Genomic DNA, 55,735 nt, shown 5'->3' with positions numbered 1-55,735 from the left:
CCCTGCCACCGGGTCGTACGGCCGGCCCTCGGGCGGGCAGCACTGGATCTGCTCGCAGACATATGACCAGTAACGCGAACCCTCGGCGCGGAGGGCTTCGATGACCTCGATGCCCGCGTCACCGAGCAGCCGCACGGCTTCGTCGACGGCCGGTGTCACGAGCGCCCCGTCGCCGAACCCGGCCAGGATCGTGTGGGTGACCTCCTCGCGCCGGAGCAACGGCACGAGCCTGTCGATGGCTCCGGCGGGGAACGGCAGGTCCCACCGCGTGGTGACGCGCAGCCTGCCACGCGCGCCTCTGCCCGCGAAGGCGATGACGACGAGGCTGTCAGTGGGATGGAAGCCCAGGAGATAGGGCACGGCCCCGAGGATGTCGTCGGGGGAGGTGAGGAGGATCGGCGAGGACGTCATGGGCCCCAAGAGTCACGAACTCACAACCGGCCGATCCCGCCGAGCGGCGTCCTGTGGAAATCACATTCGAGGACGTCCTATCGAACGGGAGGTGACGACCGCGGTCCATCACCGCCTGACAGGCGGGAACACGCGTATGCGCACTCGGAGGCCCACCGGCGGGACCCGAGAATATCCACAGGGCAAGCACCGAAGGCGTCCGCCGGTACAGGCCCCCACACCCTTGGTCCAGCACTCCTCCCCTTCGCGTCTCCCAAACCCTGTGGTCTTCTCCGCTCCCCTGTCAACAGATCGGGGAACCGGCATCAGTCGCGGGGCGCGAGCCGTACGCGGACCATGATGGTGGCGCCCGCGACCGCGGCGGGCATGGCGAAGACGGCGCCGAAGGGGATCAGGAAGATCAGGAAGACCAGCACGCCGAACCCCAGTGCCGGGGACTTGTCCGCGCGGAGCAGGGCGAAGCGCTGCTTGCGCGCGAGACCCCGGCGTTCCATGGCGAGCGTGGTCAGCTCCACGGTGAGGAAGAACCCGGAAACGGCCGCGCCCAGCACCGGCACCACGGTCTGCCCGACCACCGGTACGAACCCCAGGATGAACAGCGGGATGGTGAACATCAGCACGTACGCGAGGGTGATCAGGCTGTCCCGCAAGGAACGGATGATGGACCGCCAGATCGGGACGTCGGGGCCCTTGTGCACCCCGCCCATGCTCTCCTCGACCCGCTCGGAGAGCTTCTCGTAGAACGGATCGCCGATCACCAGCGTGGCGGCCGTGAAGGTGATGACGGCCAGCACGAGGCCGAGCCCGAAGACGACGAGACCCAGCAGGACCCGCACGGTGTCGCGGACGCCCGCGCTCCAGCCGTCCGCGAACGGGGTGACCCAGGCCGCGAGGTCGCCGGCGTAGGTGCCGAGCAGCACCAGGGCGACGATGTAGAGGGCCAGCGCGATGAGCGCGGGGATGAGCCCGAAGAGCCACTGGCGCGGGTTCCTTGCGACCCAGCCGAGCCCCTGGAAGAAGTATTTGATCCCGTCGGCGAAGCCACCGATCCCGCGGCGGATGGGCTGGCCCATGCTGTTCATGCCCGGCAGGCTAACGCCTTACGTGAGGATCGTCGCAAGATCAGTGGAAAGATCCCTGTTTCCAGAGGGATGTCACGGGAACGCCCAGGTCGGCGAGCAGGCGCCGCAGCAGGGGCAACGAGATGCCCAGCACGTTCCCGTGGTCGCCCTCGATGCCGTCGACGAACCAGCCGCCGAGACCGTCAAGGGTGAAGGCGCCCGCCACGCGCAGGGGCTCGCCGCTGGCGACGTAGGCCGCGATCTCCTCGTCGCTCGGCTCGCCGAAGCGCACCGCCGTCGCCCCGACCTCGGCCGCATCGGCTCCCGTCCCAGCGTCGATCACGCAGTGCCCGGTGAGCAGCCTGCCCGTACGGCCGCGCATCGACCGCCAGCGCGCCACCGCCTCCTCGGGCGAGCGGGGCTTGCCGTACGCCTGGCCGTCGAGCTCAAGGATGGTGTCGCAGCCGATGACGAGGCCCTCGGTGAGGACCTCCGCCACGACCGACGCCTTGGCACGGGCCAGAACGAGGCAGAGCTCGGCGGGTGACCCGGCGGTCACGGCCTCCTCGTCGACACCGCTGACGATGACGGTGGGGTCGAGGCCGGCGCTGCGCAGGAGCGCGAGCCGGGCGGGCGAGGAGGAGGCGAGGACGATCTCGGTCATGTCATCCGAGCCTAGAGGAACCCGGCGACCGGTACGCCCACGGAGGACCCTCGCCCAGGCGGCCCGCAGGCCGGAAGCCCTGCGACCGGGCCGCCGTACGCTCGAAAGCTCTACGACCGGGGTGCGCCGTACCAGCGCCAGGTGGTCAGACGCGGATGCCCCGGAAGCTCGGCACGCCCCGTGGCCCACAGCAGGGTGGGCCAGGGGTCGGTGGCCCGCGGGGCGTCCGGGAACAGCCGGGCGAGCACCCGCGAGCACATGCCCGCCGGCGGGGTCCAGGCGAGCCCGAGCCCCTCGGCCAGATCGTGGGTGTGCACCAGGGTCTCCACGATCCCCATCGCGGCGAAGCCCTCCGCGTCCGACGCCCCGAAGATGTGGTGGGCGCGGACCTCCGGCGGCGTCGTACGCACCATGGCGACCAGCAGGGCGCCGCTCGCCTCCAGCACCTGCGTCAGGCCGGCGGGCCCCGCCTCGCGGTCGGCGTGGATGGCGTTCGCCGGACCTGCGGGCCGCCGCCTCTCCCAGGCGAAGGGCACATGACCGTCCGCGGGCGTCGTCCTCGATCCCAGCTGGGCGGCGTACGAGAACAGGTCGTCGCTGAGGTGCTCGACGGTCTCCCAGCAGTCCCACTCCAGCGAGCCGGCCTTGGCGTCCCATGCCGCCGCCGGCGCCTGCGAAAGAAGGCCGACGGCGAGCCGGACGGCCTGGTCGAGGTCGTCGGCGGTCACGGGGGACGGGGAGGTCGATTCAGGCATGACAGGAACCATATCGCCGGCCGACAGACCCCGAAGATCGCCTTAGAGGACGCGCACGCTGGACATCAGGGTGTTGATATCGGCCCAGCGCTTCTTCTGGGCGTCGGGGATCGTGATGAACACCAGGGCCGGCTTGGAGGAGGGCACCTCCACCAGGGCGACCGCCGCGGTCGCCACGTGCTTCTTGCCGCCCGCCTTGTAGTTCACGCGGTACCCGAGCAGCCAGCCCTTCCGCTTGCCCGCCTTGAGGGGCTGCGAGGCCGTCCAGGTGATCGTGGAGCCCTCCGGGTGGTAGTTCAGGGTCCAGCGCGCGGCGAGGAAGGCGGTGTCCTTGAGGTCCTCCTGGACCTCGATCGGCACCGGGCACGACGCCAGCAGGGCCCGGTGCCCCGCCCCCTTGACCGAGGGAAGCGTGCGCCGCGTGGCGAACGGTGAGGACTTGGTGAGCTTCCACTCCTTGACGAAGCGCGCGAACGTGACACCGGACCGCTTGTCCTTCACCCGGCCCTTCGTCTGGGCGGCGTGCCCGCGGAAGTCGGCGAGCCTCCGGTCGGACGGCAGCCGCGGGACGCGCGGGTCCGCCTGGCCCGTGACCAGCGCGCTGCTGCCGGGCGTCGGGGTGGGCGCCGGCGACGCCGACCCCTGGGCGGACACCTCGGTCGGCCCCGAGGCCGACACCGAAGGAACGGACACCGCCGAACCCGAGACGGACGGCACGGAAAGGGCCGACGCCTCCGCGGAGACCGACGGCTCCTGGGACGCCGCGCCGGACGAGGGCGCGGGCAGCGTGGCCTGCGGCTCCGATCCGGCGGGCGCCGCGACCGTCGGCGCGCCCTTGTCAGAGCCCGTCACGAACAGGACGACCGCCGCCGTCACGACGGCGAGGACGGCGAGGCCCCCGGCGACGCCGCGGTAGATGACGCGCATCGGCAGGTCGCCCAGCCTGGAGATCAGGGAGCGCTTGACGGGCGGTGGCGGCGGAAGAGGCGGAGGCTCCTCGACCGTGATCTTCGGCAGCGGTGCGGTCTCCGCATCCGCCGTTACGTACGCTGGGACGGCCTTGGTCCCGTAGTTCCCACCCACCCCATTTGGCACGATCGGAGCGTACGGCAAATCCCCCATGCGCGTCTGAGTTCCCGATCACACTTCGGGAACGAGTCCCTGCCGCATAGGGCTTTCGTACGCTCTGACCTCCCCTTTCGCCCGCCGGTCAATGGCTTTCACCCTGGCGGGACGGATTGCGCAGAGGACCCCATCCGGCCGGGCGATGGCCGCCCGCCCGCAGCCACGGAGCGTCCGAGACGACCGTGCGGGAACCCGGTTCTATCTCGGTGAACCCCGCGTCGCGGACCACGGGAAGCCCGCTGTCCACCAGCGCCGCCCACCGGCGCGGCCCCGCCGTCCGTACGGCCACCGGCAGCCCCTCGGCGTGCCACGTGGCGCGGGTGTGCTCGTCGGTCGCCCACCAGGCGAGCTGCGCCGCGTGACCGGCCTGGGCCATGGCCTTGCCCGCGGACATGTCGAGCGAGGGGTTTAACCACAGCACCGCCGCGCCGGGCGCGGGCGGCTCCGGCGGCGCGGTGTCGGTCAGGTCGGTGCCGGAGACCTGGAGCCGGGACAGCTCCTTGGGCCAGGCGTCGAGCGGGATCGGCGGGTGCACGCGCACCTCCGCCGACCGCACCGCGACCGTGATCCCGGGCAGCTCCTGCACCCGGCGCCACTCGACGCCCCTGGCCCGGCGCACCACCTTCCTGATGCCGATGGTCTCCCATACCTGCACGGGCTCCGCCCACTCGCCGCTCGTGGCGCGCTCGTCGGTCAGCAGGGTCAGTACGGCGAGCGCCGCGGCCTCAAGAGCGTCGGTGCGTTCGGGCGGCGCGGAACGCTCGATGCGGACGACGAGGGGAAGCACTCTCTGGTCTGGCCGGCTCACGTCCCAAGGATCTCAGCCCCGCCCGGACGCCGGTCCGGCACGTCCGCCTTTTGGGACGCGTGCGAACGTCAGCCTGCCACGGTGGCCACCGGTTCCACCGGCGAACCGCTAGCCGGGGGGCGCCGCCCTTCCGCGCCACCCGCAGCGACATGATCGCGGCGAGGGCGCACAGCAGGCCGGCTCCGTACCAGGCCGCGTCGTAGTGGCCGAGGTGGTCACGGGTGACGCCGGCCGCCACCGCCGCGATGGCCGCGCCGACCTGATGGGAGGCGAACACCCATCCGAACACCACGGCGCCGTCCGGGCCGTAGAGCGTGCGGCACAGGGCCACGGTCGGCGGCACGGTGGCGACCCAGTCGAGGCCGTAGAAGATGATGAAGATCAGCATGCTGGGCTCGGTCGTCGCCGCGAACAAGGTGGGCAGGATCAGCAGCGAGGCGCCGCGCAGCGCGTAGTAGGCGCCCAGCAGGATCCTCGGGTCCACCCGGTCGCTGAGCCAGCCGGAGAAGATGGTCCCCGCGACGTCGAAGACGCCGATGAGCGCCAGCAGGCCCGCCGCGGTGGTCTGGGGCATGCCGTGATCGTGGGCCGCGGGGATGAAGTGGGTGCCCACGAGGCCGTTGGTGCTCGCGCCGCAGATGGCGAAGCCTCCCACGAGGAACCAGAACGGCCGGGTGCGCGCCGCCGACCTCAGCACGGTCAGCGCCCGCGTGGCCGCGCCTCCCTTGCGCACCACGGGCGCCGTGGGAGCCACACCGGGCTCGGCTCCAAGGGCGGTGAGGCCGACGTCCTCGGGACGGTCGCGCAGCAGGAACCAGACCAGCGGCACGACCGTCAGCGCGGCCCCGGCGACCACCAGCGCGGCCACCCGCCACCCCGGCCCCTCGGCGATCCAGGCCAGCAGGGGCAGGAAGACGAGCTGGCCCGCGGCTCCTCCCGCCGTCAGCACGCCGGTGACCACGCCCCGGTGCCGCACGAACCACCGGTCGGTGACCGTGGCGACGAAGACCAGCGCCATCGAGCCCGTGCCGAGGCCGACCAGCACGCCCCAGCACGCGACGAGCTGCCAGCCGGCCGTCATGAAGACCGTCAGCCCGCTGCCGAGCGCGACGAGCAGCAGCGCGGCGGCGACGACGCGGCGCATGCCGAGACGGTCCATCAGGGCCGCCGCGAACGGCGCGGTGAGGCCGTACAGCATCAGGTTCACCGAGACGGCGAGCGAGATCGTCCCCCGCGTCCAGCCGAACTCCTCCTCAAGCGGGGTGATGAGGACCCCAGGCGTGGCCCGGAACCCCGCGGCCCCGACAATCGCGACGAAGGCGACTCCCGCCACCACCCAGGCCCGGTGCGGTCGCCGCCCGCGTTTCACATCCACCGTCCGCGTCATGCCGACAATGATGGATTTGGGCCCCAAACCGGGCGAGTGGCTGGATAGCCAATATGTGCTTCTCGACCCGGACGTGCTGTTCATCGACGACGGCGACCTGCTGACCTCGGCGGGCGTCGCCGCGGGCATCGACCTGTGCCTGCACGTCATCCGGCGCGACCACGGCAGCGAGGTGGCCAACCGGGTGGCGCGGCGCTGCGTGACCCCGCCCTGGCGGGAGGGCGGGCAGGCGCAGTTCATCGAACGCCCCCTGCCCGAGCCCGGAGGCGCCACCACCGCCCCCACCAGGGCATGGATGCTCGAACGGCTGGGAGAGCAGCTCGACCTCGCCACCCAGGCAAGGCACGCGCGCATGAGCGTGCGCACGTTCACCCGCCGGTTCCGCGAGGAGACCGGGCTGAGCCCGGCCAGATGGCTCAGCCGCCAGCGCGTGGAGCACGCGCGCCACCTGCTGGAGTCCACCGACCTGCCGGTGGACCAGGTGGCCGCCCGTTCGGGCTTCGGCACGGCCGTGTCGCTGCGCCAGCACCTGCACGCGACGATGGGCGTCGCGCCGTTGACCTACCGCCACACCTTCAAGTCCTGAGCGCGTCACAGGAACTGCGACAACTGGTTCCCGCTGTTCGACAGCAACATCCAGAAGGCGTGGGCGGCCGACACGAGCGTCACGTGGTGGTGCCATCCCCGGAACGACCTTCCCTCGAAGTCACGGAGCCCGAGATGGTGGGTCACTCCCGCGCGCTCCCTGGCCACCCGCTCGGAGGTCTGGGCGATGCGCAGCAGCGCTCCGGGCGGAAGCTGGGTGATGTTCGACAGCCACACCGAGGGGGAGCGCTGCTCGGGCACGGTCCACGCGCCCAGCAGGATGAGGGGCGGCTCCCCCGCGTCGGCGGTGGAGGACCGGAAAGGGGTGTGCACCCTCGCGCTCACGGCGAAGGAGGGGCGCTGGGAGGCCGAGGCGGCGCCGTTCACGGCCCGGGGCGACTCGACGATGCGACTGACGTCGCGCAACGCGTCGATCAGCTGACCCGCCTGGATGCGGCGTCCCATGCCGAGGGGGATCCTCGGGTCGGACGGGCTCACGGGGATCGAGTCGTGCACCCGCACCACGAACGGGATCCCTCGCTCGGAGAACTCGAAGATCATGCGCCCGATGTCGATCTCCCTAGCGTCCATCACCACCGGGCGCTGCCTGAGCCCCCACGCACTGGCGATGGAGACCACCACCTCGGCGGCGCACTGCTCGACGCTGAGGCTGACCTCGTCGTCCGGGATGCCCGCGCGCCGGCGCCGGCCCGGGTCGTCGGTCCAGCTCTCGGGAAGGATGAGCCTCCAGTCGATCGGGCAGGCCTCCTGCTCCGACGCCAGCCACACGCCCACGACCTGCTGGCAGTTGGCCAGGCGGCCGAGCTTCCTGACGAACCTGCGCTCGACGCCGACCGAGTGGTCCCCCGACTTGGGGATCACCAGCGGCTCCACGACCAGCGCGATCGGCCGGATGACCTGCTCAAGGTAGCCGGCGAGAGTGCGCCTGACCGTCATCCAGCCCCAGGGGGACTGGCTGATGAACTGCTGCAGGCTCTGCTCGACGGCCGGCCCGCTCTCCAGCGACGCGATCCCCCGCATCGTCTTGCGTCCCTCGATGGACAGCAGCCCGCGCAGGTACAGCCGTGCCCAGCGACGCTGGTCGCGCCGTTTCAGCGACGAGAACATCATGCCGCAGAACCGGGCGAAGAACTCCGATGAGACTTTCTCCTGTTCGGAGGAGAATGAGCTGACGCCCACGGGCGACCCCCTCCAGTCCGCACCCCGAGAGTTCGGTGAGGCGCACACCCCCCTGGGTGCCAAGAAAAACCATACCGCCCGTGCGGTTTTTTTGGGTTAGCCCTGGGTTACTTTGTCAGATGCGTTCGACGGGAGATCCCCGGAAGGGACGGGACGGAGCCAGAGGGTCGCGAGGGGCGGCAGGACGAGGGACGCGCTCGCCTCGCAGCAGTGCCAGGGCGTGGCCGTCGCCTCCACCACGCCGAGGTTCCCGACCCCGCTACCGCCGTACGGCTCGGCGTCGGTGTTGAGCACCTCGGCCCATCTGCCAGGGAAGGGCAGGCCGATCCTGAAGTCCGGCCGGATGACGGGAGAGAAGTTGCAGACGCAGGCCATCGGCGTCCCGTCGGCGTCGTACCGCAGGAAGGCCAGCACGTTCTCCTCGGCCGAATCGGGGGCGATCCACCGGAACCCCTCGGGCGAGGAGTCGAGCCGCCACAGGGCGGGAAGGCCGCGGTAGGCCGCGTTGAGATCGCGGACCAGGTCGCGGACCCCGTGGTCGGCCATGTCCCAGCGCAGGCCCCGCGCGGGGCACCACTCCTCCTCCTGCGCGAACTCCTGCCCCATGAACAGCAGCTGCTTGCCGGGGTGGGCCCACATGAAGCCGAGGAAGGCCCTGACGCTGGCCAGGCGCTGCCACCGGTCACCCGGCATCCTGGCGGGCAGCGGCCCGGTGGCGTGGGACACCGGCAGGATGTAGTGCTCGGAGTAGGCGTAGACCATGGGGAAGGTGATCTCCCCATGGTGGTACTTGCGGTAGATGGGATCCCTGGCGAGGTAACCGAGGCTGTCGTGGGTCCACCCGGTGTTCCACTTGAAGTGGAAGCCGAAGCCGCCGGGGTCGGTGAGCGTCGTCATGCCGTCCCACGCGCTCGACTCCTCGGCGACGGTGACCACCCCCGCGCCGGCGCGGGCCACGGCGGTGTTCACCTCGCGCAGGAACGAGGCGGCGTCGGGGTCGCTGCCGAGCCCCTCGCCCGAGCGGTGCAGCATCGAGGCGACCCCGGCGATCCTGAGGCCGTCGATGTGGAACTCCGAACACCAGAAGACGGCGTTGGCCAGCAGGAAGTCGCGCACCTGGGGCTTGCCGTAGTCGAAGGCCTCCGGCGGGCCGGCCTCGTACAGCGGCCCGCCGTCGAAGCGGGACAGCCCCCACTCCTCCCCGCCGAAGCGCTGCGGCGTCCAGGCGAGGATGACGCCCACGCCCGCCTGGTGCAGCCTGTCGACCAGGTGACGGAAGTCGTCGGGCCCGCCGTACCGCGCGGTGGGCGCGTAGAAGGCGGTGCTCAGGTATTCGTCGGACGCGTGCTCGGCCACGGGCAGCAGCTCGACGTGGGTGAAGCCGAGGCCCGCCACGTACTCGGGCAGGACCTCGGCGAGCTCGCGGTAGGTCAGGCCGGGCCGCCACGAGCCGAGATGGACCTCGTAGAGGCTCATCGGCTCCTCGTGGGCCACCCTGGACTCCCGGCCCGCCAGCCACCGGGAGTCGCCCCACTCGTGAGCGGGGGTGAACACCACGGAGGCGGTGGCGGGCGGGCACTCGGACGCCGAGGCAAGCGGGTCGGCCTTCTGCCGCCACTCGCCGTCGCACCCGAGGATCTCGTACTTGTAGCGGCAGCCGTCGCCGACGCCGGGGACGAACAGCTCCCAGACTCCGGAGGCGCCGACCAGGGTCATGCGGTGCGCCGCGCCCCGCCAGCCGTTGAAGTCGCCGACCACCCGGATCTCGCGTGCGTTGGGCGCCCACACCGCGAAGGCGGTGCCCACGGCCGTGGTGTGCGCCCCGAGCGTCTGCCAGAGCCGCGCGTGGCGGCCCTTGCCGTCGCGGCCCAGTTCGAAGTCGCCCGTCTTCCGGGAAAGGAAACCTGGATCGCCGAAAAGCGAATCACGACTCCTGAGAATGAAATTCACGATTTCATCTCTCCCGCGTTCCAGATCAAAGTGTTAACCCCTGCGATTGGTGCTCGTTAGATTACTCGTGGAGATGTACGGACACCCACCCATTCGTGGCTACTCTGTCAAGTCGGCTGTCAAGCGACCCTGTGCGACCATCGGAGCACGTCGCCGGGGTTCGCCAGGCACGCGCCCCGCGGCACGCGCGCGTCGCTCCAGATCTCCAGCCGGGGAAAGACGCTCACCCCGTGCAGCCGGACACCGGCGTGCACGCTCACCTCGTCCCCGAGCGCGCAGAACCCCTCCAGCACCGCCGCCTCCCTGATCCGCACCGCGGCCCCGAGCACGGTGTCGGAGAGCCGGGCGCGCGGCCCGATGATGCCGTGCTCCCCGCACGCCACGCCGTGGAGCCTGGCGCCCTCTCCGATGTCCACCCCGTCGGCCACGTCGGAGTCCGCCAGCACGACCCCCGGCCCGATCTCCACGTCCCGCCCGACGCGGACGTTCGGCCCGATCAGCACGTCGCCGTCCCGGATCTTCTCGGCGAGCGAGCGGCCCGACACCTCGTCCTTGAGGTTGAGGCTGCTCTCGTGGATGCGCACGCCACGCGGGTGACTGGGAGCCGGGCGCATCCGCTCGCTGAGGGCCGGGTACTCGTCACGCAGGACCTCGCGCATGGTGCGCAGGAAGTCCTCGGGACTGCCGAGATCGCCGAACTTCGCGATCGGGTGGGAGGCCACCCGGGCGCCGGAGGCGATCAGGTACGGCAGCAGGTCCCCGCCCCAGTCGAGGCGGTGGCGGCTCAGCTCGGCCAGCGCGGGCCGGCGGGCCGCCATCCGCAGCGCGTCGCAGTCGACGAGGTACATCCCGGCGTTGGTCTCCAGGTCGCCGCCGCGCGCGAGCCGCTCGGCCGCGTCCCTGCCCGGCTTCTCGGCGAACCGGGACACCATACCGTCGCCGCCGCCCTCGCCGCCGCCCTCGCCGCCGCCCTCGCCGCCGCTGACCAGCACGCCGTACTTGCCCGCCGCCTCGGCGGGCGAGCGCGGCACGGTCGCGACGGTGACCGCGGCGCCGGACGCCCGATGCCGTTCGACCATCGCGGCCAGGTCGAAGTCGAAGATGGAGTCGGTCGGGAAGATCAGCGCGAGGCCGTTCAGATCCCAGTGGTCGAGGCAGCGCAGCGTCGCCTGCCCCGAGCCGGTGTTGGCGTGGTCGTGCCGGGGTCTCGAATAGTGCACCGAGACGCCGAGACGCGTGCCGTCGCCCAAAATCGCCTTGGTCTGGCACCGGTTCTCACTGCCGTTGGCCGCCACCCGGAAGTCGGTCACGCCCTGGGCGCGCAGCAGTTCCACCGCCCACTCGACGAGGCTGCGCCCCGCCAGCCGCATGGCCGCCTTGCTGCGCACGTAGTCGGGGGTGGTGAGGGTGAGCGGGCGTGCCCTGATGCCCTTCCCCCCGGCCAGCGCGATCCCGCGCACGTTCATGCGGCACCGTCGAGCACTGCGGTGTTGATCTTCTGGTAGCCGGTGACCAGCGAGTGCGCGGGATGGGCGGTGACGAAGATCTGCTCTCCGGCCAGCCGCGCCATCTCCGGCACGTACGGCAGGACCGCGGTGACCGGCGAGCCGTACGCCGTCTCCGCCTTCAGCACGAGGCCGTCCCCCAGCGTCGCGTCGGGCACCATGTTCACTACCAGGGCGCGCCGCGTGCAGCCGAGCCTGTCGGCCAGCGCGACGCTCTCCGCGGCGCCCGCGAGGTCGAGCCGGTCCGCCCTCGTGACGATGACCAGCGCGTCCGAGCAGGCCACCGCCATGACGGTCTCGGTGTTGATGCCCGTGTGGGTGTCCAGGATCAGCACGTCCAGGTCGAAGGCGCCGACGAGCCGGGTGAACCCCTCGTTCAGCAGTCCGACGTCGTAGCCGTTGGCCGTGATCTCGTTGATGGCCGAGACGCCGGTCCTCGCGGGCACGATGAACGGCCCGTCTCCCGGCGCCCGCGTGACCGCGTCCTCGATCTCACAGCGGCCGACCAGGTAGTCGGCGAGCGAGCACTTGGCGGGGCTGCGCATGAACCCGAACATCGTGTCCATGGCCGGCGACTGGATGTCCGCGTCCACGAGCGCCACCCGCCGGCCCTCGGCGGCGAGGAGCAGCGCCATGTTCGCCGCCATGCTGGACTTGCCCGCGCCTCCCCGGTAGGAGTGCATGGTGATGACCCGCGCCATCAGAACCCCATCCGGTGGACGGCCATCATCGTGATGTCGTCCGACTGTTCCGCCGAGCCGACGAACCCGTTGAGCGCGCCGTCCACCCGCCGCAGCAGGTCGGCGCCTGAACCGGTGCCGTCGCAAACCAGGTCGAGCATTCGTTCCTCCCCGAAGAACTTCCGGTCCGGCGCGCGTGCCTCGGTCACGCCGTCGGTGTAGATGAAGAGCACGTCACCGGGATCCAGATGGGTGTGGCCGAGCGAGAACGTCGAGTCGCGAAGGACGCCGACCGCCGGGCCCGTCGGCTCGAGGATGACCGGGTCGCGGCCGTCGGCCCGGATCAGCACGGGCGGGTTGTGCCCCCCGTTGACGTACACGAGGCTTCCCGTCGCCGGGTCCAGCACCGCGAAGAACATGGTCGCGAAGTAGCCCTGCCTGAGGTGGTTGCGCGTGAGGTAGTCGTTGGTCCCGGCGACGGCGTTCAGCAGCGGGGTCGCGCCCACGACGGGCACCGCGCGCACCTCGTCCCCGGCCATCAGGTCGACGGCGCTCAGGCCCTGGCTCCCGCTCTGCTCGGCGGTGTGCCGCAGCAGGCTGCGGATCAGCGCCATGAACAGCGCGGCCCCGACCCCCTTGTCGCACACGTCCGCCACCACCAGGCCGAGGCGGCGGCGGTTGACCAGCTCGAACACGTCGTAGAAGTCACCCGCGACCGTACGGGCAGGACGGTACCGCACGTCGATGCCCCAGCCCTCCGGCGTCGGCAGCGACTCCGGCAGGAAGCCCAGCTGGATCTCCCTGCCGATCTCCAGTTCCCGCTCGTAGCGGTGCAGGTCGGCCTGTGTCTCGATCTGCCGCAGCGTCCGGCCCAGCTCGGCCCGCACGTAGCAGCTGTGCAGCCGCGTGCGGACCAGGGAGGTCAAGAAGGGCGGCACCAGGTAGTCGAGCCCGCCGCGGATGTGCCGTTCGAGCGCACCGAAGTCGTCCTCGGTGAACGCCAGCATCACGGGGTGCCGCCCCTCGTCGTCCAGCCGCCTCGCGACGGCCCTGACGATGTTCGGCGGCACCCCCGCCGAGACCAGCAGGACGTCCAGAGGGGGCATCCGCTCGCCGGCGAGCACGTCTGCGGGCGAGCGGATCTGGACGTGCGTCCCGGCCTCCTCCAGCGCGTGCCGCAGTCGCGGCGGCAGCTCGGGGCTGTCGTCCAGGACTATTACGCCGGTCTGCGTCATGTCGCTCCATCCCTACGGATCCGCAGCGTGCTGATGTTGCGTCCGGCCACCCGTTCGTAGGTGAAGCCGTCCAGGGCGGTCAGCGCCAGGTAGACCCCGAGGCCGCCTATCCGGCGCTGCGCGACCGGCACGTCCTGCTCGGGGGTCTGGAGCCCGTCCCGGGGATCGAAGGGCTGGGCGTCGTCCTCGAACCTGAGCCAGACCGACTCGTCCTCGACGCCCCCTTCGACACCGAGCTCACCCTTGGTCTCCCGGTAGCCGTGGACGACGATGTTGGTCGCCAGCTCGTCCGCCGCCAGCCTCAGCCGGTGGGCGCGGGAGGCGGGCAGTCCGGCGCGCTCAGCGAGCGCGTGGACGTAACCCGCCACCTCGTCGAGTGCTTCGAGCGACGCGGGGATCCGGGGCACCGGAACCTCACGAACTGGTCATCTCGAAGCTGCGGTCGAGCCCGGCCATCCGGATGACCCGGATGACGGGCTCGGTCGCACCGGTGATGACGATGACGATGTCGTCGCCCAGCTTCTGCCGTGCGAACACCAGGGCCCGAAGGCCCGCGCTCGCGATGTAGGTGAGGTCCGCCGCCTGGATGACCAGGCGGCCGGCGCCCGTGGCGGCGGCGTCGTCGATCGCTTCGTGGAAGTCGGGCGCCGTCGAGGCGTCGAGCTCGCCGGCGAGGTAGATGGTCGCGATGTCCGCGTCCGTGCTGAGGGTTGCGGTGAATGCCACTGCGGTCCTCCTGGTCGTCGAAGCCGGGTCCGTGCGCCGGAGCCAGCCTGTTGGTTCGAGCGGTTCTGGGAGCCCTAGGCGCTGGTGCCGGTCAGGATGACGACCGAGCGCGGCCCTATGTGGTGGCGCCGGGGCTGCTCCAGCGCCGGCTCGGACCCCGGCTCGTGCGCGTCGTGCGGAGCCCTCGCCCCGGTGTCGGCGAAGACGCGCCAGGCGCCCCCGCCGGACAGCTCGGGCAGCTCCAGGTCGTGTCCCTCCCAGTGGGAGTTCATCGCCACGTAGACGTGGTCCTTCGCCCCCGCGGCGTCGCGCCCGCAGCGCATCACCACCAGCAGCCTGCTGCCGGGTGACCAGTCGGGTTCCCACGGCCGCACGCCGTGCCAGCTCACGTCCGGCAGGCCGACGCCGAGGAAGTCGACGCCGAGCGGATGCGTCGGCTCCCGCAGGACCGAGTGCGCCCGCCGGAACGCGATCAGCCGGCTGGTGAACCGCAGCAGCTCGGCGTTCGACGAGACCAGGTCCCAGTCGAACCAGGACAGCTCGTTGTCCTGGCAGTAGGTGTTGTTGTTGCCGAGCTGGGTGCGGCCCACCTCGTCCCCGGCGAGCAGCATGGGCACGCCCTGGCTCGTGAGCAGGATGGCCAGGGCGTTCTTCATCTGGCGCATGCGCAGCGCGTTGACGCCGGGGTCGTCCGTCGGCCCCTCGGCACCGCAGTTCCAGCTGTTGTTGTCGTTGGCGCCGTCGGCGTTGCCCTCGCCGTTGGCCTCGTTCCGCTTGTCGTTGTAGGAGACGAGGTCGTTGAGGGTGAAGCCGTCGTGCGCGGTGATGAAGTTGACCGACGCGGTGGGGCCGCGCCCGCCGTACAGGTCGGGTGAGCCCACGATCCTGGCCGCCAGCTCGCCCACGGTCCCCTCGTCGCCCTTGACGAACCTGCGCAGGATGTCGCGGTACTTGCCGTTCCACTCCGCCCAGCGTCCGTAGTTGGGGAAGTGGCCGACCTGGTAGAGGCCTCCGGCGTCCCAGGCCTCGGCGATGAGCTTGCTGTGCCGCAGGATCGGGTCGTAGGCGAGCTGCTCCAGCAGCGGAGGGTTGGGCAGCGGGCTGCCGTCGGGGCCGCGGTCGAGGATCGCGGCGAGGTCGAAGCGGAACCCGTCGACGTGGTACTCGGCCACCCAGTAGCGCAGGCAGTCGAGGACGAAGTCGCGCACCACGGGGTGGTTGCAGTTGACGGTGTTCCCCGTGCCGCTGAAGTTGTAGTAGTACCCCTCGGGGGTCAGCATGTAGTAGGTGGCGTTGTCCAGGCCCTTGAACGAGATCGTGGGCCCCTGCTCGTTGCCCTCGGCGGTGTGGTTGAACACCACGTCGAGGATGACCTCGATCCCGGCCTTGTGCAGGTCCTTGACGAGGGTCTTGAACTCGTCGGCCTGCATGCCGTACCTGCCGGTGGCGGCGTAGCCGGCCTTCGGGGCCATGAAGCCGACGGTGTTGTAGCCCCAGTAGTTGTACAGCCGCTCCCCCGTCACCGGGTTGCTGCGCGAGTTGTCGAACTCGTCGAACTCGAAGACCGGCATGAGCTCGACGCAGTTGACCCCGAGCTCACGCAGGTAGGGGATCTTCTCCCGCAGCCCGGTGTACGTCCCCGGCGCCGACACCCCCGAGGAGGGGTGCCGGGTGAAGCCGCGGACGTGCGTCTCGTAGACGACGAGTTCCTCGGTGGGAGTGCGCAGCGGCGCGTCGTCCTCCCAGTCGAAGTCCTCAAGGGCGATCACCGCCCGGTACTGGTACTGGTTGCTCCAGTCGGGCGCCGCTCCCCAGGTGTCGCGCCCGGACAGCAGCCGCGCGTGCGGGTCGGTGAGCACGGTTCCGACGTCGAACCTGTCGCCCCTGGCGGGGTCGAACGGGCCGTCGGCGCGGAAGCCGTACTCCAGGTCCTCGGCGTCGAGCCCGAAGACGGTCATGGCGAAGACGCTCCCGATGCGGTACTCGGGCGGGAAAGGCAGCTCCTCCATCGGCCTGTCGGCGCCGCGCTTGAACAGCACCAGCGTCATGGAGGTGGCGCGGTCGGAGAACACCGAGAAGGTGACCCCGCCCGGCACCACGTGGGCGCCGTAGGGGAACGGCCGGCCGTGGCCGACGCGGTACCCCGCGATCTGCCGCGTCGGGAACGAGTCGATGCGTTCGGCGGTCATGGCCGCACGCGCCCCATCTCGGTCTCGGCGTCCTCGCCGATCTCGAAGAAGTCCAGGAACCCCGTGGCCGACATCACGAACCTGACCTCGTCGGTCAGGCCCACCAGGACGATGCCCGTCGTGGCCTGCTGGGCGCGCCTGTAGAGCAGGAGCAGCATCCGCAGTCCCGCGCTCGACACGTACGGCACGCCGGTGAAGTCGACCAGCAGCCTGCCGGTCTGCCCGACCAGCGGCAGGAGCCGGTCCTGCAACGCGGGCGCGGTCGTGCTGGTGATCTCCCCGTCGAGACGGGCGACGGTGAAGCCGTCGACGACCCGGGTGGTGACGTTGACGCTCATCTGATGGCCTCCACCCTGACCTTGACCTTCACCCTGCCCGCCGCCTCCGGGAGACGGACGGTGAGTGCCTCGGCGTCGTAGTCCTCGTACGGCTCGCCGTCGATCTCCACGGCGCCGATCCTGACCGAGCCGGGGGGCAGCAGGTCGGGCGAGACGCGCAGGGTACGGTCGGCGAAGCCGTCCGGGTCCGGCTTGAAGTGCAGGTCCAGGTGCTTCCCGTTGATGAGCAGGTTGTTGTACACCGCCGACAGGAAGCACAGCTCCGAGGAGTGGTACATGCTCATCGAGTGGCTGCCCTTGAACCGCTCGGTGCCGAGCAGGTACGGCAGGCCGCTGGCGAGCACGTTGAAGTAGACCGCTCCCTCGTCGTGGTCGAGGAAGAACGCGTTGTAGAACGATTCCGCGGCGCGCGCCTCGTCCCTGAAGCGGTCCTGCCCGGTGGTCCCGAAGAGGATGAGGTAGGCCAGGATGGCCTGCTCCTGCTGCCACCAGGCCTTCCGGTCGTGCCAGACGAACCGGTAGCGGTCCTCGCCCTCCCTGCGCGCCCGCTCCACGACGTCGTACCAGCCGGCGCGCTGCCGGTCGCTGCCGATCGCCGGCATGATGTCGCCGATGTGCGCGGCGAGCTCGGCGTACTCGGCCTTGGGCTTGAGCGAGTGCATCCGCATGAGGTTCCATGCGATCTTCAGGTTGTGGCCGACGACGGCGCGGTTCTGCTGCCAGCCGTGGGTGGTGTCGTGCGACCAGTCGCGGTGGAAGCGCTCCTGGACGAACGGGCTGTTCTTGTCGTCGGGGAAGTGCTCGACGATGGTGTCGAAGGTGTACTCAAGGAACTTGGCGTACGCCGGGTCGCCGGTGGCGAGGTACAGGTTGATGAGGTACGCGGGGGCGTGGTCGCCGACCGAGTTCCAGTTCTTCCTGGCGCGGTTCTCGCCGAGGGACTCGTGGTCGGGGCTCAGCAGGATCGGGTCGATGTGCGAGAAGTAACCGCCGCCCTCGCGGTCCAGGAAGAACCGGTCGAACAGGCGCAGCGTCGCGTCCGCGTCGCTCTTGATCCGCGGGTCGCCCGTCACCCGGTAGGTCTGGATGGGGCCGGCGAGCGCGTAGATCTGCTCGTACATCGGGATGGCGTCGTAGTCGTCGGAGAACTCCGAGGTGAACAACTTGCGCTCGATGTCGCCGTCGACCTTGAGGCCGTGGTACCAGTAGACGATGTCCTCGTCGGCGTCGACGAAGCGCAGGTTCGCCCGCAGATACTCGGTGCCCCGCTCGGCGACCTCCAGGTAGGTGTCGTCGCCGGTCAGCATGTACGCCGAGGCCATACCGTAGACCAGCCTGGAGATCGTGTCGGTCTCCTGCACGTGGCTGCTGGTCTTCTCGCCGCCGAGCCTGATCAGCGTGCGGTACTCGGTGAAGTCCACCGGCCCGTCGCCGAACTGCGCCTTGCGGTAGAAGGCGGCGATCTCCTCCAACTGGTGGATCCACCAGTTCGACTCCTCGAAGCGGAAGTCGCCCGGCTTCCGGCCGAGGAAGATGATCCGCTTGGCGTCGAAGATCTGCTCGTCGCCGTGCGGGTAGAAGACCCCGTAGGCGAACAGAAAGCGGCCGGGTTCCAGCATCGCGTCGAGCCGGCCCGACGCGTCGGTGTACGGCTCGCCGAGGTTGCGCATCAGCTCGGCGCTGGGCTCGCCGTCGACCGAGACCTCGAAGCGGCGGCCGTCGGCGGTGGCGACGGTGGCGGTCCTGGCCTGCCTGTCGTAGGCGGTGACCTGACCGGCGATGGTGTCGGAGAAGGTGAAGTTCACGGGGTTCCACCCTTCTGTGCGACCAGGTCCTTCTGCGAGGACGGGTCCGTCTGTGCGAGCAGCTCCTTCTCTGTGAGCAGCTCGATGAGGGTCTTCGCGAACAGGTGGCAGTGCTGGCCGGACCGTCCGGTCACGAGGTCGCCGTCGACCACCACGTCCCTGTCGACGTACTCGGCGCCCATGTTCCGCACGTCGCCGACGAGGTTGTTGTGGCAGACGACCTTCCTGCCGCGCACGACGTACGGGATGGAGGCGGCCAGCCACATGCCGTGGCAGATGATCCCCTTGATGACCTCGGGACGGTCGAAGGCGCGGCGCAGGAAGTCGGTCGCGGGGGCGAGCCGGTCCACGTCCTCGGTGTAGCGCAACCGGTCCGACACCATCCCCGAGGGCACGATGACGGCCGAGTAGTCCGCCGGGTCGACGTGCTCCAGGCTGAGCGAGACGGTGAAGGGCGCGCGGTACTCGTGGCCCTTGAAGGTGAGGGACTGCTCGCCCCACAGCCGGGTGAGGAAGTCGACGGGCACACCCTGCTCGGCGAACCTGCGCTGATAGTAGAAGATCTCGGGCTCGTAGAAGTCGCTCTCCATGAGGATCGCGACGCGTGAGTTGGCCACGGTCACTCCGTGATGAGGTCGATGAGGAAGGGCCTGTCGTCCAGCAGCAGTCGCTCGACCGCCTCTTCCACCTGGCTGTGCTTCTCCACGCGCAGGGCCTCGACGCCCAGCCCGCGGGCGATGTCGACGAAGCCGAGGTCGGGGTAGGCCAGGTCGAAGGAGCGGGGGAAGGAGTGCGCGGGGATCTCCCGCTCGCGCCAGTACTGCTCGATGTTGAGGTCGAGCAGCCGGTAGCCGCGGTTGTTGCAGACGACGAACTTGGCGCCGACGCCCTCGCGAACCGCGGTGGCCAGCGCCTGGATGGTGTACATGCTCCCGCCGTCACCGGTGAAGCCGATGACGGTCTTCTCCGGATGCGCCAGCTTGATCCCGATCGCGCCGGGGATCCCGACGCCGAGCGAACCTCCGCGGGTCTGGAACCAGTGGCCCGGCAGCCGCGCCGGCAGGTAGGTGCCGAGCACGCCGGCGGCGGTCAGGCCCTCGTCGAAGATCATGACGTCCTCGGGAGCCCGCACGGCGATCTGCCGGGCGAAGGCGGCGAGCAGGGAGTCGTCCTCCGGCTCCTGGCGCGGCCGCTCGGCGCTCCGCCGGAGCCGCAGCGCCCCCGCCTCGCGCTCTCCGGGGGTCATCGAACGGCGCAGCTCGCCTTCGAGCGCGGCCAGCGTGGCCTTCGGGTCAGCGACCAGGCCGAGCGTCACCGGATGGTTCTTGGCGATCTCGTAGGCGTTCAGGTCGATGTGCACGATCCTGGCGTCCGGCCTGAAGGGCGAGACGAGGTCGGGGAAGACCTCGGGGAACAGGTACGTGCCGACGACCAGGACCGCGTCGGCCTTCTCCACCACGGCCCGGCTGACCTCGCCGAACATGTGGCCGAGCTGGCCCCTGAAGAGGGGGTGGCGGCCGTCGAAGGACATCTCCGACAGCTCCACCCCCCACACGTCGGCGCCCAGCAGCTCGGCCACGCGGGTGAGCTCCTCCTGGGCTCCGGAGGTGGCGACGCCGTCGCCCATGAGCACGAGCGGCGCCTCCGCGCCCCCGAGCAGCGACGCCGCCGAGCCGATCAGCTCGTGGACCGGCGTCACCGCGGTGTGCGGCAGCGTGGACGGCAGGACCGGCTCGTCATTGGGCTGGTCGAGCACGTCGAGCGGGAGGGACACGAAGACCGGGCCGCGCGGCGGCGTCATGGCGATCTTGAAGGCGCGCCGGAGCACGCGCAGCACCGACGAAGGGTCGGTCACCCGGGTCGCGTACTTGGTGACGGGACGGGCCATGGCGACCAGGTCGGCCGCCATCTGGCCGTCCATCGCCTCGTAGCGGACGCCGGACTCGCCGGCGACCACGACCAGCGGCGTGTGACCGCGCTTGGCCTGGTAGAGCATGCCGATCCCGTTGCCGAGACCGACCCCGCTGTGCAGCTGGACGAGGGCCGGGCCGCCGGTGGCGCGGGCGTACCCGTCGGCGATGCCGACCGCGACCGTCTCCTGCAGGGTCAGGATGTAGCGGAAGGCGTCGTACTTCTCCAGCGCGTCGAGGAAGCCCTGCTCGACGGTGCCGGGGTTGCCGAACATGTGCGTCATGCCGTCGGCGAGGAACTGCTCGATGATCGCCTCGTTGCCGCGTCTGGTCACGTCCGCCTCACCAGCCGAACCGGCGCAGGCCGTCTTCGATGGTCTCCACGATCTTCTGCCCGGTGAGGAAGGAGTCGGGGGTCGAGCGGCCCGTGATGAACGGGTAGTCGACGATGACCGAGGTCTCCTTGCCGAAGTTGCCGTGGTAGCGGCCCTCGGGTCCGGTGGCGTCGCGCAGGATGTACTCCAGCGGGTACGGCGGCGGCCCCATCACGAAGTCCGTGCCGAGGAACCCTGTGCCGTCCTTGTAGTCGTACTCCTTGCAGTGGCCGGTGACGTGCTTGCCCCAGATGATGCTCTTGCGGTCCTCCCACTCCCGCGCGAACGCCAGGCAGGCCACGCCGTAGCACTCGGCGGCCACCGGCTTGCCGGCGCGCAGGAACGACAGGATCAGCGCGTGGACGCGCTCGTTGTTGGCCAGGTCGACGATCGGGCCGCTGCCGCCGACGATCAGGATCGCGTCGTACTCGGCGATCTCGGCCTCCACGGCGGCCACCGCCCGGTGGTAGGCCTCAAGGCCGCGCAGGTAGCCGGCGTCGGCGGTGTACGGGCGCTCGGGCAGCCACCTGGAGATGTCCAGGGGGTGGTCCAGCCGGTCGGACTCGTCCAGCTCGCGCGTCAGCTTGGCGACCTCCGGAGAGGTGACCGACCGGCCGAGCGGCGGGTCGACGTAGTCGGGGTCCATGCTGGGCGGCAGCGCGTGCGCGCGCCGGCCGGTGGGGGTCGCGAAGACCACCTCGTAGCCCCGCTGGTCGAATTGGGTGAGCGGGCCGAGCAGTTCCTCGCCCCAGTAGCCGTGCTCGGACAGCACGACCAGAATCTTCCTGCTCATGGCTTCTCCTGGGGGCCGATGATCCAGTTCTCCCTGGAAGCCAGCGAGAACACGTGCGCGGGGTCGGCGACGGCGTCGAGCGCCGGCTTGACCGTTTCGGCGAAGTACGGGGAGGCCAGCGCCTCGCGGAGCGCGTCGACGTCGTCGAACCAGATCTGCTCGACGCTGTCGAAGCCCGCCTCGCCGAAGGTGTAGAAGCCGTCCCTGGTGTGGGCGTGCAGGTGACGGCGGAGCCCCGGCAGGCCGCTCACCGCGGGGGCGTAGCTGCCGAGGGTCTGCTTGCGGTAGTCGTCGAGGGAGAGACCGGGCCTGCGCTTGATCAGGGTCGTCAGCTTGACCCAGGACGGGCCGGCCTCGGTGAGCGGCGGGCCCGGCACGATCTCGTGGGCGTCGGTGTCGAGCACGATGGTCATCCAGAAGGCGGCCCAGTTGGGCTCGTCGAGCCGGGCGCCCTGGAGGAACTCCTCGGTCTGCAGGGAGGCGAGCTGCTCCTCCTCGTTGGCCAGCCAGATCTCCGCCATCCCCTGGTGCGGGAGCGCCGGGGTGCCACGGTCCCCGTCGAACGGCACCCGGGAGTCGATCAGGTAGCGCCGGATCTGCGGGATCTTGGCGGCGAACTTCACCGCGTGCACATGCACCCAGTAGTCCTGGAACTCCTCGGCGGTCATGCCCGGCTTCGGGGCGGCCAGGATGAACTGATGGATCATGGAATCTCCCTTTTCCGAGAGGATCTTGGAATTGAGGATCGCAGCGGAATTCAGGGACCGTCAAAGGACCTGCGGCGACTTCTCGACTTCGCCTCTTTAATCCGGAATTTAAGTCAAGTTGCATGGCATTCCGGAAATATCGGTTTATCCTCGGGCGGCTCGCGGCGCCCCGCGCCATCTGACAAAGTGCCCGGGGAATAAGCCGGATTCATGGCCACCGGCATCTTCCCGTCCTACTGTCCACCTCAACGGATGCCTGACCGAAAGGTGGCACATGAAAGGCGAGCTGACCGCCGCGGTGCGCCGCGGTGCCGTCGACGAGATCCGCGACCTGCTTCAGGCGGACGCCGATCCCGGCGAGCGCGACCCGGACACCGGGCTGACCGTTCTCATGATCGCTTCAGGCCGCGCCGACGCGCCCGCCGTACGAGCATTGCTCGCCGCGGGGGCCGACGTCTTCACGACCGACCCCAAGGCGGGCGCGACCGCCCTGCACAAGGCCTGCCAGGGCGGCAGCGCCGAAGTGATCCGCGACCTGCTCGACGCCGGGGCCTTCGTGGACTCGGTGGCCGCCACGACCGGGCACACCCCGCTCATGGACGCTCTGTGGTTCAAGTTCCCCGAGATCGTCGAGGTGCTCCTCGACCGGGGCGCCGGCCTGAACCTGTCCACCCACTACGGCTTCTCGCTGAAGGAGCACTTCGAGTACGAGCTCAACGTCAACACCTTCGGCAAGGAGCGGCTGGTCGAGTCCGACAAGCTGCTGCGGGCCAGGCAGGAGTCCGACGAGGCGACGGCGAGCGGCCACGCGCTCATGAACGCGGTCACCGCGGGCGACGCGCCCGCGGTGCGAAAGCTGGTCGCCGACGGCTTCCCCGTCGACATGCGCTGGCCCGTCGTCAACGGGTTCAACGACGCGCACACCGCGCTGCTGGTGGCGTGCCGCGACGGGCACACCGAGATCGTCGAGACCCTGCTCGCGGCCGGCGCCGACGTCAACGCGATCGAGCCCACGTTCGGCGCCGTACCCCTGCACAAGGCCGTCTACAACGGGCACGTCGAGATCACCCGGATGCTCGTCGGCCGGCCGGGCATCGACCTCGGGTTCCAGGGCGCCACCAACGGCTACAGCCCCCTGCACGACTCCCTCTGGCACGGCTACGCCGACTGCGCCAGGGTCCTCGTCGAGGCCGGGGCACCGCTCGGCCTGGTCGGGCACGACGGCAAGACCCCCCGGGACCTCGCGGAAGAGGTGCTGGGCGGCGACCACGAAGTGACCCTGCTCATCGCGGGAGGCGGCCATGATGGAAACTGAGGCACTCGTCGTCGGCAGCGGGTTCGGCGGCGCGATCGCCGCGCTGCGGCTCGCGGAGGCGGGCGTCCAGACGCTCGTGATGGAGCGCGGGCGGCGCTGGCCCATCACCGACGCCCACGACACCTTCGCCACCTACGACGCCCCGGACGGGCGGGCCGCCTGGCTCAGCCCGGTCACCGTGGCCCCGGCGCAGGAGGGGCTCCCGATCGACGTGTACGCGGGCGTGCTCGAACGCGTCAAGGGCGACGGCATCGACGTCCTCGCCGGCGCGGGCGTCGGCGGCGGGTCCCTGGTGTACAACACCGTGCTCTACCAGCCGAGGCGCGACCTGTTCGCCCGCGTGTTCCCCGCCTGGCTCGACTACGACGAGCTGGACGACGTGTGGTACCCCAAGGTCCGCGAGGCCGTCGGGGTGTCGCGGATGCCGGCCGACGTGCTGGCCCACGAGCACTACCGGGGACAGCGGGTGCTGCTCGACGAGGCCGCCGCCGCCGGGATCCCGGCGCGGCTGTTCGACCTCGGGCTCGACTGGGACGTCATCCGCGCCGAGCTCGACGGCACCATCCCCCCGTCGCTGATCGCCGGCCAGGTCTGGTACGGCGCGAGCAGCGGCGCCAAGCGCAGCCTCGACCGCACCTACCTGGCGCGGGCGGAGGCCACGGGCAAGGTGGAGGTGCTGCCGCTGCACGTCGTCACCGACGTGCGCGAGAACGGCTCGGGCTACGTGGTGGCCTTCAACGAGATCGACGACAACGGCCGGGTGCTGGCACGCCGGGAGGTCCACACCCGGCACCTGTTCCTGGCCGCCGGATCGGTCGCCACCACGAAGCTCCTGGTCCGCGCCCGCGACACCGGCGTGCTCCCCAAGCTGGCGGACGCCGTCGGCACCCGGTGGGGCGCCAACGGCGACCTGGTCATCATCAGGAGCGGCCTGCCGCCCACGGGACCCAGCGAGGGCGGCCCGGCCGGCGCCGTCCTGGAGGACCTCGACAACCCGGTCGCCCCCATCGCCATGGCCGCCATGCCCGTGCCCCAGGCCGGGATGCCCGAGGGCTTCATGGGCCTCATCGGCATGGGCCTCGGCCCGCCCAAGGGCTCGTTCGGCTACGACGGCCGCACCGACTCGGTGAAGCTCTACTGGCCCTCCGACGACCCCGAGGTCACGGTCATCGCCGACGGGGCCCGCTCGACGTTCGAGAGGCTCGGCACCGGGAAGATAGAGGCCATCGACGCCGGCACCACGGGCCACCCGTGCGGCGGCGTGCCCATCGGCGTCGCGACCGACGAGTACGGCCGGGTCAACGGCTACCCGGGGCTCTACGTCGTCGACGGCGCGCTCGTCCCCGGCGGCAGCGCCGCCTGCACCAACCCCGCGCTCACCATCGGCGCGCTCGCCGAGCGGGCGATGGCCGCCATCGTCCCCGACATCGTGGAGGGATAGAGACCGATGACGTCTCCAAGACAGGCGGCCCTGGTCACCGGGGGTTCCAGCGGGATCGGCCTGGCGGTGGCCGGGGCCCTGGTCGCACGCGGGTTCGAGGTGACCGTGCTCGGCCGTGACACCGGCAGGCTGGGCAAGGCCGTGGACCGGCTCGGCGGCGAGTCCGCCGGCCGAGGTCCCGGCGGCCCCGCCGTCCACGGCGTGGTGGCCGACGTCGCGAAGCCGGGGTCCGCGCAGGCCGCGGTCGCCGCCCACATCGAGCGATGGGGGCGGCTCGACGTGCTGGTCAACAGCGCCGGCGTGCTGGCGGCCGGCCCCCTCGACTCCTACACCGAGGCGACCGTGGCCGAGGTGCTCGACATCGACCTCCGCGCCACGATCCTGTTCTGCCAGGCGGCGCTCCCCTACCTGCGCAAGTCCGCGCGCGACGGCGGGCGGCCCCTGATCGCCAACATCGCCTCGGTCTCCGGCAAGCGGGCGGACCCCGGGTTCTCCCTCTACTGCGCGGCCAAGTTCGGGGTGGTGGGCTTCACCGCCGCCCTGCACCAGGAGCTGCTCGGCGAAGGGGTCGCCGCGTGTGCGGTATGTCCGGGACTTGTCGACACGCCGATGGCAGACTGGGCACGCTCATGGGCGCCGAGGTCCTCGATGCTCCGCCCCGAGGACGTGGCCGGCGCCGTCCTGCGCGTGATCGACATGCCCACGGGCCGCGTGCCCGCGGAACTCAGCGTCTAATAGGAGGTCCGTGAGCACCGCCCACTCACCCAGGCTGCGCCACCTGGCGGGCTCCACCAAGGAGACGCACGCGTCGTGGCTGGAGCTCTTCTTCGACCTGGTCTTCGTCGTCGCGGTCTCCGAGCTGGCCCGCACGCTGCGAGAAGATCTGACCGCCCACGGGTTCCTGATCTTCCTGGCGCTGTTCGTCCCGGTCTGGTGGATCTGGATGAGCTTCGCCTACTACGCCGACCTGTTCGAGACGGACGCGGCGCACTTCAGGATCGCTCTGTTGGCCGGCATGTTCGGCTCGCTCATGCTCGCGGCAACCATCAGCGTCGCGGCCGGCCCCTCCTCCGGGGCCGGCCTCGGCGGCCCGCACGGCTTCGCGCTGGCCAACGTCGCCCTCCAGGCGATCCTGGTCGCCCTGTACGGCTACGCGCGGCGCGCGGCGTCGCAGAACGCCACCGACCACTCGCCTCCGCACGGCACGGCCGGGAGCCAGGCGACGCCGGATGAGCCGGGGAACGCGGTGCAGAACGCCGCGCTCCGCCAGCTCTGCGGCATTTACGTGGCCGGGTTCGGGTGCGGCGGGGCCCTGTGGCTGCTCTCGGTGTTCGTCTCGTCCCCCTGGCACGTGGCCCTGTGGGCGCTGGCGCTGATGGTCGAGATAGCCACCCCGTTCCTGGCCTACCTGATCGTGCGCTCACCCCCCGCGCACGCCTCCCACCTGCCCGAACGGCTCGGCCTTTTCACGCTCATCGTGCTCGGCGAGTCGGTGCTCGCCGTCGCGTGGGGGGCGCGGGGCACCGGCCTGGCCCCCGCCGCGTTCCCCGTGGCGTTCTTCGCGTTCGTCATCGCCGCGTGCCTGTGGTGGGTGTACTTCGAGCACGTCGACCACGGTGTCATCATCCACGCGCTGACCGGCGGGCGCTCCACGCTCGTGCGCGGCTTCGCCTACGGCTACGGCCACCTGCTCATCTTCGCCGGGCTCGCCTCCACCGCGGTCGGCTCCGAGGTCCTCATCGAGCACGCCTCCGACGACCACCTCCCGGCCGGCGCGGGCCTCGCCCTGGCCGGCGGGGCGGCCGCCTTCCTGCTCGCGACGACCGCGGCGCACCTGCTGATCCGCCGGCCGCTCAGCAGGCGCCTGATCGCCGCCCGCGTCGCGGCCGCGGTGAGCGCTCTGGCGCTGGGCACGGCCTCCGGGGCCCTGTCGGGGCTGGCGGTGACCGCGGCCCTCGCGGGCATCCTGGCGCTGCTCACCTGGGCGGAGATCCGGCACCGGCCGCGACCGGACGGGCCTGGCCGGCCTCCGTCGCATCCGCCGCCGGCCCAGGCGTCGCATCCGCCGACCGGCCTGGCAGCCTCACCAGGAAGCGAGTATCCCCGGGCCGCGAGCGAACCGTGATCGACCCCCGGTGACGCCTGGTCACGATGCGGTGGGTCAGGTGCAGGCCCAGCCCGGTGCCCGCCCCGATGTCCTTGGTCGTGAAGAACGGCTCGAACACGCGCGGCAGCACCACGGGGTCGATCCCCGGGCCGGTGTCGGCGACCTCGACCACGACGCAGCCGCCCTCGCCGCGCGCGCTGATCCTCAGCTCGCCGCCGCCCGCCATGGCGGCGGCCGCGTTGTCGATGAGGTTGGTCCACACCTGGTTGAGCTCGGTGGGATAGCCCGGGATGCGGGGCAGCGGCTGGGCGTACTCGCGGACCACGGTGACGCCCGCCAGCTGCGGGCGCAGCATCGCCAGCGTGGCCTCCAGCCCCTCGCGGACGTCGACGTCCGACTCGGGGGCGCGGTCGAGGTTGGTGTACTCCTTGGTGTTCCTCACGATCGCCGAGACGCGCGTCCCGGCGTCGCGCACGTCCACGGCGGATGAGCGCACCCGCAGGCTTTCTGAGAGGTAGCGCAGCGCGGCGGGCAGGCGGTCGGGCCGCAGGCGCCCCGCGAGGTCCTCCAGCCAGCCGACGTCGAGGCCGCGCTCCACCAGCAGTTCGGCGAGGCGGGCCCCGTCGTCGAGGCCGTGGTCCTCCGCCCAGTCCTGGAGCCGCTCCTCCACCTGGCTCACGCCGAGCGCGTCGCCGGGCCCCGAGCCCCGGGCGCGGGCACGCCAGTCGCGCTGCGCGGCCCGTACGGCCTCACGCTCGCTCGCCGTCGCGGTCTCACCCCAGATCTCGGCCGCCTCCTCCAGCTCGGCCACGGCGTCGTCCAGCTCGCCGATGGCGCGGGTGACCGCGGCCACGGGGTTGTTCAGCTCGTGGGCGATGCCCGCCGCCAGGGTGCCGAGCGAGGCCAGCGTGGAACGGCGCCCGGCGCTCACGATCATGTCCTGGGCGCGGAGCGCGAGCACGGGGATGACCAGCTCCGACACGGTCGGCGTGAGCACCAGCATGTGCAGGAAGGCGTCGCGTTCGTAGAGCGCGACGCGGCTGTCGCCGACGGAGGTGGCCGTGGCGAGGTAGGCGTCGCCGGCCAGCACGCACAGCTCGCCGGTGAAGGTGTGAGCGAGCGACGCGCGGGTCTCCGCGTCCGGCCGGGTCGAGTGCCGGGCCAGCACCTCCTCGCGGTCGTCGACCACCTTGGAGATGAGCAGCTCGCCTTCCAGGAGCACGACGAAGAACCTCGCCGGAGCCCCCTCGGTGAACAGCACCTCGCCGTCTGCCAGCTCGCGGGAGCGGGCCGCCGCCGACAGCCAGCCGTACTGGTCGTCGGTGAGTCCGTGGAAGAGCGGATGCGCCCGCAACTCCTCCGGGAGCACGCCTGTGTCACCCATGGATGGGCTCCTCTCACGCCGGTGAAGGGAGCGTTACACCGGCCGTGCGGGAGGTCAAAGCATCCGTCTGCACTTTGTCGGGTGTGCGGGGGCGCCAGGAAGCGGAGAGCCTGATTCGCCGGACTTAATCAGGTCCGCGTCCGCATTCGTATCCATGTGCTTACGCTGTGGATCACTTGGCCTGTGCAACTTCCCGGACATGGAGGCCGCTGTGGCCCAATGCTCGCACGTTGACCAGATCCGCGAGGTGGCGGCGACTTCCGACGGGTGCCAGGAGTGCCTGGCGCTCGGGCAGCGCTGGGTGCACCTCAGAGAGTGCCTCAGCTGCGGTCACGTCGGCTGCTGCGACTCCTCCCGCGGACGGCACGCGACCAAGCACCATCGCGCCAGCGGCCATCCGATCGCCGCCTCGGCCGAGCCCGGCGAGAGCTGGGCGTGGTGCTACGTGGACGAGGAGGTCATCGAGAATTGAGTGACGAGACCGGCAGGCCGGTGATCCTCGCCGTGGACGACGATCCGCAGGTGCTGAGGGCGGTCAGGCGCGACCTGCGCTCGGCCTACTCCAGCAGCTACCGGGTGCTCGGCGCGTCGTCGGGCAAGGAGGCGCTAGGCATCCTGGACGCGCTCGACGAGCGCGGCGACGACCCCGCGCTCTTCATGGTCGACCAGCGGATGCCGGAGATGACCGGCGTGGACTTCCTGCTGGAGGCCGGCGCGCGGTTCCCCGACGCCAGACGCGTGCTGCTGACCGCGTACGCCGACACCGACGCCGCCATCACGGCGATCAACCGGGTCAGGCTCCACCACTACCTGATGAAGCCCTGGGACCCTCCCGAGGAGCGCCTGTTCCCGGTGCTCGACGACCTCCTGTCCGACTGGCTGGCCTCCTACCGGTCCGCCTACCAGGGCATCAAGGTCGTCGGGTTCCTGGTCTCCCCGGCGACCCACGCGGTCAGGGACTTCCTCACCCGCAACGAGCAGCCCTTTCAGTTCCTGGACATCGACCTCGATCCGGAGGCCACGCGGCTGGCCGAGGGGCGCACGGACTCCCTGCCCCTGGTGCTGTTCCCCGAGGGCGACCACCTGTCGGCGCCGAGCAGCGCGCGGCTCGCCGAGCGCCTCGGCCTTTCCGGGACGGCCTCACGACCGCACTACGAGACCGTCATCATCGGCGCGGGCCCCGCGGGGCTCGCGGCGGGGGTCTACTCGGCCTCCGAGGGGCTGTCCACCCTGCTGGTGGACTTCGACGTCCCCGGCGGGCAGGCGGGCACCTCCAGCCTCATCGAGAACTACCTCGGCTTCCCCGCGGGGCTCTCCGGGCGCGACCTGGCCCGCCGTGCCGTCTCGCAGGTGCGCCGGTTCGGCGCGGAGCTGCTGTATCCCGTCGAGGTGACAGGCCTGCGAAGGGCCGACCCCGCGCGGATCATCACGCTGGCCGACGGCACCGAGATCAGCGCGGAGGTGGTGCTGCTGTCGATGGGGGTCTCCTACAACCGCCTCGATGTCCCCGGCGCCGACCGCTTCGCGGGCGCGGGGCTCTACTACGGCGCCGCGACGACCGAGAGCCAGTCGTGCATCTCCCAGCACGTCTACGTCATCGGGGGCGCCAACTCGGCCGGCCAGGCGGCCCTGCACTTCGCGAACTACGCCAGCAGGGTGACCATGCTGATCAGGGCCGGGTCCCTGGAGGCGGGGATGTCGCAGTACCTCGTGGACGAGATCCTCAGGACTCCCGTCATCGAGGTACGCCTTGGGACGCGCGTCGTGGAGCTCGACGGAGAGGAGCGTCTGGAGCGCATCACGCTCACCGACGTCCTCACCGGCGAGACGACCGAGGAGCCCGCCCACTTCGTCTTCACCTTCATCGGCGCCCGGCCGCGTACCGGGTGGCTGGACGGCTCTGTGGAGCGCGACGACCACGGGTTCGTGGTGACGGGGCCGGACGTGCCACCCGCGAGCTGGGACCTTTCGCGCGGGCCGTACCTGCTGGAGACCAGCGTGCCCGGCGTCTTCGCGGCGGGCGACGTGCGCGCCCGTTCGGTCAAGCGGGTCGCGTCGGGGGTCGGCGAGGGGGCCATGGCGGTGGCGCTCATGCACCGTTATCGCGCCAGCACATAATCCCCTAAAAAGCTAAATCCCTACGAAACTCCATTATTCAAGAATTCACACGATTTATACATTCCGCGCCATTGCCATCGGTGCCCGACATGGCGACAATATAGACATGTGGGGAATATTATCAGGAAAGGTCGCCCTTATCACCGGGGCGAGCAGCGGAATCGGAGCCGCGGCCGCACGGGTATTCGCCCGTGAAGGAGCCGCCGTCATGGTCACGGCACGACGCGAGCGAGAATTGAGCGATCTGGTCGACGAATTATCCGCAAAGGGCTTCGAGGCCGCCTACACGGTGGCCGACGTGACCCGGCCGGAGGACGTCGACCGCGCGGTCTCCGCCACCGTCCAGAAGTTCGGGCGGCTCGACGTGGCCTTCAACAACGCCGGGATGGGAGCCGAGCAGGCGCCCATGCACCTGATGGACGACGCCGTCTTCGACGCGATCGTGGACGTCAACCTGCGCGGCGTCTGGTACTGCACGCGCCGGGAGATCGCCCAGATGCTCGCCGGCGGCGGCGGCGCGATCGTGAACACCAGCAGCGTCGGCGGCCTGGTCGCGACGCCGGTGGCGGCGCCCTACGTGATCTCCAAGCACGCGGTCGTCGGGCTGACCAAGGCCGCGGCGGCGGAGTACGCCAAGCAGGGCATCCGCGTCAACGCGATCGCGCCGGGCACGACCAGGTCGGAGATGATCGAGGCCTGGTTCGCCCTGCGGCCCGGGATCGAGGACCTTCTGCACGCGGTCACCCCCCAGGGCAGGACCGCCGAGCCGGAGGAGGTCGCCGAGGCGGCGGCGTGGCTCGTGAGCGACCGCGCGTCCTTCGTCACCGGCGTCACCCTGCCCGTGGACGGCGGCTACACGTTGATATAGGTGCCCGCGGGATCGAAGCGGCCGATCAGGTCGGCCGGCACGATCCCCGGCAGCAGCAGCTTCCAGAAGTTCGTGAGCCTGTTGCGCAGGTCTCTGCGGCCGGAGACGGCCTGCGACACGATCTGCGCCCCCGTGAAGGCCGCGACCACCGTCTCGGCCACCGCGTCGATGTCGATATCGGGCAGCAGGTCACCCTGCTGCCGCGCCCTGGCCAGGAGGTCCCTGGCACCGTCCTGCCACATCACGTGGGTGGTGAACTCAGCCCTTGAAAAGGTCCCGTGCTCGATCGCCAACCGGACGCTGGCCCTGGCGATGACGTTCTTCTGCAGCTCCCTCGCGAACCCGTGGCTGGCGTCGATCACCAGCTGGAGTGGCGAGCGGTCGACGGACACCAGAGAGGCCAGCAGCTTCTCGTCGGCGTCGAGTATCGCCCTCGCGAGCTTCTCCTTGGAGCCGAAGTGGAAGTACAGCGCCCCCTTGGTCACCCCGCAACGCTCGAGGATCTGGGCCATCGTGGTGGCCGCGTAGCCGAACTCCTCGAACACCTCTGCCGCGCCTTCCAGGACCCGTTGCCTGGTGGCCAGCGCTCGTGCCTGTTTAGCCATGACGAATGGTGATCCTCCCAAAAAATACCGCTCGGTCGGTATCCTATGCCCCGCGTTGCCTCAAAGGCAGGAACTCTGAAGAGGTAATAGCCATGACGACGCACCAAGCCTTCGACCTGTCGGTCGGCCCGTCGTTCTTCGAGCAGCCGGTCTCCCGCCACCTGGTGCACCGCGCGGCGGTGTCCGAGGTCATGATCACCGGCTGGCGGTCCCTGGACGACAAGACCACCATCCTCGCGGCCCAGTGGCCCCGCACGCACACCTTCTATCGCCCGGTCGCCGGAAGGCACGATCCCCTGCTGATCGCCGAGACGATCCGGCAGGCGGGGCTCGTGGTGAGCCACGCCGAGCTGGACTGCCCGCTCGGCCGGCAGTTCCTCCTCTGGGAGCTGTCCTACGAGGCCGACCTCGGGGACCTGACGATCGGCCCGGGTCCCACCAACCTGGTGCTCCGCTTCACGCGCAGCGAGGTGCGGCACCGGGGCAAGTACCTGGCGGGCCTGCGCGGACACGTGGACCTCTACCGGGACGGGGAGCTGGTCGGCATGGGAGAGGGGAGCTTCGACTGCGTGTCCCAGGCGGCCTACGACCGGCTGCGCGCCGCGACCCGCCCCGGACATCCGCCCGTGCCCGCCCCGCTCCCGGATCCGATCACGCCCGAGCTGGTCGGCCGCGACCGGCCCGAGGACGTCGTGCTCGCGCCGACCGGGCTCGACGACACCTGGCTGCTGCGGGTGGACCCCGCCCATCCGGTGCTCTTCGACCACAAGGTCGACCACGTGCCCGGCATGGCCCTCATGGAGGCCATGCGCCAGGCGACCCGGCTCCTCGCGCAGCCGCTACCGGTCATGTCCGCGAAGCTGTACGCGACCTTCAACCGTTACGTGGAGCTCGGTGCCCCCTGCCTCGTCCACGCGCACGCCGAGGAGCCGCTGCCCTCGGGCGACGTGCCGGTACGGATCTCCATCGAGCAGTACGGCACGCCGGCGGCCGGCGGCCAGGTCATCGCGAGGCCGGCCTGAGCCGGCCGGACGTCCACCTCGCCTGATCCCCTGCCCGCGGCCCCTGTCGTTCTCCGGCTCGGCGCGTCATGATGGCGGTCGTCGACCAACTGACAGGTGAGCGGGTGAGCATGTCGTACGCGGACGTCTTCGCGAGGGCCATCACCGATCCCGACGGCTTCTGGGGGGAGGCCGCCGAGGCCGTGAGCTGGGACCGTGCCCCGGACAAGGTGCTCGACGCGCAGGAAGCGCCGTTCTACCGGTGGTTCACCGGCGGGGAGCTGAACACCTGCTACAACGCGCTCGACAGGCATGTGGACGGCGGGCGGGGCGACCAGGCGGCCCTGGTCTACGACAGCCCCGTCACCGGCACGGCCCGCACGTACACCTACGCGGAGCTGCTGTCGCAGGTCGCGCGGTTCGCCGGGGTGCTCAGGGGGCTCGGCGTCGGCAGCGGCGACCGGGTGGTCGTCTACATGCCGATGGTGCCCGAGGCCGTGGTCGCCATGCTCGCCTGCGCGCGCCTCGGGGCCGTCCACTCGGTGGTGTTCGGCGGCTTCGCCCCGCGCGAGCTGGCCATGCGCATCGACGACGCCCGGCCGGTGGTCGTCGTGTCCGCCTCCTGCGGCATCGAGCCGGCGAGGATCGTGCCGTACAAGCCGATGCTGGACGCCGCGCTCGACCTCGCCGGGCACAAGCCCCGCGGCTGCGTCATCCTGCGACGGGAGCAGGCCCCCGCGACGCTGGTGCCCGGCCGGGACCTCGACTGGGACGAGGCGATGGCCACGGCCGTCCCCGCCGGGTGCGTGCCGGTCGCCGCCACCGACCCGCTCTACATCCTCTACACCAGCGGCACCACAGGGAAGCCCAAGGGTGTGGTGCGCGACAACGGGGGCCACGCGGTCGCGCTGCTGTGGAGCATGCGCAACGTCTACGACGTCGCGCCCGGCGAGGTGTTCTGGGCGGCCTCCGACGTCGGCTGGGTGGTCGGCCACTCCTACATCGTGTACGGCCCGCTGCTCCTCGGCGCGACGACGATCCTCTACGAGGGCAAGCCGGTGGGCACGCCGGACGCCGGGGCCTTCTGGCGGGTGATCGCCGACCACGGCGTGAACGCGCTGTTCACCGCGCCGACGGCGTTCCGGGCGATCAAGAAGGACGACCCGTCGGCGGCGCTCCTCGCGAAGTACGACATCTCATCGCTCAGGACACTGTTCCTGGCCGGCGAGCGGCTCGACCCGGACACCTACCACTGGGCCACCGAGAAGCTCGGCGTGCCCGTGGTGGACCACTGGTGGCAGACCGAGACCGGCTGGCCGGTGGCCGCCAACCTGCGCGGCCTCGCCCCCATGCCCATCAAGCCCGGCTCCCCCACGGTGCCGGTGCCCGGGTACGACGTGCGGGTCCTCGACCCGGACGGCGGGCCCTGCGCCCCGGGCGAGGAGGGCGCGATCTGCCTGCGCCTGCCGCTGCCGCCCGGCACCCTTCCCACGCTCTGGGAGGACGACGAGCGCTACGTCGCGTCCTACCTGTCGGCCTACCCCGGCCACTACCTGACCGGCGACGGCGGCCACCTCGACGAGGACGGCTACCTGTTCGTCATGGGCCGTACCGACGACGTCATCAACGTGGCGGGGCACCGCCTGTCCACCGGGTCGATGGAGGCCGTGCTGGCCGGCCATCCCGCCGTGGCCGAGTGCGCGGTGATCGGCGTCGCCGACGAGCTCAAGGGACAGGTGCCGCGCGGGCTGGTGGTGCTCAAGAGCGGCGTCCAGGCCGACCACGGCGCGCTCCGCGACGAGCTGGTGCTTCTCGTCCGGAACCAGGTCGGCGCGGTGGCGAGCCTCAAGCAGGTGGACATCGTGCCGGGGCTGCCCAAGACCCGGTCGGGGAAGATCCTCCGCAAGACCATGCGCGGCATCGCCGACGGGGCCGACGAGCCGGTGCCCTCCACGATCGAGGACGCCGCCGTGCTCGACCTGCTGCGCCCGGTGCTCCGATCGCGCATGTGACCGAGGAGAAAGACCGACGCCGCCTGCTGGAGGCGGCGTCGGAGGTGAGATATGAAGGTGTGGAGCTATGGGGATTCGAACCCCAGACCTCCTCCATGCCATGGAGGCGCGCTACCAGCTGCGCCATAGCCCCAGGTCACACCACTGCCGGCCAGCTGACCGCCTTTGGTGCCTCGCCAGTGTATCGGACATCGCCGGGCGGGCCGAACCGCCGGGGTTCACGGTTACGCGTTGACACCGATGCTCACACAGGGTAACGATTAGTCGCCCAAAGTCACTCCCTGTGAGGAGCCGAGATGCATCCGAGCCCCCAGGAGCTCAACGCCGGATCCGCGTTCGACACCAGCGACGTCAACCAGGACGGCTACATCGACAAGGACGACATGCACCTCGTCGGCTCCATGCTGGCCGACCGCCTGGGCCTTTCCGCCGACGCCCCCGCCCGCGCGCACCTCCGGGAGGCCTACGCCCAGGTCTGGGAGAACATCGTGGCCGAGGTGGGCACCGACGAGCTGGGCCGCGTCAGCCGTCAGAGGTACGTCGAGTACACCGTGTCCCCCAAGCTCGACAGGACCGCGTTCATCGTGGCCATCGTCTGGCCCATCACCGACGCCCTCTGGGACGCCCTGGACACCGACGGCGACGAGAAGCTCAGCCTGGAGGAGTACCTCCACCTGTGGTCCGCCTACGACGTCGAGACCTCCGAGGCGCGCGAGGCGTTCATCCTTCTGGACACCGACGGCGACCGGCATCTCGCGAAGGACGAGTTCGCCCAGGCGATGTACGACTTCTACTTCAGCGACGATCCCAGGAAGGCCGCGATCCCGATCCTCGGACGGTCCTGACGCCCGAGGTCCGGTTCACTCCAGCGAGCCTGCCGTCCGGATCAGCTCCGCCAGCTCGGTGACCATGGGGTCCTCGGTCGCCGACGCGAGCCGCGTCGCGTGGCCGGCCAGGCCATCGAGGTCCTCGGTGAACAGCTCGTCGTCGGTGTGTCTCAGCCGCTCGGCGAAGGCGGCGACCACCGCGTCCACCTGGAGCCGGGGCGACGACCCCTCCCACAGCGCGTCCGACAGCTCAGAAAGGTCCACCGCGCGGCTCATCTCGGCCGGTTCCCTGGTGTCGGGATCCTGCCAGCGGACCGTCGCCATGGCGACCTGCCCCGAGGTCCCCGGCCGCAGCCGCACCGCGTACAGCGCGGTCACCGCATGGCCGGGGCCCACCTCGCCGCCGTCCTTGGCGTCGTCGCGGAAGTCCTCCTGCGCGAGCGTGCGGTTCTCGTACCCAAGGAGCCGGTACGACTCGACGGTGGCCGGGTTGAACGCGACCTGCGCCTTGGCGTCGCGCGCCCGCAGGTCGAGGCCGGCCGGCAGCCGCTCCACGAAGATCTTGCGCGCCTCCTCCGGCGAGCTCACATAGACCGCCGCGCCGTCGCCGTTGTCGGCGAGCTGCTCCATCAGCGCGTCGCCGTAGTCCCGCCCGACACCGACGCAGAGCAGCGTGATCCGGTGGCCGGCCTGCTCCTTGACCCGGTCGAGGATGCCCTGCCAGGAGGTGTTCCCGGTGTTGGCCAGACCGTCGGAGAGCAGGATGACCCGGTTCGTCGCGACCGGCCGGAAGGCCCGCGACGCCTCCTCGTACCCGGTGACGAGCCCGGCTTCGAGGTTGGTGGAGCCCTCAGTGCCGAGCGAGTCGACCGCCGCGTGCAGATCGGCGCGCTCGCTCGCCGGGGTCATGGAGATGCGCAGCCGCGCCTCGTCGCTGAAGGAGACGATCGACACCTGGTCGCCGGGCCCGAGCTGGTCCACCAGCGTGTGCAGGGCCTCGCGCACGAGGTCGAGCCGTCCAGGGTCGCCCATCGAGCCCGACACGTCCACGACGAAGGTGAGGTTGGCGGGCCTGCGGGCCGCGGCCTCGGCCGTCCTGGTCTGCAGCCCGACCCTCAGCAGCGCGGTGCCCTCCGCCGCGCCCCTCGCCCCGTCGAGCTGGACGGCGAAGCCGTCACCGGACGGCTCGGCGTACCCCTGCCGGAAGGCGTTCACGAACTCCTCCGGCCTGACCTGCGCGGGGTCGGGGAGCCGCCCCTCCTTGAGGCCGGCCCGCGCGTAGCCGTACGAGGCGGTGTCGACGTCCAGGGCGAACGTGGAGATCTTGTCGGCGGGCTCGCTACGGGAGCCGCGTGCCGGGCTCGGCACCGCGCGGGCCGTGCCCTTCCCGGACCCCGTGTCCGGCGCGCTCCCGGCGCCGGACGGATAGGAGGGTCGCCGTGCCTGGCCGGTCTCGTTGGACGAGCCACCACAGGCCGAGACGAGCAGGACGAGCGCCAACAGGACGCAGGCGAGGATTCGTGACTTCATCGGAGGCCTCCCTCGTTGTCACCCCCTACGACGGACGTCGCACGGCTTCCGCCTGAGCCGTCACCCAAGCGACTGCTAACCGTTCCCGCCGCGTGACCACCGCCTTCCGCCAGAGAGGCTTCGCGGCGAAGGCTCGTACGGTCAGGCGAAGCTCAGCAGGCCGCTGTCGACGACCGTCCGGCCGAAGGAGCGCGCGAGCTCGGCCAGACGGGCGCAGTCCTCCTCCCCCAGCGCGGCGTAGGCGGGCAGCGCCAGCGCGTCGGTGCGGTCCTCGATCCGCCGCCGCAGCGCCTCGCCCTCGCCGGTGAGCGTCAGGCCCTCCCCGAGCAGGCCGCGTCCGCGCAGGTCCTCCTCGGTGGCGTCCCATTCCTCCGCACTCCAGCCCCGGCTCGCCTTGAGGAAGATCGCGGGCACGTCCCCGCTCGCCGCGTGGAGGACCAGGGCCTCGCGGCCGTTCAGTCCCTCGACCGTGAGCGCCGCGATGTGGCCGTCGCCCCGGAACTCCCGCAGCAGCGTCTGGGCGTGCCACAACGTCAGATGTGGCTCCTCGGGCCACGGCAGCGTGGCGTGCGCCGCGAACAGCGGGCGCCCCTCCAGGTGCCCGAGGGCCGCCTCCGCCGCCCGCCTGGCGAGGGCGAGGGTCTCGGGGAGGTCGGGGTGCTGGTCGAGGCCCGCACGCTTGAGCGCGTTCCCCGCCGCCCGCAGCCGCGCGTCGAGCAACCGCTGCGGGGTCACGATGTCCCAGGCGGCCGGAAGCGCCCGCCGCACCAGGCCGGGGCAGAAGTTGAAGAACGTCGCGATGACCACCTCGGCGCTCACCCTGCCGAAGGCGGCGCCCCGGGAGGCGAAGTAGCCCATCTGCCGGTCGGTGACGCCGAGGGCGGCGAACTGCTCGACCGCCTCGGGGACGAAGTAGATCATCCCGTGGACGGGTTCCAGGCGGCGCCACGCCCTCCTGGCGGTATGCGTGCTGACCACGGGTCATCCTTCCAGCGAGTCGACGAATCGGGCCATGCCGGAGAGCCAGCGGTCCGGGTCGTCGTACTTGCGCCGGACGAACTCGCCCACCTCGGGGTGCGGCAGGATGTGGAACCGCTCGGCGTCGAGGCCCTCGATCACCGCCTGCGCCACCGTGTCGGGTTCGAGGATGGGGCCGGACGCGCTGACCGCGCGGGCGGTGAGGTGGTGCTCGTCCATGCCCTGGCCGAGCAGCCCCGTACGGACGCCCTGCGGGCACAGCACGCTCACGCCGAGCCCCTTGGTCCGGTAGTGGATCGAGAGCCACTCCGCGTAGGCGATCGCGGCCGACTTCGTCACCGCGTACGGCGCGTCCCCCGGGCAGCTGATCAACCCGGCGGCCGAGCAGGTGTTGAGCAGGTAGCCCCCGCCCCGCTCGACCATCCTCGGCACCATCGCGCGTGCGGCGTACACGTGGGCGAGCACGTTCACCGAGATGGTCCTGGACCAGTCGAGGTCGTCGGCGTCCAGCCCGTGGCCGGTGATGACGCCGGCGTTGGAGCAGAACAGCCCGACGGGGCCGAAGGTCTCCTCCGCCGCGTCGGCGAGGGCGCTGACCTCTTCCTGCACGGAAACGTCGGTCCGTACGGCCATCGCCCGCTCGCCGATGTCCTTGGCGACCCGGGCGGCGCCCGCCTCGTCCAGGTCGGCGACGACCACGCCCGCCGCGCCCTCCGCGGCGAACCGCTGGGCCATGGCCCGCCCGATGCCGCTGGCCGCCCCGGTCACGACGACGACCCTGTCTCGCACCCGCATACGCGCTCTCCGTTCAAACCGACCAGTCGGTATCCGGAACCTAAGCGCTCTGCACGCGCCCGTCAAACACCTGCCCGCCCTGGGCCGGTCCGCGGCGAGCGAGCGGGGTGCGAGCCGGTACGCGACGCGGAGTGAAGGCGTCGGTCAGAAGGTGTTCCTCCGGCAGTTGAGGAAGAGCTGCATTTCGAGCGGCTCGTCATCGGTCGCGGGAACGTAGGCCAGGTCCATCTGCTCGCGCACGCTGAAACCGGCTTCCTGGACGACCGCCCGCAGCGCGTACCTGGCGTATCCGGTCATCCGGACGGGCGTGCCGAGGACGCGGACCGGCGCGTCGTCCACGTCGATCTCGACCATGCCGAGGGCCAGCCAGCCGCCGGGGACGAGCAGCTCGTGCAGCGTGAGCAGCGTCATCATGATCTCGTCGCGGCGGAGCATCGACAGCGAGAAATAGGCCACGACCGCGTCGAACCGCCCGAGGCTGCCGTCCAGCTCGACGACGTCGAGCCGGCGCAGGTCGGCCTCGGGCACGTGCTTCGCCGCCAGGGAGAGCATGACCGGCGAGATGTCTATGCCCGTCACGTCACATCCCGCGTCCACGAACTGGCGGGCCGTCGGCAGGCCCGTGCCGCAGCCGACGTCGAGCACCCGCGCGCCGGGGCGCAGTTTGCGCAGGACCCACTCGGCCGACGCGATCTGCCCGCCCTTGTAGGGGAAGGCCTCGTCATATCGCTCGCCGATACGGTCGAACGCGCCGGCCTGCGCGGCCCGGTGCGCCGGGCGCGAGCCTCTCGCTGTCATTCCGTCCACCCAACACTGCGCCGATTCCTGACTCTCCTTAGATAGAGGGATATCACACGTCAAGTCAAGACCAGTCAGGATCAGAGTTGACAATATAGGGGGACAAATACGGATCTTGCTGGTTATAAACGCAATTGCGAATGGCGGCCCGCGGGCGGTCGTGCAATTGCCGGAAGGCCGGGGATTCGCCGTGATCAGGCGTCCGGCAGGGCGTCCCACTCTTCCCAGGAGATGTCCCTGCCCGGCCAGCGCACGGACTCATGCGGCCACGCCTCGGCGATCCACTTCCGCACGACGCGCTCGACCTCTTCCTCCAGCCCTGACTGCTCCTGGTCGGCCCTGACCCAGAACGACACGTCGGCGTCCGCGCCGGCCTTCTCGGGCGGGTCGACGTAGACGCAGCCCAGCAGGCGCGACTCGTCGGGCGTCATGATCGCGTAGTTGAACGAGCTGCGCAGCAGCGCCTCCTTCTGGTGCCAGGCGAGGTCGATGAGGTCGTCCTGGATCGTCATCCTCTCGTGGGGCCAGCCCCACAGCGGGAAACTCCCGCGCAGCAGGTCTGCGTTCGCCATCACGGCGTCGTAGTCCTTCACGACGTCGTGCACGGTGATGGGCCTGATCCGGAACGACACGTGGTCGACCCCCGGCGGGATCTCATGCGTGCGGGGCAGGAACGGCATGGCATACCTCCATGGCGGGGACCGCGGCGTGCGGCCGGAATCCAGGCTGGCGGGCCCGGCTTACTCACCGCTGAGTCCCCGCTTGGCCGCGCTCCCCGTCCCGCTTGGTCGTCGCTCCCGCGCCGCGATCTCCGGATGGAAGTTTCAGATTCGACCTTCACGTGCGCCCCGGCGACCTGCGGCGCCGTCCACGGGAGCACGCGGGCGTTGTCCGCCGATTCCGGGCCGACTTAGGGTGACCCCGCCCTGCGAGGGGACCTGAGTTCGGTTCCCGGGGCCGGGCCACGACGTGGACGGAGACGGCGATGACAGACCTGTACCGTGCTCGACCGGCGGGCTCGGCGCCCCGCGACCGCAGGCGCGGAGCGCTTCCTGCCCTGCTCGTCGCCTTCCTTCTCTCCGCTCTGGTCGTGTTCCAGCTCTCCGCGAAAGCCCTAGCGCTGGCGGACCCTCCCGCGCCGGTGACGGGCAACGCGACCTACTTCGACGCGCTCGGCTCCCCGTACGGGGGATGCGGCGTTCCGCAGTCGGTGCTCGACAGTCAGGACTTCGTCGCGCTCAACGTGTTCAACACGCCGGGCGACTACGGGAACTACGCCCGGCCGCTGCCCCCGTCGATGGCCGCCAAGATCGGCATGTGGAACAATGGGCTCAACTGCGGGCGATGGGTGCGGGTGTCGGTGGCCGACTACTGCACCGGCGTCAACGACGGCGCGCCCGGCCAGGCGTTCTGCCGCAACGGCTCGTGGACGGCCGACGCCTACAACGGGGCCACGCTGAACATGGTGGTCGCGGACAGCTGCGGCGACGCCAACGCCTGGTGCCGCGACGACCCGTACCACCTGGACCTCGCCAAGGGCTCGCTCAACAGGTTCGCCAAGAACGGCGTCCCCGTCGGCGACATGTACCCGAACCACTGGAACAACCGCCACGTCACCTGGTCGTTCGTCTCGGCGCCCGGGTACACCGGCGACATCCAGATCGGCTTCATGCAGGGCGCCCAGCAGTACTGGCCGGCCATCGCCGTGTCGCACCTGCGCGACGGCATCCACGGTGTGGAGTACTACGCCGGAGGCGCCTGGCAGAAGGCCCAGATGAACAGTGACATGGGCCAGTCGTACATCATCGCGCCCACCGAGACGGCCGGGACGCGGTACCAGATACGGGTACGCGACGCTTCCGACGCGCTCGTCAACAACGGCCGCGTCTACAGCTTCTCCCTTCCGGCCGGATGCTCCCCCTGCGGCGCGGCGTACACCAAGGCCGCCTACACCACCGACGGCCCGTCCCCGACCCCCACACCCACGGTCACCCCCACCGTCACGCCCACCCCCACACCGACCCCGACCGTCACCCCGACGCCCACGCCCACGGCGGGCGCCTGCTCGGTGTCGTACGCGAAGCAGAGCGAGTGGCCGGGCGGGTTCACCGGCCAGATCAACGTGACCAACAGGGGGGCGGCGCTGACGAGCTGGACGGTCACCTTCACCCTCCCGCCCGGCGTGAGCGTGACCCAGGGCTGGAACGGCACCTGGACCCAGTCGGGCACCGCGGTGACGGTGCGGAACGCGTCATGGAACGGAAGCGTCGCCGCCGGGGGCGTGGTCGGCCTCGGCTTCAACGGATCGTCCACGGGCACCCCGGGCGCACCGTCGGGCTTCGCGTTGAACGGCGCCGCCTGCGCGTGATGGATCAGGGCGTGTTCAGCCCCGCTGCGCCAGGGAGATGCTCGCGTAGTCGGCGACCGGGCGATATCCGAGGGCCTGGTAGATGGAGTTCGACGTCGGGTTGGCGAGGTCGGTGAAGAGCAGGAGCAGATCGGCCCCGGCCTCCCCGGCCGCGCGCGTCGCGGCGTGCGTCACCGCCGAGCCGTACCCGCGCCCGCGGAGCCCCGGCGGGGTGTACACCGGGCCGATGCGCGACATCCCGGTGATCGGGCGCGAGAACCCGGCCATCGCGACCGGCCGCCCGCCGTCCTCCCACAGCACGAACTCACCCTGCCCGATGCGGAGCTTCACCTGCGGCAGCGGGTCCTCTCGCGAGGCCCTGGGGTCGGCCTCCTCCGTGAAGGCCCGCACGAATTCGACGGCAAGATGGACGTCGGCGTCGCCCGCCGGCCGTGCCGTGCCGGTGGATGAGGCCGGCCGGAGGGTGTCCAGCCGGTAGAGGCGTTGCGACGAGCGTGCCGTCTCCTGCCGGCCGCTCGCCGAGACGAACGCCGTGGCCTGCGCCAAGGGCCCGCTCACGCCGGACAGGGCGCGGTCGCGCAGCGCCTCGGCGAGCGAGGGCACCGAGCCGAGGGGGATGTCGCCGAGGAGCAGTGGATACGGCGGCGTGTTCACAACGGCCCCGCGTACCTCGCCGCCGTCGGTGAGCCGGCCGAGCATCAGGCCGTCGCTCCACAGGCCGTGGCGAACGCGGCCGAGCACGGTCAGGGGGACGGTGTTGCGCACGGGGTCACGGCGCAGCCACTCCTCGGCGTCCGCGAACTCGCCGAGGTCGCCGGTGAACGTCCACATCATGCGTTCAGTCTGCCAACGGGCCCAGCCCCGGGCGACTCGTTTTCCGATCCCTAGAACTCGTCGGCGCCGGTGACCTGGCTGATCGGGAAGACGTGGCGCGAGGCGGCGCAGATGGTCTCCAGGGTGTGGATCGGGGTGCCGTCTGTCGCGTAGGCGGCGCGCACGATCTCGACGATCCACTCCCCCGGGGCGAGCAGCAGCGTCTCGGCCTCGAACGCGGTCGGCTCGCGCGCGAGCAGCCGCTCCTCGGCGTGGCCGAAGCGGTGGCCCAGGGCCTCGATGCCGGCCTGGAGGCTCGGGCGGACGAAGCCGGGGTCGCAGATCGGGGTGCCGCCGAAGACGTCGAGGCGGAAGTAGCTGGTCGCGATGCGCACGGGGACGTCGCCTGCCAGCAGCAGCTTGCGCCGCGCCAGCACGTCCGCTCCAGGCTCGACGCGCAGCGCCGCGGCGACGTGCTCGCCCGCGGGCTCGGGGCCGACGTGGAGCATGCGCCGGCCGGCGCGGATGCCCTGCCGCTCGGCCTCGGCCACGAACAGAGACGCCGACCCGCGAACGGCCGGCTCGGTCGGCAGGTTGCGCCGCACCACCACCGGCGGCGGCGTCGATCGTTCCACTTGCTACCCGGCCTCCCGCAGATCGGACCACGCTCGGGCCCGGAAACGACGATACCGCCCTGGTGGGGGCGGTATCGGGTCGAACGCGAGGGTGGAGCTATGGGGATTCGAACCCCAGACCTCCTCCATGCCATGGAGGCGCGCTACCAGCTGCGCCATAGCCCCTTGCGATGCGCGGACAGTCTATAGGAATCCGGCCACCGCGTGGAAACCGAATCCGGCACCCGCACTCGATCAAGGGAAGCGAGCCCGGGATGGGCACCGCATGTCACGCTGGAGGGGTACCCAGCCGTGACCCGGGACCGGGGAGCTAGGCGAGCTCGTCCTCCAGGTAGCGGTCGCCGGCGGCGTACCAGCCGGTGACGACCTGGGCCGCGATCACCACGAACAGGAGCACGAACGGCATCGTCCAGCCTCCGGTGGCGGAGTAGAGCACGCCCACCACGAGCGGCCCGGCGCCGGCGATAAGGTAGCCGGCACTCTGCCCGAAGGCGGACAGGGCCGCGGTGACCTCCGGCGTGCGGGTGCGGAGCGCGAGCAGCGTGAGCGCCAGCGGGAACGAGCCCATGCCAACGCCGACCACCAGGACCCAGATCCACAGCGAGGACGCCGGACCTGCCAGCATGCCGGTGAAGCCCACGACGTACAGGGCGGCGAAGCCGGCGATCATCGGACGCTGGCTCTTGACGCGCGCCGCGATGGCGGGCACGGCCAGCGCCACGGGGATGCCCAGCGCCGAGAAGACCGCCAGGCTGACCCCGGCCTGGCCGCTGGTGTACCCCCTGTCCTGGAGCAGCTGCGGCAGCCAGCCGAACATCACGTAGGCGACGAGCGACTGGGTGCCGAAATATCCGGCGATCGCCCAGGCCAGACGGGTTCGCACCAATGCTCGGGGCCCGGCGTCGTCCCGCCCGCTGAACCGCTCCGGCTCACTGCGCAGAAGCGCAAGCCACGGAATGGCGGCCACAGCGGCGAGTGCCGCCCACACACCGAGGGCGACGTGCCAGTTGCCGTCGGCGGCCCGCTGGATCGGGACCGTCGCGGCTGCGGCGAGCATGGTGCCGACGGCCAGGGCCGTCGCGTAGAGGGTCGTCATGGGCCCGGTGCGCCGGGGGAAGTGCCGCTTGATCAGGGTCGGGATCAGCACGTTGCCGATCGCGCCACCCGAGAGCGCCACCACGCTGGCCGCCAGGAAGACGAAGGTGGAATCGATCATGACCCGCGCGAGCAGCCCGACTCCGAGCAGCACGAGCGCGCTGAGGAGCAGGCGGTGCTCACCGACGCGCCGGGCGAGTGAGGGCGTGACCGCGCCGAACACCGCGAAGGAGAGCACCGGCAGGGTCGTGAGGAGCCCCGTGACCACGGCCGACATCCCAAGCGCCCGGCTGACCTGGTCGAGTACGGGACCGACGCTGGTGACGGCGGTGCGCAGGTTGAGCGCGGCTAGCACGATGCCGAGCACGACGAGCCATGCGAGCGATCGCGTGCCGCCCGACCTCCGTTCCGGTGCGGTCGTCGCGAGCCGATCCGGGGCCAGCACACTCATGCGGGGGTCGTTCCTTCGTCTGTAGAGGGGTTATCGAATCATAGGATGATTGGACGACTCAAGAGTAACAGATGTCCCGGACCCCTCGGATGCGAGGCCTCGTCATGGCGTACCAGGAACGGCCGCACCGAACGACGAGCCGCCGGCCTGCCTATTTGCAGACATTGTCAATTCGCTAGAATCGCAAACTACTGTTTCGTGTCGGCGAGGAGGGGTGTCGGTGGGACGCGGTCGGGCCAAGGCCAAGCAAGTGAAGGTCGCTCGTGCTCTGAAGTACACAGGTGGTGGTGATCTGGAGTCGCTGCGGCGCGAGCTGGGTGTCGACCCGGCGCCCGCAGCGGGCGCGGAGCCGGACGAGACCGGCCCGGACCTCTATCGGGACGGGAAACCTGGCGAATGAGCGCGTCCGGGATCGGCGCTCCTGATGAACCGGCGGCCGGGGTGCAGTGATGCCGGTCCCGCTGTATCAGGCCAAGGCCGAGCTGTTCAAAACGCTCGGCCATCCCCTGCGCGTCCGGGTGCTGGAGTTGTTGTGCGACGGGCCGAAGCAGGTCCGTGAGCTGCTGGCTGCGATCGAGGTGGAGGCGCCGAACCTGTCCCAGCAGCTCGCGGTGCTGCGCCGGGCCGGTCTGGTGACCGCCCGGCGGGACGGGTCGACGGTGGTGTACGAGCTGGCCGGGGCCTCGGTGTCCGAGATGATGCTGGCGGCCCGCAGGATCCTGACCGAGCTGCTGGCCGACCAGCGTGAGCTGCTCACCGAGCTTGAGCAGAGGGTGTGAACTCATCGGCTCGAGTGCCGGCGGGAAACGACGAGGGGACAGGGTGGTGACCCTGTCCCCTCGTCGTTTCCCAGCCGTTCACTTCCGTCGTCCGGCGGCCTCGTCAGGCGAGGCGCTCCGGGGTCAGCGGCGGCTCGTCGTCCCAGCGCGGGGTGCCCTGCGGGGAGACCGGGCCGCTGCCCGGGGCCGGGAGCGGGGTCTCCGGCGGGTATTCACGCCGCACCGGCTGCGGCGGCATCGGGTCACCGGCGGCGTAGGCCTGCCCGGCGCCGGTCGTCGTCTCCGGCGGGGCACCCACGGGGACGCCCGAGGTGGTGCCCGTTCCCGTCAGCACGTCACCGTCCGGGGCCGTACGGGCGGCGGCGCCGTGGTCGCTGTCGAGGGGCGACGGCACCTCGCCGCGCCAGCCGCCGGTCTCGTATCCCTTGGACTCGATGAACTTCTTGAACCGCTCCAGATCCCCATGGACCCGCATGCGGACGAGCTGCAGCTTGTCCCCGACGGTCTCGACGATCCCCTCGGGGTCGAACTCCATCTGGAGCATGACGCGGGTGGTGTCGTCGGTGATGCGGTGGAACGTCACCACACCGCCCTGGCGGGGCTCCTCCAGAGAGCGCCACGCGACACGCTCGTCGGGTCGCTGCTCGGTGATCTCCGCCTCGAACTCACGGTGCACGCCGGCGACCTGGACGCTCCACGCCAGGCGGGTGTCGTCGAGCTGCTTGACCGACTCCACGCCTTCCATGAACTCGGGGAAGCTCTCGAACTGGGTCCACTGGTTGTAGGCCGTCCGCACGGGCACGGCCACGTCGACCGAGTGCTCGATGGTGCTCATCAGGCTTCCTCCCTCTTTGTGGGTACGGAAACCAGCCCTGCCCCTGAGGGCGCGGCCTATTCGGACTTTCGCGTGCGAAAAATCCAGTAGAGGCCGATCACCGGAAGCACCAGGGGGACGAAGCCGTAACCGCTTCCGTAACCGGACCAGACGGTGGCGTGCGGGAACGCGGCCGGGTCGAAGACGCTCAGCGTGCCCACGATCAGCACCCCGGCCAGCTCGATCGCGCACGCCGCGAAAGCCGTGCCGCGGGCACCGCGCGCGAGCGCCACCGTGAGCACGATGTAGACGGCCGCCGCTAACGCGGACAGCACGTAGGCCAGCGGCGCCTCGTGGTACTTGGTGGCGATCTGCACGCCCGCCCGTGCTCCGGCCGCGAGCGCGAAGATGCCGTACACGGCGACGAGCAGCCGGCCGGGCCCGGTGTTCACCGCGGCGCCGGTCACGGGGTTCCCTGCCAGATCTGCAGCAGCCGGCCCACCATGACGGGGATGGCGAAGCAGCCGACGGCCGCGACCGCGGGCCCCCACCGGGTGCGCTCGCCGAGCGCCCAGAAGGCCGCGACCGGCGGGATCAGGATGGTGCCCGCGAGATAGCCGATGAACGTCGCGGTCTCGTGGGGGTGCTCGCCGCCGATCACCTTGGCGATGCCGATGCCCGCCTGGGCCAGCAGCGCGAGCTCCAGCAGCCCCAGCCCGACGAGCAGCACCATGCCCATCGGCCTGTTCCTGATGGCCACGATCACGCACAGCGCCGCCAGGAGCAACGCGCCGATGATCAGACAGGTGGCCAGGGCGCCGATCATCGCGCGGCACGGGGACTCGGGAACATGGGAGGTAGATTATCGGGCCCCCACCTCGGCCTTCCGCGCGAGGAGCCCCCTCCCCGGCGCGTGACCGGGGAGAGGGCCATACGACCGGGCTTCGCGGGATCAGTGGCAGTTCACCAGGACGATGGACACGACGGTGCACTGCACTGAGTCCACGTCGTTCGAGCTCACGGGGTCGACGGGGTCGGACGCCGTGCGCGTGGCCGTGAAGGTGTACGGCACGCCGATGCTCAGCAGCCCGATCGGGACGGTGAACTTCTTCGTCACCGACGCTCCGAGCGCGACCGGCCCGGTCGTGCAGGTGACGGCGCCAGAGCCGGTGGCGCAGTCGCCCGAGACAGCCGAGAACCCGCCGGGGAGCGGGGTGGTGACGGTCGCGGAGCGCAGCACGCCCGGCCCGTTGTCGGTGACCCGCACCGTGAACTCGATCTTCGGCACGAGCAGGGCCAGCTTGGGTGAGGCCGTGAGGCGTACGGCCGCGTCGGCCTGGCTGATGATGGTCAGCACGGGCCCGGCGACGATCTCCGAGGCGTAGTTCGAGCCACGCAGCTCGCCCTGGAACGTCTGCTCCCCCGGCTGGGCGTTCTGCGCGATCGCCAGCGTGAACACGACGGTGGCCGAGGCACCGCCCGACAGGGCTCCGACGGGGGCCTGGAAGCCGATGGGCCCGCTCCCGTCCGTGACGGTGGTGCACGGGCCGATCGCCCCGGTGCATCCGGTCAGGGTGGCGTACGACGGGAGCGCGGCGGGGGCGGTGAACACCCTGGCGGCCGCGTTCAGCACCGTGAAGCCGTGGATGTTGGTGACCTGGACGGTGACCGTCACCGTGTCACCGGTGTTGACCTGTGAGGACGACAGCGCGAGCGTCACCTCGGGCGGGTCGGCTGATGCGGGGGTGGCGAGAAGCGGGGACATGACCATCGCGACGGCCAGGGCCACCAGGGCGAGGGGGTGCCGGAGGGATCTCATCGCAGCCTTTCGAGCTCGAAGACCTGAACCCTCCGACTATGGCCGCTGATATCCACATGAGCATGGAATTGCGGTTATTTGATCACGATCAGTAGTGACCAATTGTGGACATCGGTCGCCGGACAACGTGTGATCAGACTTACCGTCAGGCAAAGAGCATAAGACTGTATGCTGTAGGCAGTTGACGAAAAACTTGTGGCGGGTACGCGGCGAGCTGCCCTTGCGCCCTTCTGGAGTTGAAGAAATGTCGCGGTCGGATCTGGCGGGCAAGGCGGCCCCACCCAAGATCGCGCGCCCCGTCCCGCTCAGAGAGCGCGTTTTCGAGGCGCTCCTCGAGCTCATCATCGATGGCCATCTCCGTCCCGGCCAGCACCTCGCCGAGAGCGAGCTCGCCGAGATGCTCGGCGTCTCCAGGCAGCCGATCAGGGAGGCGCTCCAGCTGCTCAGCGGCGAGGGCTGGGTCGACCTGCACCCCGGGCACGGAGCTTTCGTGCACGCCCCCACCGCCGAGGAGGCCGACCAGCTGCTGGCCGTGCGCGCCCTCCTTGAGACCGAGGCCGCGCGGCTGGCGGCCCGCAACCACACAGACGAAGGAGTGGCCCGGCTGCGCGCGCTCTGCTCGCGCGGCCTGGCCGCCGTCGAGGCCGACGACATCGACGGCGCGGTGACCGTCAACTCCGAACTGCACGCCACCGTCATGGAGCTGTCCGGCAACGCCGTGCTCAGCGACCTCGCCGCCCAGGTCTCCCGCCGCGTCCGCTGGTACCACACGCCCGTGGCCCGCCAGCGCGGCCGGGCCTCCTGGGAGGAGCACACCGCGCTGATCGACGCCATCGCCGAGGGTGACGCCGACCGGGCCGGCGAGATCATGAAGGACCATACCGAGCACACCCGCCACCTCTACCTGAGCCGGCTCGGGGAGGAGGAGCCCTCCGAGCCGCTGCCGAGCAAGCGCAGGAAGCGGCGCGCCCCCGCCTCTCTCGGCAATTGAGCACGCCGGCCGGCAGGCTGGTGCCTCCCGCGAGGACCAACGCGCCGCCGTACCCCCGGGCGCCGGCCACGACCGCGCCCATGCCCGAACCCGCCGTCGGCGCCTGACCCCGGCGAAGGCTCAGGCGCCGTCGAGGATGTACGTGCCGATGAACTCGTTGGCGAACTTGGCCGACGGGTCGTACCGCCGCGCTAGATCGCGGAAGTCCGGGAGCCGCTCGTACCGGGTGCGCAGGATCTCGGGCGGCACGGTGAAGAGCTTGCCCCAGTGGGGCCTTGCCTCGAAGGGGGCGAGCCGCTCCTCGATCAGGCCGAGAACGGGAAGCACCGCCGGAGTGTCCTTGATCCAGGTGAAGTGGAACGCCACGGTGTCCCGCCCCTGGCAGGGGCTCAGCCACATCTCGTCGGGGGCCACCGTCCGGATCTCGGAGATCTGCAGGACCGGGGCGATGCGCTCGCGGAGGCCCTCCAGCGCGTGCAGGGCCTCGACGGCGTGCCGCCGGGGCACCATGTACTCCGACTGGAGCTCCTCGCCGTTGCTCGGCGTGAAGTCGGGCCGGAAGTGCGGCAGGCGCTCGAACCAGGGGCCGGGGACGCCCATCTGCTGGGTGCAGTGAACGGGGGACACCCCGGGGACGGGGTGCCGCGGGCCGTCCGCCGCCGTGGCCCCGAACAGGTCCGGCGCGGCCGGGGAGCCGCCGGCCTCGTCAAGACGCCGCTTCACCCAGACCTGGTTGAGCCGCGAGGTGCGCCAGTCGGTGAACAGGCTCACGCTGTACGCGCTGGAGACGATCTCCTCGAAGTGATCGTCCAGCACCTCGACCGGGAGCCCCTCGTAGACGTGCTGCCGCACGTCGAACGCCGGCACGATGTCCAGCGTCAGGCTCACCACGGCTCCGAGCGCTCCGAGCGCCACGACCGCCCCGTTGAACCGCTCGCCGTCCGCGTCGCGGCTGAGGACCACCACGTCGCCGTCCGCGGTGACCATCTCGACCGCGGACACCGACGTGGCGAGGTTCCCATTGGCGTCACCCGAACCGTGGGTCGCCGTGGCGCAGGAACCGGCGACCGAGATGTGCGGCAGGGACGCCAGGTTGGGCACCGCGTACCCCTTGTCGTGCAGCCGCCGGCCCAGCTCGGCGTACCGCACGCTCGCGGTGACCCTGACCGTGGCCGAGTCGACGTCCAGCTCCACGCCCTTGGGGAGGCCGTCGAGCGAGACCAGGACGCCGGGCGAGTCGGCGATGTCGTTGAACGAGTGCCCGCTGCCGAGGACGCGCACCTTGGCGCTCCGCGCGATCAGGCTCCGCAACTGCTGGAGGGAGGAGGGCCGGTCGACGCGCTCCGCTCGGAAGGCGATGTTCCCCGCCCAGTTCTTCGGCCTCTGGGTCAACTTGAAATCCCCTGATTCAGCATGAAGCGACCGGTTCCGACCGCTGATTGCACCCTAAGGGGACGCCTGGATTCTCGGCACCGCAAGTGCGACGAGCGCGGCCAGCCCACGACAAGGCGCGCCTGGCCCCCGGCACCTGACATCACCATGGGCGGGAAGCAGAAAACCCTGCCCCGCGACGAGCGGGACAGGGTTGCACATCCACCGAAACCGGTGGAGCTATGGGGATTCGAACCCCAGACCTCCTCCATGCCATGGAGGCGCGCTACCAGCTGCGCCATAGCCCCTGGTCACCGCTCCGGGTGTTCCCGTCACGGCGCTCGGAGAGCATATAGCGACACCCGGCCGTTGACCTAATCGACACCTGCGCGACGCCACCGGGTGCCGTGTCCATACAACTGCCCCGGGTACGGCTTGCGCCTCGCGCGCCCGGCGCAAGCCGTACGAAGGCCCTGTCTAGCTCGCCGCTGAGGCGGACTCGGGCCTGTCGTCGCTGTTCACGGGCTCGGGAAGCGTGCCCGCGTTGTGCTCGAGGAGGCGCCAGCCCTTTCGGCCCTCCTGGAGGACCGACCACGAGCAGTTGCCGAGGCCGCCGAGGGCGGGCCACAGCTCCTCGGGAAGGCCGAGCAGGCGTGCCAGGCCCAGCCGGATCGCCGCGCCGTGGGAGGCGATCACGAGCAGCCCCCTGTCCTCCAGCCGGGCGACCCAGCGGCGGGTGGCGGCGGCGACGCGGTCGGCGACGTCGGTCACCGACTCGCCGCCGGGAGCCTCCCACTCGGCGTACTCCACCGGCCAGCCGGCGGCGATCTCGGCGCGGGTCAGGCCCTCCCACTCGCCTCCCCCGCGCTCGCGCAGGTCCTTGTCGACCACGACGTCCAGCCCCACGACGCCCCCGAGCGCGGCGGCCGTGTCATGGGCGCGCCGGAGGTGGGAGGAGACGATCAGCGAGGGCCTCAGGGACGCCAGCAGCGAGGCGGCCCTGCCGGCCTGGGCGACGCCCGTCTCGTCGAGCGGGATGTCGGTGTGGCCCTGGAACCGCTGCTCGACGTTCCACAGCGTCTGGCCGTGGCGCCAGAACACGACGCGACGGCCACCGGGCTTCCCCTCACTCACCTGCCGTCCCGTTGCCCCGCTGGGCCCGGACCTGCGTGACGCTGTCGGGGAGCGAGATGGCGGGGCAGTCCTTCCACAGGCGCTCGAGGGCGTAGAAGGTGCGGTCCTCCTCGTGCTGGACGTGGACCACGATGTCCAGGAAGTCGAGCAGCACCCAGCGGCCCTCGCGTTCCCCCTCTCGGCGGACCGGCTTGGCGTGGGCATCGATCCGCAGGCGCTCCTCGATCTCGTCGACGATGGCGCGGACCTGGCGGTCGTTGGAGGCGGAGCAGAGCAGGAAGGCGTCGGTGATGACGAGCTGCTCGCTCACGTCATAGGCGATGATGTCATCCGCCAGCTTCTCGGCCGCGGCCTCGGCGGCGAGCCGGACTAGCTGGATCGATCTTTCCGATGCGGTCACGATGTGGGTTGTTCCTCCTGTGCGGCGACGAAGACTCAGCGTTTCCATCAAATCTAGCGATTGTCCTGCCAGGTTCGCCCGGCAGGCAAATATGATTTCTTCGTTCGAACGGTCAGGGCTTGGCCGCCCATCTGGGTGACGACGGCCGCAAGCCGTTCTCCCCGGCAGGAGCCACCATCAAGAAGCCTGGTAGAGGCCCCGCTTGTTGATGTACTGAACGATCCCGTCGGGCACGAGATACCAGATCGGCTCCCCCGCGGCCACACGCTCCCTGCACTCCGACGACGAGATCGCGAGCGCCGGAATCTCGATGAGGCTGACCTTCCCCTTCGGGAGCCCCGGGTCGTGCAGCACATGACCCGGACGAGTACAGCCTACGAAATGCGCCATGGTGAAGAGCTCGTCGACGTCACGCCAGCTGAGGATCTGCGCCAGAGCGTCGGCGCCGGTGATGAAGTACAGCTCCACATCCGGCTCGTACATTCCCGCGATCTCGCGCAGCGTGTCGATCGTGAACGTCGGTCCCGGGCGGTCGACGTCGACCCGGCTCACCGAGAACCGCGGGTTGGACGCGGTGGCGATGACCGTCATCAGATACCGATCTTCCACGGCGGAGACGGTCTTGTCCGCCTTCTGCCACGGCTGCCCCGTCGGGACGAACACCACCTCGTCCAGGTCGAAGTGGTGGGCGACCTCGCTGGCCGCGACGAGGTGGCCGTGGTGGATCGGGTCGAAGGTCCCGCCCATGATGCCAAGCCGCCTGGTGGGGGCCCCATTCCTCATGCGAGGGACCCTAACGTGCGCGGCCGTGGCGCCACCGGACCACCCCCCTGCCAGCGCTCGACCCCCAGGAAACGGGCTGTTGTCCCGCGCGCGGGCATCCGCCCCGACGTAGCATGCCGACCATGACCACCACCACCCCGGATCGCAACCGTGTACAGCTGCCCGGCATCAGCTCCCGGGCCTACGAACATCCAGCTGACCGGTCGGCCCTGGTCGCGATGCGCTCCCTGTCGGGATTCGACTCGGTGCTCAAGCGCACGTCCGGCCTGTTCAGCGAGCGCCGCCTCCGGCTGATGTTCCTCGCCTCCTCCGTGCGCGCGAGCGAGACCCAGTTCCGGGCCCTGTACGACATGGGCCGCGACAGCGCCTACCTGCTCGATCTCCACCGCATCCCGGAGATCTACGTCCAGCAGGACCCGCAGCCGAACGCCATGGCCATCGGCTTCGACGACCCGTTCATCGTGATCAACACCGGCCTGCTCGACCTGATGGACGAGGAGGAGCTCCGCTTCGTCGTCGGGCACGAGACCTCCCACATCCTGTCCGGGCACGCCGTCTACGGCACGATGCTCGCGATCCTGACGCGGCTCGCCACCCGTGTGGCCTGGATCCCGCTCGGCTACATCGGGCTGCGGATCATCGTCACGGCTCTGGAGGAATGGCACCGCAAGGCCGAGCTCTCCGCCGACCGTGGCGGCCTGCTCTGCGGCCAGGACCCCGAGGCCGGCATGCGGGCCCTGATGAAGCTGGCCGGAGGCTCCCGTCTTCACGAGATGAACATCGAGGCGTTCCTCGACCAGGCCCGCGAGTACGACACCGCCGGTGACGTGCGCGACGGCCTGCTGAAGGTCCTCAACCTGCTCGGCACCACCCACCCCTTCGCGGTGATGCGGGTGGCCGAGCTCGACCGGTGGCGGCGTGACGGCGAGTACGAGTCCATCCTCGCCGGCAACTACCCCCGCCGTGAGGACGACGCCGACGCCAAGCTCTCCGAGGAGGTCAAGGCCGCCGCCCGTTCCTACCGCGAGTCGTGGGCGCAGTCCCAGGACCCGTTCATCGGCGTGCTCCGCGACGTCGCCGAGGGCGCCGTCAACGCCGGCGAGCGCATCTTCAACCGGTTCGCCCGCAGGGACTGAGCACGGACCCCGTGGCCCACGGCCCACAAGCCCTGGACCCCGGCCGGACCGCCACCTCACCGATCCGCTCGTCACGACGCCGCCCCGCACGCGGCCTCGTGGGGCGAGCGCGAAGGCGGTCCTCCCCGTACGATGTTCTGCCCTGGCCAGGGCGAACCGTGCATTCACCGGTACGCGACCAGGGGGCGCGTACCACTCCGTAGATCGGCACGCTGGGCGGTCAAGGCACATGGGGGCTCGCCGCCCGCTCTACAAGGCTGTCCGCCCCAGGCCCCTGGTGCGCCTGGGGGACTGCTCTCCAGGCCCTCAGAGCGTGTGGGGAAGCACCCAGGCCAGGATGCGGACGGCCGCTGCGCACAGGGCGACGAAGCCGCCCAGCACCGAAAGAGCCCGTAGCCCCTCCCTGCGCAGGTCGGGCACGTGGACGCCGATGCGCTCGACCTCGCGGCCGACGATCCCGCCGCACACGATGCCGAAGACCACCCCTGCCACGGTCATCGGGCCCGGACGGCTCCACCACGCGTCGCCCATGTCGCCCCCGGCCGCCACCCAGAACGCCGAGGCGGCGATGGCCGAGGCGGGCACCCCTGGCCAGACGGCCGCGCTGAGCGCCGACCCGGCAAGCGCGATCGGGAACGACACCACCCGCAGCGTTCCGCGCACGCGGGTGGACCTGCGGTTCCTGACGAGCCAGTGCCCGCTCCACCACGCGCGGGCCAGCACGCAGAAGGTCGCCGTGATCGCGAAGGTCGCGAGCGGCCAGATGACCGACGCCACGACGCAGGGCACCGCGACCATGGCCAGCATGATCAGCACGGCGCTTCCCGGCGGCGAGGACGTGGCGCCTCCCTGCGCCTGGGCGCCGAGAAGCGACTCCTTCACATCCGAAGCGGTACGCCGGGCCCTGCCCCCACCGCCCGTACGGCGGTCCGCGCCCTCGGGTTTGGCACGGCGGGCGCGGGCGCGCTCCTCCGGGCCCGTGGCCGGGCGCGGGGGGCGGGCAACCGGCGCCTTCTTCCGGGGCGTGGGGGTGGCCTCCGCGGCCGCCTCCGCCGCCTCCCGGGCGCGCGTCCTGACCTGCTCGACCGGCGGCTCCTCGCCCGGCACCTCCTCGGCCCGGCCCCGGCCGCCCGGCGGCTCGTCACCACGTCCGCGCGCC

At 70.9% G+C, this 55,735-nt stretch carries 53 protein-coding genes, 3 tRNA genes and 3 pseudogenes (1 of these 59 cut by a window edge); 16 read left to right on the top strand and 43 right to left on the bottom strand.

Translation table 11 applies throughout. The features are described from left to right. The 7 genes from AB0O34_RS14275 to AB0O34_RS14245 all read right to left on the bottom strand — a co-directional run. On the bottom strand, positions 1 to 411 hold the start of the coding sequence (locus AB0O34_RS14275) for a DUF4192 domain-containing protein (RefSeq protein WP_363915778.1). Its footprint begins 672 nt before the window's first position; the window shows 411 of its 1,083 coding nt (coding positions 1-411); the start codon lies at positions 409 to 411; its stop codon lies beyond the left edge, outside the window. 305 nt (positions 412 to 716) lie between these two features. Then, positions 717 to 1,493 carry an EI24 domain-containing protein gene (locus AB0O34_RS14270; protein ID WP_363915777.1) on the bottom strand — a complete coding sequence of 259 codons (777 nt, stop codon included), beginning with the start codon at positions 1,491 to 1,493 and terminating at the stop codon, positions 717 to 719. 40 nt (positions 1,494 to 1,533) lie between these two features. Next, positions 1,534 to 2,136, bottom strand: coding sequence for a Maf family protein (locus AB0O34_RS14265; RefSeq protein ID WP_363915776.1), 603 nt, complete (start codon positions 2,134 to 2,136; stop codon positions 1,534 to 1,536). A 110-nt stretch (positions 2,137 to 2,246) separates the two neighbouring features. Continuing rightward, positions 2,247 to 2,891 (bottom strand): maleylpyruvate isomerase N-terminal domain-containing protein, encoded by a 645-nt coding sequence (locus tag AB0O34_RS14260; RefSeq protein WP_363915775.1) that lies wholly within the window; start codon positions 2,889 to 2,891, stop codon positions 2,247 to 2,249. Positions 2,892 to 2,933: 42 nt separating this feature from the next. After that, positions 2,934 to 3,974, bottom strand: coding sequence for a hypothetical protein (locus AB0O34_RS14255; protein WP_363915774.1), 1,041 nt, complete (start codon positions 3,972 to 3,974; stop codon positions 2,934 to 2,936). Between the two features lie 127 nt (positions 3,975 to 4,101). Further along, positions 4,102 to 4,803, bottom strand: a complete 702-nt coding sequence (locus tag AB0O34_RS14250) for an aminoacyl-tRNA hydrolase (protein WP_363915773.1) — start codon at positions 4,801 to 4,803, stop codon at positions 4,102 to 4,104. Then, positions 4,742 to 6,211: an MFS transporter gene (locus AB0O34_RS14245; RefSeq protein ID WP_363915772.1), complete on the bottom strand. Its 1,470-nt coding sequence runs from the start codon at positions 6,209 to 6,211 to the stop codon at positions 4,742 to 4,744. Before AB0O34_RS14245 ends, AB0O34_RS14250 begins: the two co-directional genes overlap by 62 nt. Positions 6,212 to 6,266: 55 nt before the next feature. On the opposite strand from AB0O34_RS14245, the pseudogene AB0O34_RS14240 reads away from it, so the two are divergent. Next, a pseudogene (locus tag AB0O34_RS14240) lies at positions 6,267 to 6,797 on the top strand (helix-turn-helix domain-containing protein); the annotation flags it as partial. A 5-nt stretch (positions 6,798 to 6,802) separates the two neighbouring features. Here the strand turns inward: AB0O34_RS14240 and AB0O34_RS14235 are convergent. The 14 genes from AB0O34_RS14235 to AB0O34_RS14170 form a co-directional block, all read right to left on the bottom strand. Further along, a complete protein-coding gene (locus AB0O34_RS14235) occupies positions 6,803 to 7,996 on the bottom strand; it encodes a transposase (protein ID WP_363915771.1) in 1,194 nt (397 codons plus the stop codon). 96 nt (positions 7,997 to 8,092) lie between these two features. Then, entirely contained in the window at positions 8,093 to 9,946 is a 1,854-nt protein-coding gene (glgB, locus tag AB0O34_RS14230; RefSeq protein ID WP_363915770.1) for a 1,4-alpha-glucan branching enzyme, read from the bottom strand. Between the two features lie 119 nt (positions 9,947 to 10,065). Beyond that, positions 10,066 to 11,412, bottom strand: a complete 1,347-nt coding sequence (locus tag AB0O34_RS14225) for an NDP-sugar synthase (protein WP_363915769.1) — start codon at positions 11,410 to 11,412, stop codon at positions 10,066 to 10,068. Beyond that, entirely contained in the window at positions 11,409 to 12,152 is a 744-nt protein-coding gene (locus tag AB0O34_RS14220; RefSeq protein ID WP_363915768.1) for a MinD/ParA family protein, read from the bottom strand. The genes AB0O34_RS14225 and AB0O34_RS14220 overlap by 4 nt, the downstream gene beginning before the upstream one ends. After that, positions 12,152 to 13,366, bottom strand: a complete 1,215-nt coding sequence (locus AB0O34_RS14215) for a PP2C family protein-serine/threonine phosphatase (protein WP_363915767.1) — start codon at positions 13,364 to 13,366, stop codon at positions 12,152 to 12,154. Before AB0O34_RS14215 ends, AB0O34_RS14220 begins: the two co-directional genes overlap by 1 nt. Beyond that, positions 13,363 to 13,773: an ATP-binding protein gene (locus AB0O34_RS14210; protein WP_363915766.1), complete on the bottom strand. Its 411-nt coding sequence runs from the start codon at positions 13,771 to 13,773 to the stop codon at positions 13,363 to 13,365. The genes AB0O34_RS14215 and AB0O34_RS14210 overlap by 4 nt, the downstream gene beginning before the upstream one ends. Positions 13,774 to 13,780: 7 nt before the next feature. After that, positions 13,781 to 14,092 carry an STAS domain-containing protein gene (locus tag AB0O34_RS14205; protein ID WP_363915765.1) on the bottom strand — a complete coding sequence of 104 codons (312 nt, stop codon included), beginning with the start codon at positions 14,090 to 14,092 and terminating at the stop codon, positions 13,781 to 13,783. A gap of 74 nt (positions 14,093 to 14,166) precedes the next feature. Further along, positions 14,167 to 16,281 carry a glycogen debranching protein GlgX gene (glgX, locus tag AB0O34_RS14200; RefSeq protein WP_363915764.1) on the bottom strand — a complete coding sequence of 705 codons (2,115 nt, stop codon included), beginning with the start codon at positions 16,279 to 16,281 and terminating at the stop codon, positions 14,167 to 14,169. Next, on the bottom strand, positions 16,278 to 16,619 hold the full coding sequence (locus AB0O34_RS14195; RefSeq protein WP_363915763.1) for an STAS domain-containing protein: 342 nt from the start codon (positions 16,617 to 16,619) through the stop codon (positions 16,278 to 16,280). Before AB0O34_RS14195 ends, glgX begins: the two co-directional genes overlap by 4 nt. After that, on the bottom strand, positions 16,616 to 18,424 hold the full coding sequence (locus AB0O34_RS14190) for an AGE family epimerase/isomerase (RefSeq protein ID WP_363915762.1): 1,809 nt from the start codon (positions 18,422 to 18,424) through the stop codon (positions 16,616 to 16,618). The genes AB0O34_RS14195 and AB0O34_RS14190 overlap by 4 nt, the downstream gene beginning before the upstream one ends. After that, positions 18,421 to 19,041 (bottom strand): DJ-1/PfpI family protein, encoded by a 621-nt coding sequence (locus AB0O34_RS14185; RefSeq protein WP_363915761.1) that lies wholly within the window; start codon positions 19,039 to 19,041, stop codon positions 18,421 to 18,423. The genes AB0O34_RS14190 and AB0O34_RS14185 overlap by 4 nt, the downstream gene beginning before the upstream one ends. 2 nt (positions 19,042 to 19,043) lie before the next feature. Continuing rightward, entirely contained in the window at positions 19,044 to 20,669 is a 1,626-nt protein-coding gene (locus AB0O34_RS14180; RefSeq protein ID WP_363915760.1) for a thiamine pyrophosphate-binding protein, read from the bottom strand. Between the two features lie 7 nt (positions 20,670 to 20,676). Then, a complete protein-coding gene (locus AB0O34_RS14175) occupies positions 20,677 to 21,501 on the bottom strand; it encodes a type 1 glutamine amidotransferase domain-containing protein (RefSeq protein ID WP_363915759.1) in 825 nt (274 codons plus the stop codon). Beyond that, complete coding sequence (locus AB0O34_RS14170; protein ID WP_363915758.1) at positions 21,498 to 22,208, bottom strand: EthD domain-containing protein; 711 nt, start codon at positions 22,206 to 22,208, stop codon at positions 21,498 to 21,500. Before AB0O34_RS14170 ends, AB0O34_RS14175 begins: the two co-directional genes overlap by 4 nt. 274 nt (positions 22,209 to 22,482) lie before the next feature. Between AB0O34_RS14170 and AB0O34_RS14165 the strand changes: the two genes are divergently transcribed. The 4 genes and pseudogenes from AB0O34_RS14165 to AB0O34_RS14150 form a co-directional block, all read left to right on the top strand. Next, positions 22,483 to 23,523, top strand: coding sequence for an ankyrin repeat domain-containing protein (locus AB0O34_RS14165; RefSeq protein WP_363915757.1), 1,041 nt, complete (start codon positions 22,483 to 22,485; stop codon positions 23,521 to 23,523). Then, on the top strand, positions 23,510 to 24,964 hold the full coding sequence (locus AB0O34_RS14160) for a GMC oxidoreductase (protein WP_363915756.1): 1,455 nt from the start codon (positions 23,510 to 23,512) through the stop codon (positions 24,962 to 24,964). The genes AB0O34_RS14165 and AB0O34_RS14160 overlap by 14 nt, the downstream gene beginning before the upstream one ends. A 6-nt stretch (positions 24,965 to 24,970) precedes the next feature. After that, positions 24,971 to 25,699 (top strand): SDR family oxidoreductase, encoded by a 729-nt coding sequence (locus AB0O34_RS14155; RefSeq protein ID WP_363915755.1) that lies wholly within the window; start codon positions 24,971 to 24,973, stop codon positions 25,697 to 25,699. Between the two features lie 10 nt (positions 25,700 to 25,709). Continuing rightward, a pseudogene (locus tag AB0O34_RS14150) lies at positions 25,710 to 26,924 on the top strand (low temperature requirement protein A); the annotation flags it as partial. Between the two features lie 16 nt (positions 26,925 to 26,940). Here the strand turns inward: AB0O34_RS14150 and AB0O34_RS14145 are convergent. Then, positions 26,941 to 28,455 (bottom strand): ATP-binding protein, encoded by a 1,515-nt coding sequence (locus AB0O34_RS14145; protein ID WP_363915754.1) that lies wholly within the window; start codon positions 28,453 to 28,455, stop codon positions 26,941 to 26,943. Between the two features lie 211 nt (positions 28,456 to 28,666). Here AB0O34_RS14145 and AB0O34_RS14140 point away from each other — a divergent pair, with 211 nt between their 5' ends. The 3 genes from AB0O34_RS14140 to AB0O34_RS14130 all read left to right on the top strand — a co-directional run bounded on the left by AB0O34_RS14140 (position 28,667) and on the right by AB0O34_RS14130 (position 31,441). Further along, on the top strand, positions 28,667 to 28,927 hold the full coding sequence (locus tag AB0O34_RS14140; RefSeq protein ID WP_363915753.1) for a UBP-type zinc finger domain-containing protein: 261 nt from the start codon (positions 28,667 to 28,669) through the stop codon (positions 28,925 to 28,927). Next, positions 28,924 to 30,573, top strand: a complete 1,650-nt coding sequence (locus tag AB0O34_RS14135; protein WP_363915752.1) for an FAD-dependent oxidoreductase — start codon at positions 28,924 to 28,926, stop codon at positions 30,571 to 30,573. The genes AB0O34_RS14140 and AB0O34_RS14135 overlap by 4 nt, the downstream gene beginning before the upstream one ends. 106 nt (positions 30,574 to 30,679) lie before the next feature. Continuing rightward, positions 30,680 to 31,441: a glucose 1-dehydrogenase gene (locus AB0O34_RS14130; protein ID WP_363915751.1), complete on the top strand. Its 762-nt coding sequence runs from the start codon at positions 30,680 to 30,682 to the stop codon at positions 31,439 to 31,441. Here AB0O34_RS14130 and AB0O34_RS14125 read toward each other — a convergent pair. Further along, complete coding sequence (locus AB0O34_RS14125) at positions 31,426 to 32,046, bottom strand: ScbR family autoregulator-binding transcription factor (protein ID WP_363915750.1); 621 nt, start codon at positions 32,044 to 32,046, stop codon at positions 31,426 to 31,428. The two genes, AB0O34_RS14130 and AB0O34_RS14125, sit on opposite strands and share 16 nt — an antisense overlap. Before the next feature lie 92 nt (positions 32,047 to 32,138). Here AB0O34_RS14125 and AB0O34_RS14120 point away from each other — a divergent pair, with 92 nt between their 5' ends. Then, positions 32,139 to 33,068 carry a ScbA/BarX family gamma-butyrolactone biosynthesis protein gene (locus tag AB0O34_RS14120; RefSeq protein WP_363915749.1) on the top strand — a complete coding sequence of 310 codons (930 nt, stop codon included), beginning with the start codon at positions 32,139 to 32,141 and terminating at the stop codon, positions 33,066 to 33,068. A gap of 110 nt (positions 33,069 to 33,178) precedes the next feature. Continuing rightward, the gene (locus tag AB0O34_RS14115) at positions 33,179 to 35,059 is read left to right on the top strand and encodes a propionyl-CoA synthetase (RefSeq protein WP_363915789.1); all 1,881 of its coding nucleotides are present in this window, start codon (positions 33,179 to 33,181) and stop codon (positions 35,057 to 35,059) included. A 60-nt stretch (positions 35,060 to 35,119) separates the two neighbouring features. Here the strand turns inward: AB0O34_RS14115 and AB0O34_RS14110 are convergent. Continuing rightward, positions 35,120 to 35,192: transfer RNA gene (locus tag AB0O34_RS14110), tRNA-Ala, on the bottom strand. Between the two features lie 163 nt (positions 35,193 to 35,355). Between AB0O34_RS14110 and AB0O34_RS14105 the strand changes: the two genes are divergently transcribed. Beyond that, positions 35,356 to 35,904 (top strand): hypothetical protein, encoded by a 549-nt coding sequence (locus AB0O34_RS14105; protein WP_363915748.1) that lies wholly within the window; start codon positions 35,356 to 35,358, stop codon positions 35,902 to 35,904. A gap of 15 nt (positions 35,905 to 35,919) precedes the next feature. On the opposite strand, the gene AB0O34_RS14100 is transcribed toward AB0O34_RS14105, so the two are convergent. The 5 genes from AB0O34_RS14100 to AB0O34_RS14080 form a co-directional block, all read right to left on the bottom strand. After that, complete coding sequence (locus AB0O34_RS14100; RefSeq protein ID WP_363915747.1) at positions 35,920 to 37,416, bottom strand: von Willebrand factor type A domain-containing protein; 1,497 nt, start codon at positions 37,414 to 37,416, stop codon at positions 35,920 to 35,922. 141 nt (positions 37,417 to 37,557) lie between these two features. Continuing rightward, positions 37,558 to 38,394, bottom strand: coding sequence for a hypothetical protein (locus AB0O34_RS14095; RefSeq protein WP_363915746.1), 837 nt, complete (start codon positions 38,392 to 38,394; stop codon positions 37,558 to 37,560). Between the two features lie 3 nt (positions 38,395 to 38,397). Then, on the bottom strand, positions 38,398 to 39,189 hold the full coding sequence (locus tag AB0O34_RS14090; protein ID WP_363915745.1) for an SDR family NAD(P)-dependent oxidoreductase: 792 nt from the start codon (positions 39,187 to 39,189) through the stop codon (positions 38,398 to 38,400). 144 nt (positions 39,190 to 39,333) lie between these two features. Continuing rightward, complete coding sequence (locus AB0O34_RS14085) at positions 39,334 to 39,987, bottom strand: methyltransferase domain-containing protein (RefSeq protein ID WP_363915744.1); 654 nt, start codon at positions 39,985 to 39,987, stop codon at positions 39,334 to 39,336. 194 nt (positions 39,988 to 40,181) lie between these two features. Then, positions 40,182 to 40,667, bottom strand: a complete 486-nt coding sequence (locus AB0O34_RS14080) for a GNAT family N-acetyltransferase (RefSeq protein ID WP_363915743.1) — start codon at positions 40,665 to 40,667, stop codon at positions 40,182 to 40,184. 305 nt (positions 40,668 to 40,972) lie between these two features. Between AB0O34_RS14080 and AB0O34_RS14075 the strand changes: the two genes are divergently transcribed. Continuing rightward, positions 40,973 to 42,355, top strand: a complete 1,383-nt coding sequence (locus AB0O34_RS14075) for a cellulose binding domain-containing protein (RefSeq protein ID WP_363915742.1) — start codon at positions 40,973 to 40,975, stop codon at positions 42,353 to 42,355. A 15-nt stretch (positions 42,356 to 42,370) separates the two neighbouring features. Here AB0O34_RS14075 and AB0O34_RS14070 read toward each other — a convergent pair whose 3' ends face one another. From AB0O34_RS14070 to AB0O34_RS14055, 4 genes are all read right to left on the bottom strand, one after another. After that, positions 42,371 to 43,189, bottom strand: a complete 819-nt coding sequence (locus AB0O34_RS14070) for a GNAT family N-acetyltransferase (RefSeq protein WP_363915741.1) — start codon at positions 43,187 to 43,189, stop codon at positions 42,371 to 42,373. Between the two features lie 50 nt (positions 43,190 to 43,239). After that, positions 43,240 to 43,803, bottom strand: coding sequence for a UTRA domain-containing protein (locus tag AB0O34_RS14065; protein ID WP_363915740.1), 564 nt, complete (start codon positions 43,801 to 43,803; stop codon positions 43,240 to 43,242). A gap of 92 nt (positions 43,804 to 43,895) precedes the next feature. Further along, positions 43,896 to 43,968: transfer RNA gene (locus AB0O34_RS14060), tRNA-Ala, on the bottom strand. Between the two features lie 145 nt (positions 43,969 to 44,113). Continuing rightward, positions 44,114 to 45,349 carry an MFS transporter gene (locus tag AB0O34_RS14055; RefSeq protein ID WP_363915739.1) on the bottom strand — a complete coding sequence of 412 codons (1,236 nt, stop codon included), beginning with the start codon at positions 45,347 to 45,349 and terminating at the stop codon, positions 44,114 to 44,116. A 220-nt stretch (positions 45,350 to 45,569) separates the two neighbouring features. Between AB0O34_RS14055 and AB0O34_RS14050 the strand changes: the two genes are divergently transcribed. Together AB0O34_RS14050 and AB0O34_RS14045 are read left to right on the top strand one after the other, a co-directional pair. Then, entirely contained in the window at positions 45,570 to 45,749 is a 180-nt protein-coding gene (locus AB0O34_RS14050) for a DUF3073 family protein (RefSeq protein WP_363915738.1), read from the top strand. A 49-nt stretch (positions 45,750 to 45,798) separates the two neighbouring features. After that, a complete protein-coding gene (locus AB0O34_RS14045) occupies positions 45,799 to 46,128 on the top strand; it encodes a metalloregulator ArsR/SmtB family transcription factor (RefSeq protein ID WP_363915737.1) in 330 nt (109 codons plus the stop codon). A gap of 103 nt (positions 46,129 to 46,231) precedes the next feature. Here AB0O34_RS14045 and AB0O34_RS14040 read toward each other — a convergent pair whose 3' ends face one another. The 4 genes from AB0O34_RS14040 to AB0O34_RS14025 form a co-directional block, all read right to left on the bottom strand. After that, positions 46,232 to 46,963, bottom strand: coding sequence for an SRPBCC family protein (locus tag AB0O34_RS14040; RefSeq protein ID WP_363915736.1), 732 nt, complete (start codon positions 46,961 to 46,963; stop codon positions 46,232 to 46,234). Between the two features lie 56 nt (positions 46,964 to 47,019). Continuing rightward, complete coding sequence (locus AB0O34_RS14035) at positions 47,020 to 47,409, bottom strand: hypothetical protein (RefSeq protein WP_363915735.1); 390 nt, start codon at positions 47,407 to 47,409, stop codon at positions 47,020 to 47,022. Then, positions 47,406 to 47,768: a hypothetical protein gene (locus tag AB0O34_RS14030; RefSeq protein ID WP_363915734.1), complete on the bottom strand. Its 363-nt coding sequence runs from the start codon at positions 47,766 to 47,768 to the stop codon at positions 47,406 to 47,408. The genes AB0O34_RS14035 and AB0O34_RS14030 overlap by 4 nt, the downstream gene beginning before the upstream one ends. Before the next feature lie 126 nt (positions 47,769 to 47,894). Continuing rightward, positions 47,895 to 48,761: a hypothetical protein gene (locus tag AB0O34_RS14025; protein ID WP_363915733.1), complete on the bottom strand. Its 867-nt coding sequence runs from the start codon at positions 48,759 to 48,761 to the stop codon at positions 47,895 to 47,897. Between the two features lie 244 nt (positions 48,762 to 49,005). On the opposite strand from AB0O34_RS14025, the gene AB0O34_RS14020 reads away from it, so the two are divergent. Then, entirely contained in the window at positions 49,006 to 49,752 is a 747-nt protein-coding gene (locus AB0O34_RS14020) for a GntR family transcriptional regulator (protein WP_363915732.1), read from the top strand. A 120-nt stretch (positions 49,753 to 49,872) separates the two neighbouring features. On the opposite strand, the gene AB0O34_RS14015 is transcribed toward AB0O34_RS14020, so the two are convergent. The 5 genes from AB0O34_RS14015 to nadD form a co-directional block, all read right to left on the bottom strand. After that, on the bottom strand, positions 49,873 to 51,144 hold the full coding sequence (locus AB0O34_RS14015) for an FAD-binding protein (protein WP_363915731.1): 1,272 nt from the start codon (positions 51,142 to 51,144) through the stop codon (positions 49,873 to 49,875). 214 nt (positions 51,145 to 51,358) lie between these two features. After that, positions 51,359 to 51,431: transfer RNA gene (locus AB0O34_RS14010), tRNA-Ala, on the bottom strand. A gap of 169 nt (positions 51,432 to 51,600) precedes the next feature. After that, a complete protein-coding gene (locus tag AB0O34_RS14005; RefSeq protein ID WP_363915730.1) occupies positions 51,601 to 52,257 on the bottom strand; it encodes a histidine phosphatase family protein in 657 nt (218 codons plus the stop codon). After that, the gene (rsfS, locus tag AB0O34_RS14000) at positions 52,250 to 52,657 is read right to left on the bottom strand and encodes a ribosome silencing factor (protein ID WP_363915729.1); all 408 of its coding nucleotides are present in this window, start codon (positions 52,655 to 52,657) and stop codon (positions 52,250 to 52,252) included. Before rsfS ends, AB0O34_RS14005 begins: the two co-directional genes overlap by 8 nt. A gap of 177 nt (positions 52,658 to 52,834) precedes the next feature. Next, on the bottom strand, positions 52,835 to 53,440 hold the full coding sequence (gene nadD / locus AB0O34_RS13995; protein ID WP_363915728.1) for a nicotinate-nucleotide adenylyltransferase: 606 nt from the start codon (positions 53,438 to 53,440) through the stop codon (positions 52,835 to 52,837). 122 nt (positions 53,441 to 53,562) lie between these two features. Between nadD and AB0O34_RS13990 the strand changes: the two genes are divergently transcribed. Continuing rightward, complete coding sequence (locus AB0O34_RS13990; protein WP_363915727.1) at positions 53,563 to 54,576, top strand: M48 family metallopeptidase; 1,014 nt, start codon at positions 53,563 to 53,565, stop codon at positions 54,574 to 54,576. 306 nt (positions 54,577 to 54,882) lie between these two features. Here AB0O34_RS13990 and AB0O34_RS13985 read toward each other — a convergent pair. Next, positions 54,883 to 55,735, bottom strand: a pseudogene (locus AB0O34_RS13985) (serine/threonine protein kinase); the annotation flags it as partial.

This window comes from Sphaerisporangium sp. NPDC088356, from assembly GCF_040685555.1.
Classification (GTDB): Bacteria; Actinomycetota; Actinomycetes; order Streptosporangiales; family Streptosporangiaceae; genus Sphaerisporangium.
The sequence above is the reverse complement of the archived record's forward strand: the minus strand, read 5'-3'. Positions and strand labels throughout refer to the sequence as shown.

Bases quoted from the DNA above. Each gene is read 5' to 3' on its own strand.
- AB0O34_RS14075 (WP_363915742.1), top strand. From the start codon at position 40,973: ATGACAGACCTGTACCGTGCTCGACCGGCGGGCTCGGCGCCCCGCGAC.
- AB0O34_RS14030 (WP_363915734.1), bottom strand. From the start codon at position 47,768: ATGATCGGCGCCCTGGCCACCTGTCTGATCATCGGCGCGTTGCTCCTG.
- AB0O34_RS14020 (WP_363915732.1), top strand. From the start codon at position 49,006: ATGTCGCGGTCGGATCTGGCGGGCAAGGCGGCCCCACCCAAGATCGCG.
- AB0O34_RS14125 (WP_363915750.1), bottom strand. From the start codon at position 32,046: ATGGCTAAACAGGCACGAGCGCTGGCCACCAGGCAACGGGTCCTGGAA.
- AB0O34_RS14265 (WP_363915776.1), bottom strand. From the start codon at position 2,136: ATGACCGAGATCGTCCTCGCCTCCTCCTCGCCCGCCCGGCTCGCGCTC.
- AB0O34_RS14080 (WP_363915743.1), bottom strand. From the start codon at position 40,667: ATGCCGTTCCTGCCCCGCACGCATGAGATCCCGCCGGGGGTCGACCAC.
- AB0O34_RS14195 (WP_363915763.1), bottom strand. From the start codon at position 16,619: ATGAGCGTCAACGTCACCACCCGGGTCGTCGACGGCTTCACCGTCGCC.
- AB0O34_RS14120 (WP_363915749.1), top strand. From the start codon at position 32,139: ATGACGACGCACCAAGCCTTCGACCTGTCGGTCGGCCCGTCGTTCTTC.
- glgX (WP_363915764.1), bottom strand. From the start codon at position 16,281: ATGACCGCCGAACGCATCGACTCGTTCCCGACGCGGCAGATCGCGGGG.
- AB0O34_RS14270 (WP_363915777.1), bottom strand. From the start codon at position 1,493: ATGAACAGCATGGGCCAGCCCATCCGCCGCGGGATCGGTGGCTTCGCC.
- AB0O34_RS14220 (WP_363915768.1), bottom strand. From the start codon at position 12,152: ATGGCGCGGGTCATCACCATGCACTCCTACCGGGGAGGCGCGGGCAAG.
- AB0O34_RS14155 (WP_363915755.1), top strand. From the start codon at position 24,971: ATGACGTCTCCAAGACAGGCGGCCCTGGTCACCGGGGGTTCCAGCGGG.
- AB0O34_RS14165 (WP_363915757.1), top strand. From the start codon at position 22,483: ATGAAAGGCGAGCTGACCGCCGCGGTGCGCCGCGGTGCCGTCGACGAG.
- AB0O34_RS14105 (WP_363915748.1), top strand. From the start codon at position 35,356: ATGCATCCGAGCCCCCAGGAGCTCAACGCCGGATCCGCGTTCGACACC.
- AB0O34_RS14070 (WP_363915741.1), bottom strand. From the start codon at position 43,189: ATGATGTGGACGTTCACCGGCGACCTCGGCGAGTTCGCGGACGCCGAG.
- AB0O34_RS14225 (WP_363915769.1), bottom strand. From the start codon at position 11,412: ATGAACGTGCGCGGGATCGCGCTGGCCGGGGGGAAGGGCATCAGGGCA.
- AB0O34_RS14175 (WP_363915759.1), bottom strand. From the start codon at position 21,501: ATGAGCAGGAAGATTCTGGTCGTGCTGTCCGAGCACGGCTACTGGGGC.
- AB0O34_RS14160 (WP_363915756.1), top strand. From the start codon at position 23,510: ATGATGGAAACTGAGGCACTCGTCGTCGGCAGCGGGTTCGGCGGCGCG.
- AB0O34_RS14115 (WP_363915789.1), top strand. From the start codon at position 33,179: ATGTCGTACGCGGACGTCTTCGCGAGGGCCATCACCGATCCCGACGGC.
- AB0O34_RS14245 (WP_363915772.1), bottom strand. From the start codon at position 6,211: ATGACGCGGACGGTGGATGTGAAACGCGGGCGGCGACCGCACCGGGCC.
- AB0O34_RS14040 (WP_363915736.1), bottom strand. From the start codon at position 46,963: ATGAGCACCATCGAGCACTCGGTCGACGTGGCCGTGCCCGTGCGGACG.
- AB0O34_RS14090 (WP_363915745.1), bottom strand. From the start codon at position 39,189: ATGCGGGTGCGAGACAGGGTCGTCGTCGTGACCGGGGCGGCCAGCGGC.
- AB0O34_RS14130 (WP_363915751.1), top strand. From the start codon at position 30,680: ATGTGGGGAATATTATCAGGAAAGGTCGCCCTTATCACCGGGGCGAGC.
- AB0O34_RS14260 (WP_363915775.1), bottom strand. From the start codon at position 2,891: ATGCCTGAATCGACCTCCCCGTCCCCCGTGACCGCCGACGACCTCGAC.
- nadD (WP_363915728.1), bottom strand. From the start codon at position 53,440: ATGAGGAATGGGGCCCCCACCAGGCGGCTTGGCATCATGGGCGGGACC.
- AB0O34_RS14055 (WP_363915739.1), bottom strand. From the start codon at position 45,349: ATGAGTGTGCTGGCCCCGGATCGGCTCGCGACGACCGCACCGGAACGG.
- AB0O34_RS14215 (WP_363915767.1), bottom strand. From the start codon at position 13,366: ATGACGCAGACCGGCGTAATAGTCCTGGACGACAGCCCCGAGCTGCCG.
- AB0O34_RS14045 (WP_363915737.1), top strand. From the start codon at position 45,799: ATGCCGGTCCCGCTGTATCAGGCCAAGGCCGAGCTGTTCAAAACGCTC.
- AB0O34_RS14100 (WP_363915747.1), bottom strand. From the start codon at position 37,416: ATGAAGTCACGAATCCTCGCCTGCGTCCTGTTGGCGCTCGTCCTGCTC.
- AB0O34_RS14145 (WP_363915754.1), bottom strand. From the start codon at position 28,455: ATGGGTGACACAGGCGTGCTCCCGGAGGAGTTGCGGGCGCATCCGCTC.
- AB0O34_RS14025 (WP_363915733.1), bottom strand. From the start codon at position 48,761: ATGAGATCCCTCCGGCACCCCCTCGCCCTGGTGGCCCTGGCCGTCGCG.
- AB0O34_RS14085 (WP_363915744.1), bottom strand. From the start codon at position 39,987: ATGACAGCGAGAGGCTCGCGCCCGGCGCACCGGGCCGCGCAGGCCGGC.
- AB0O34_RS14170 (WP_363915758.1), bottom strand. From the start codon at position 22,208: ATGATCCATCAGTTCATCCTGGCCGCCCCGAAGCCGGGCATGACCGCC.
- AB0O34_RS13990 (WP_363915727.1), top strand. From the start codon at position 53,563: ATGACCACCACCACCCCGGATCGCAACCGTGTACAGCTGCCCGGCATC.